49 protein-coding genes, 3 tRNA genes and 2 pseudogenes are annotated in these 50,853 nt (G+C 60.5%); 15 read left to right on the forward strand and 39 right to left on the reverse strand.

The window, feature by feature from the left end; genetic code table 11:
• Positions 1-31: 31 nt before the first annotated feature.
• The 5 genes from HMPREF2993_RS01750 to pflB form a co-directional block, all read right to left on the reverse strand.
• Positions 32-1,231, reverse strand: a complete 1,200-nt coding sequence (locus HMPREF2993_RS01750) for an SPFH domain-containing protein (RefSeq protein WP_070700711.1) — start codon at positions 1,229-1,231, stop codon at positions 32-34.
• A 104-nt stretch (positions 1,232-1,335) separates the two neighbouring features.
• Positions 1,336-2,586 carry an alpha/beta fold hydrolase gene (locus HMPREF2993_RS01755; protein WP_046647359.1) on the reverse strand — a complete coding sequence of 417 codons (1,251 nt, stop codon included), beginning with the start codon at positions 2,584-2,586 and terminating at the stop codon, positions 1,336-1,338.
• A gap of 4 nt (positions 2,587-2,590) precedes the next feature.
• Entirely contained in the window at positions 2,591-3,460 is an 870-nt protein-coding gene (pflA, locus tag HMPREF2993_RS01760) for a pyruvate formate-lyase-activating protein (RefSeq protein ID WP_070700714.1), read from the reverse strand.
• On the reverse strand, positions 3,461-3,712 hold the full coding sequence (gene grcA2 / locus HMPREF2993_RS01765) for an autonomous glycyl radical cofactor GrcA2 (RefSeq protein WP_070509749.1): 252 nt from the start codon (positions 3,710-3,712) through the stop codon (positions 3,461-3,463).
• A gap of 35 nt (positions 3,713-3,747) precedes the next feature.
• Positions 3,748-5,859, reverse strand: coding sequence for a formate C-acetyltransferase (gene pflB, locus HMPREF2993_RS01770; protein WP_083318677.1), 2,112 nt, complete (start codon positions 5,857-5,859; stop codon positions 3,748-3,750).
• A gap of 354 nt (positions 5,860-6,213) precedes the next feature.
• Here pflB and HMPREF2993_RS01775 point away from each other — a divergent pair, with 354 nt between their 5' ends.
• Positions 6,214-8,136, forward strand: a complete 1,923-nt coding sequence (locus tag HMPREF2993_RS01775; RefSeq protein ID WP_070700719.1) for a solute carrier family 23 protein — start codon at positions 6,214-6,216, stop codon at positions 8,134-8,136.
• Between the two features lie 79 nt (positions 8,137-8,215).
• On the opposite strand, the gene HMPREF2993_RS01780 is transcribed toward HMPREF2993_RS01775, so the two are convergent.
• Complete coding sequence (locus tag HMPREF2993_RS01780; protein WP_070700722.1) at positions 8,216-8,821, reverse strand: hypothetical protein; 606 nt, start codon at positions 8,819-8,821, stop codon at positions 8,216-8,218.
• A gap of 83 nt (positions 8,822-8,904) precedes the next feature.
• Positions 8,905-9,207 carry a hypothetical protein gene (locus tag HMPREF2993_RS01785; RefSeq protein ID WP_230308861.1) on the reverse strand — a complete coding sequence of 101 codons (303 nt, stop codon included), beginning with the start codon at positions 9,205-9,207 and terminating at the stop codon, positions 8,905-8,907.
• Positions 9,208-9,350: 143 nt separating this feature from the next.
• Between HMPREF2993_RS01785 and HMPREF2993_RS01790 the strand changes: the two genes are divergently transcribed.
• Entirely contained in the window at positions 9,351-10,121 is a 771-nt protein-coding gene (locus tag HMPREF2993_RS01790; protein WP_070700753.1) for a DeoR/GlpR family DNA-binding transcription regulator, read from the forward strand.
• Here the strand turns inward: HMPREF2993_RS01790 and HMPREF2993_RS01795 are convergent.
• Positions 10,118-10,474: a DUF3817 domain-containing protein gene (locus HMPREF2993_RS01795; protein WP_046647365.1), complete on the reverse strand. Its 357-nt coding sequence runs from the start codon at positions 10,472-10,474 to the stop codon at positions 10,118-10,120. The two genes, HMPREF2993_RS01790 and HMPREF2993_RS01795, sit on opposite strands and share 4 nt — an antisense overlap.
• A complete protein-coding gene (locus tag HMPREF2993_RS01800) occupies positions 10,471-10,869 on the reverse strand; it encodes an SURF1 family protein (protein ID WP_070700725.1) in 399 nt (132 codons plus the stop codon). Before HMPREF2993_RS01800 ends, HMPREF2993_RS01795 begins: the two co-directional genes overlap by 4 nt.
• A gap of 143 nt (positions 10,870-11,012) precedes the next feature.
• On the opposite strand from HMPREF2993_RS01800, the gene HMPREF2993_RS01805 reads away from it, so the two are divergent.
• Positions 11,013-11,094: transfer RNA gene (locus HMPREF2993_RS01805), tRNA-Leu, on the forward strand.
• A 365-nt stretch (positions 11,095-11,459) separates the two neighbouring features.
• Here HMPREF2993_RS01805 and rdgB read toward each other — a convergent pair.
• The 8 genes from rdgB to clpS all read right to left on the reverse strand — a co-directional run bounded on the left by rdgB (position 11,460) and on the right by clpS (position 17,004).
• Positions 11,460-12,071 (reverse strand): RdgB/HAM1 family non-canonical purine NTP pyrophosphatase, encoded by a 612-nt coding sequence (rdgB, locus tag HMPREF2993_RS01810; protein WP_070700728.1) that lies wholly within the window; start codon positions 12,069-12,071, stop codon positions 11,460-11,462.
• Complete coding sequence (gene rph, locus HMPREF2993_RS01815; protein ID WP_070516105.1) at positions 12,065-12,793, reverse strand: ribonuclease PH; 729 nt, start codon at positions 12,791-12,793, stop codon at positions 12,065-12,067. The genes rdgB and rph overlap by 7 nt, the downstream gene beginning before the upstream one ends.
• Before the next feature lie 21 nt (positions 12,794-12,814).
• A complete protein-coding gene (locus HMPREF2993_RS01820) occupies positions 12,815-13,582 on the reverse strand; it encodes an MBL fold metallo-hydrolase (RefSeq protein WP_070680956.1) in 768 nt (255 codons plus the stop codon).
• Between the two features lie 67 nt (positions 13,583-13,649).
• Positions 13,650-14,426: a glutamate racemase gene (murI, locus tag HMPREF2993_RS01825; RefSeq protein ID WP_046647371.1), complete on the reverse strand. Its 777-nt coding sequence runs from the start codon at positions 14,424-14,426 to the stop codon at positions 13,650-13,652.
• Entirely contained in the window at positions 14,426-15,148 is a 723-nt protein-coding gene (locus tag HMPREF2993_RS01830; protein WP_232751589.1) for a rhomboid family intramembrane serine protease, read from the reverse strand. Before HMPREF2993_RS01830 ends, murI begins: the two co-directional genes overlap by 1 nt.
• Before the next feature lie 13 nt (positions 15,149-15,161).
• Positions 15,162-16,106, reverse strand: coding sequence for a P1 family peptidase (locus HMPREF2993_RS01835; RefSeq protein ID WP_049155735.1), 945 nt, complete (start codon positions 16,104-16,106; stop codon positions 15,162-15,164).
• Positions 16,107-16,128: 22 nt separating this feature from the next.
• Positions 16,129-16,665 (reverse strand): DUF2017 domain-containing protein, encoded by a 537-nt coding sequence (locus tag HMPREF2993_RS01840; protein WP_046647374.1) that lies wholly within the window; start codon positions 16,663-16,665, stop codon positions 16,129-16,131.
• A 3-nt stretch (positions 16,666-16,668) separates the two neighbouring features.
• Positions 16,669-17,004, reverse strand: coding sequence for an ATP-dependent Clp protease adapter ClpS (clpS, locus tag HMPREF2993_RS01845; protein ID WP_049155733.1), 336 nt, complete (start codon positions 17,002-17,004; stop codon positions 16,669-16,671).
• An 88-nt stretch (positions 17,005-17,092) separates the two neighbouring features.
• On the opposite strand from clpS, the gene HMPREF2993_RS01850 reads away from it, so the two are divergent.
• From HMPREF2993_RS01850 to HMPREF2993_RS01860, 3 genes are read left to right on the forward strand one after another with little or no spacing between them, the layout of a single operon-like run.
• A complete protein-coding gene (locus HMPREF2993_RS01850) occupies positions 17,093-17,671 on the forward strand; it encodes a spore germination YkwD domain-containing protein (protein WP_049155731.1) in 579 nt (192 codons plus the stop codon).
• A 41-nt stretch (positions 17,672-17,712) separates the two neighbouring features.
• Complete coding sequence (locus HMPREF2993_RS01855) at positions 17,713-19,065, forward strand: nicotinate phosphoribosyltransferase (protein ID WP_080975094.1); 1,353 nt, start codon at positions 17,713-17,715, stop codon at positions 19,063-19,065.
• 36 nt (positions 19,066-19,101) lie between these two features.
• Complete coding sequence (locus HMPREF2993_RS01860; protein WP_070700730.1) at positions 19,102-21,063, forward strand: ATP-dependent DNA helicase; 1,962 nt, start codon at positions 19,102-19,104, stop codon at positions 21,061-21,063.
• On the opposite strand, the pseudogene HMPREF2993_RS01865 reads toward HMPREF2993_RS01860, so the two are convergent.
• The 4 genes and pseudogenes from HMPREF2993_RS01865 to nrdF all read right to left on the reverse strand — a co-directional run bounded on the left by HMPREF2993_RS01865 (position 21,060) and on the right by nrdF (position 26,106).
• Positions 21,060-21,784, reverse strand: a pseudogene (locus HMPREF2993_RS01865) (peptidyl-tRNA hydrolase). The gene HMPREF2993_RS01860 and the pseudogene HMPREF2993_RS01865 sit on opposite strands and share 4 nt — an antisense overlap.
• Positions 21,777-22,970, reverse strand: coding sequence for a phosphoserine phosphatase SerB (serB, locus tag HMPREF2993_RS01870; RefSeq protein ID WP_070700733.1), 1,194 nt, complete (start codon positions 22,968-22,970; stop codon positions 21,777-21,779). Before serB ends, HMPREF2993_RS01865 begins: the two are co-directional and overlap by 8 nt.
• 103 nt (positions 22,971-23,073) lie before the next feature.
• A complete protein-coding gene (ctaD, locus tag HMPREF2993_RS01875; protein WP_070509772.1) occupies positions 23,074-24,765 on the reverse strand; it encodes an aa3-type cytochrome oxidase subunit I in 1,692 nt (563 codons plus the stop codon).
• 351 nt (positions 24,766-25,116) lie between these two features.
• Positions 25,117-26,106, reverse strand: coding sequence for a class 1b ribonucleoside-diphosphate reductase subunit beta (gene nrdF, locus HMPREF2993_RS01880; protein WP_046647383.1), 990 nt, complete (start codon positions 26,104-26,106; stop codon positions 25,117-25,119).
• 123 nt (positions 26,107-26,229) lie between these two features.
• Here nrdF and HMPREF2993_RS01885 point away from each other — a divergent pair, with 123 nt between their 5' ends.
• The gene (locus HMPREF2993_RS01885) at positions 26,230-26,919 is read left to right on the forward strand and encodes a FadR/GntR family transcriptional regulator (RefSeq protein ID WP_070700736.1); all 690 of its coding nucleotides are present in this window, start codon (positions 26,230-26,232) and stop codon (positions 26,917-26,919) included.
• Here HMPREF2993_RS01885 and nrdE read toward each other — a convergent pair.
• The 4 genes from nrdE to ykgO all read right to left on the reverse strand — a co-directional run bounded on the left by nrdE (position 26,916) and on the right by ykgO (position 30,380).
• Positions 26,916-29,078 (reverse strand): class 1b ribonucleoside-diphosphate reductase subunit alpha, encoded by a 2,163-nt coding sequence (gene nrdE, locus HMPREF2993_RS01890; protein WP_049155858.1) that lies wholly within the window; start codon positions 29,076-29,078, stop codon positions 26,916-26,918. The two genes, HMPREF2993_RS01885 and nrdE, sit on opposite strands and share 4 nt — an antisense overlap.
• Positions 29,079-29,141: 63 nt before the next feature.
• Positions 29,142-29,567, reverse strand: coding sequence for a class Ib ribonucleoside-diphosphate reductase assembly flavoprotein NrdI (gene nrdI / locus HMPREF2993_RS01895; RefSeq protein ID WP_070680979.1), 426 nt, complete (start codon positions 29,565-29,567; stop codon positions 29,142-29,144).
• Between the two features lie 9 nt (positions 29,568-29,576).
• The gene (gene nrdH, locus HMPREF2993_RS01900; RefSeq protein WP_046647387.1) at positions 29,577-29,816 is read right to left on the reverse strand and encodes a glutaredoxin-like protein NrdH; all 240 of its coding nucleotides are present in this window, start codon (positions 29,814-29,816) and stop codon (positions 29,577-29,579) included.
• Between the two features lie 441 nt (positions 29,817-30,257).
• Positions 30,258-30,380, reverse strand: a complete 123-nt coding sequence (gene ykgO, locus HMPREF2993_RS01905) for a type B 50S ribosomal protein L36 (RefSeq protein ID WP_003847162.1) — start codon at positions 30,378-30,380, stop codon at positions 30,258-30,260.
• Between the two features lie 217 nt (positions 30,381-30,597).
• Between ykgO and nadE the strand changes: the two genes are divergently transcribed.
• On the forward strand, positions 30,598-31,413 hold the full coding sequence (nadE, locus tag HMPREF2993_RS01910) for an ammonia-dependent NAD(+) synthetase (RefSeq protein ID WP_369799707.1): 816 nt from the start codon (positions 30,598-30,600) through the stop codon (positions 31,411-31,413).
• A gap of 16 nt (positions 31,414-31,429) precedes the next feature.
• Here nadE and HMPREF2993_RS01915 read toward each other — a convergent pair whose 3' ends face one another.
• On the reverse strand, positions 31,430-32,155 hold the full coding sequence (locus tag HMPREF2993_RS01915) for a fructosamine kinase family protein (RefSeq protein ID WP_175973587.1): 726 nt from the start codon (positions 32,153-32,155) through the stop codon (positions 31,430-31,432).
• A gap of 732 nt (positions 32,156-32,887) precedes the next feature.
• Here HMPREF2993_RS01915 and HMPREF2993_RS14000 point away from each other — a divergent pair.
• Positions 32,888-33,262, forward strand: a complete 375-nt coding sequence (locus HMPREF2993_RS14000; protein ID WP_198525906.1) for an Lrp/AsnC ligand binding domain-containing protein — start codon at positions 32,888-32,890, stop codon at positions 33,260-33,262.
• Here HMPREF2993_RS14000 and HMPREF2993_RS01930 read toward each other — a convergent pair.
• Genes HMPREF2993_RS01930 through HMPREF2993_RS01945 form a run of 4 tightly spaced genes read right to left on the reverse strand, consistent with a single transcriptional unit; the run spans position 33,251 to position 37,157 of the window.
• Complete coding sequence (locus HMPREF2993_RS01930; protein ID WP_046647391.1) at positions 33,251-34,054, reverse strand: ABC transporter ATP-binding protein; 804 nt, start codon at positions 34,052-34,054, stop codon at positions 33,251-33,253. The two genes, HMPREF2993_RS14000 and HMPREF2993_RS01930, sit on opposite strands and share 12 nt — an antisense overlap.
• Positions 34,051-35,130 carry a FecCD family ABC transporter permease gene (locus HMPREF2993_RS01935; RefSeq protein WP_046647392.1) on the reverse strand — a complete coding sequence of 360 codons (1,080 nt, stop codon included), beginning with the start codon at positions 35,128-35,130 and terminating at the stop codon, positions 34,051-34,053. The genes HMPREF2993_RS01930 and HMPREF2993_RS01935 overlap by 4 nt, the downstream gene beginning before the upstream one ends.
• 5 nt (positions 35,131-35,135) lie before the next feature.
• Complete coding sequence (locus tag HMPREF2993_RS01940; protein WP_083306493.1) at positions 35,136-36,185, reverse strand: FecCD family ABC transporter permease; 1,050 nt, start codon at positions 36,183-36,185, stop codon at positions 35,136-35,138.
• Between the two features lie 6 nt (positions 36,186-36,191).
• Positions 36,192-37,157 (reverse strand): ABC transporter substrate-binding protein, encoded by a 966-nt coding sequence (locus HMPREF2993_RS01945; RefSeq protein WP_046647393.1) that lies wholly within the window; start codon positions 37,155-37,157, stop codon positions 36,192-36,194.
• A 211-nt stretch (positions 37,158-37,368) separates the two neighbouring features.
• Here HMPREF2993_RS01945 and HMPREF2993_RS01950 point away from each other — a divergent pair, with 211 nt between their 5' ends.
• A complete protein-coding gene (locus HMPREF2993_RS01950) occupies positions 37,369-37,653 on the forward strand; it encodes a cupin domain-containing protein (RefSeq protein ID WP_046647394.1) in 285 nt (94 codons plus the stop codon).
• Between the two features lie 82 nt (positions 37,654-37,735).
• Here HMPREF2993_RS01950 and HMPREF2993_RS01955 read toward each other — a convergent pair.
• The 7 genes and pseudogenes from HMPREF2993_RS01955 to pgm form a co-directional block, all read right to left on the reverse strand.
• Positions 37,736-38,531: pseudogene (locus HMPREF2993_RS01955) on the reverse strand (methyltransferase domain-containing protein).
• A 175-nt stretch (positions 38,532-38,706) separates the two neighbouring features.
• A tRNA-Ala gene (locus HMPREF2993_RS01960) sits at positions 38,707-38,779 on the reverse strand.
• A gap of 22 nt (positions 38,780-38,801) precedes the next feature.
• Positions 38,802-38,874 (reverse strand) — tRNA-Ala (locus HMPREF2993_RS01965).
• A gap of 100 nt (positions 38,875-38,974) precedes the next feature.
• On the reverse strand, positions 38,975-39,730 hold the full coding sequence (locus HMPREF2993_RS01970) for a DsbA family protein (protein ID WP_070700739.1): 756 nt from the start codon (positions 39,728-39,730) through the stop codon (positions 38,975-38,977).
• A gap of 57 nt (positions 39,731-39,787) precedes the next feature.
• Positions 39,788-40,255 carry a MauE/DoxX family redox-associated membrane protein gene (locus tag HMPREF2993_RS01975; protein WP_070516121.1) on the reverse strand — a complete coding sequence of 156 codons (468 nt, stop codon included), beginning with the start codon at positions 40,253-40,255 and terminating at the stop codon, positions 39,788-39,790.
• 17 nt (positions 40,256-40,272) lie between these two features.
• Positions 40,273-40,710, reverse strand: coding sequence for a MauE/DoxX family redox-associated membrane protein (locus HMPREF2993_RS01980; protein WP_141758242.1), 438 nt, complete (start codon positions 40,708-40,710; stop codon positions 40,273-40,275).
• 19 nt (positions 40,711-40,729) lie between these two features.
• Positions 40,730-42,352, reverse strand: a complete 1,623-nt coding sequence (pgm, locus tag HMPREF2993_RS01985; RefSeq protein WP_070700741.1) for a phosphoglucomutase (alpha-D-glucose-1,6-bisphosphate-dependent) — start codon at positions 42,350-42,352, stop codon at positions 40,730-40,732.
• Positions 42,353-42,435: 83 nt separating this feature from the next.
• Between pgm and HMPREF2993_RS01990 the strand changes: the two genes are divergently transcribed.
• Together HMPREF2993_RS01990 and HMPREF2993_RS01995 are read left to right on the forward strand one after the other, a co-directional pair.
• The gene (locus HMPREF2993_RS01990) at positions 42,436-42,753 is read left to right on the forward strand and encodes a fluoride efflux transporter family protein (protein WP_049157652.1); all 318 of its coding nucleotides are present in this window, start codon (positions 42,436-42,438) and stop codon (positions 42,751-42,753) included.
• The gene (locus HMPREF2993_RS01995) at positions 42,750-43,109 is read left to right on the forward strand and encodes a fluoride efflux transporter FluC (protein ID WP_049157650.1); all 360 of its coding nucleotides are present in this window, start codon (positions 42,750-42,752) and stop codon (positions 43,107-43,109) included. Before HMPREF2993_RS01990 ends, HMPREF2993_RS01995 begins: the two co-directional genes overlap by 4 nt.
• A 37-nt stretch (positions 43,110-43,146) precedes the next feature.
• On the opposite strand, the gene HMPREF2993_RS02000 is transcribed toward HMPREF2993_RS01995, so the two are convergent.
• Both HMPREF2993_RS02000 and HMPREF2993_RS02005 read right to left on the reverse strand, forming a co-directional pair.
• On the reverse strand, positions 43,147-45,693 hold the full coding sequence (locus HMPREF2993_RS02000; protein ID WP_070700743.1) for an ABC transporter permease: 2,547 nt from the start codon (positions 45,691-45,693) through the stop codon (positions 43,147-43,149).
• Positions 45,694-45,696: 3 nt separating this feature from the next.
• Positions 45,697-46,437, reverse strand: coding sequence for an ABC transporter ATP-binding protein (locus tag HMPREF2993_RS02005; protein WP_070700746.1), 741 nt, complete (start codon positions 46,435-46,437; stop codon positions 45,697-45,699).
• Between the two features lie 93 nt (positions 46,438-46,530).
• Here HMPREF2993_RS02005 and HMPREF2993_RS02010 point away from each other — a divergent pair, with 93 nt between their 5' ends.
• The 3 genes from HMPREF2993_RS02010 to mgtE all read left to right on the forward strand — a co-directional run bounded on the left by HMPREF2993_RS02010 (position 46,531) and on the right by mgtE (position 50,430).
• Positions 46,531-47,379, forward strand: coding sequence for a phytoene/squalene synthase family protein (locus HMPREF2993_RS02010; RefSeq protein ID WP_070700748.1), 849 nt, complete (start codon positions 46,531-46,533; stop codon positions 47,377-47,379).
• Positions 47,380-47,381: 2 nt separating this feature from the next.
• Complete coding sequence (gene crtI / locus HMPREF2993_RS02015; protein ID WP_070700750.1) at positions 47,382-48,896, forward strand: phytoene desaturase family protein; 1,515 nt, start codon at positions 47,382-47,384, stop codon at positions 48,894-48,896.
• A 169-nt stretch (positions 48,897-49,065) separates the two neighbouring features.
• A complete protein-coding gene (mgtE, locus tag HMPREF2993_RS02020; protein ID WP_070700751.1) occupies positions 49,066-50,430 on the forward strand; it encodes a magnesium transporter in 1,365 nt (454 codons plus the stop codon).
• The last annotated feature ends 423 nt before the right edge of the window (positions 50,431-50,853 follow it).

Genomic DNA, 50,853 nt, shown 5'->3' on the forward strand with positions numbered 1-50,853 from the left:
AAGGCCCTCCTTTGGTGCTGCGCTTAGTTAATTAGTTATTGCCCTTGTTGAGCTGGTTGCGCAACTGGTCAAAGTAATCGCGCGCGCTCTGCGGCTGGTTGTTGCCCTGGGGCGGGGCCGGGAAGCCCGAGAACTGACCAAAGCCCTGGCCCTGCTGTGCGTTCTGCACCTTTTCCTGAGCCTGTTGCTGTGCGCGCTGCGCCTGCTCCATCAGCTCAGCATCGCGGCGGGCACGCTCATCGCGCTCGCGGCGCTCCTGCTCCTCACGGCGGCGACGCTCAGCAGCGGCGTTCTCGCGGCTGTGCTTTGCTTCGCCGGCCGGCACCTTCGGCTTCGGAGCTTCGTTAATAGCGTTGGTGGACAGCAACGTATCGCGCATACCGCCGAAGAGATCCTGCATGCCGCCCGGGTTAGACGGCATGTACAGCACGTTGGTGTGGGCGCGGTCGGCCACATCCACCATGGCGTCGAGGTACTGGGAGACCAGCATGAGGGTCTCGGGGTTCTCCTGCACGCCGGCAGCACGCAGCAGCTCATACTGCTGGGCAATACCTTCGACGATCTCCTTACGTTGGTCAGCCACACCGCGACCCTGCAGCTTCTTAGCCTCGGCCGCACCCTCGGCTTCCTTGACCACGCGGATCTTCTCGGCCTCCGCCTGAGCCACGGCTGCCTCGCGCTCACGCTGCGCCGCGTTAATGGAGTTCATGGACTCACGCACGCGGGCATCCGGACGAATATCGGTGACCAGGGTATTAACGAAGTTCCAGCCGTAGGCGGCCATGTTATCGCGCAGGGACATCGCCACGTTGCGGGCAATAGTGTCCTTGGAAGAGAAAGAATCGTCCAGGTTCATGTTTGCCACGGAAGAACGGACGTTGTCCTGGACGTAGGCCACGATCTGCTGCTCGTGGTTGGACAGAGTGTAGAAAGCCTGACGCTCGCTGCCCTGGACTACTTCGTACTGCACGGCAACCGGGATCTGGACGAAGACGTTGTCCTTGGTCTTGGTTTCTACCATGACATCGAGCTGACGAATCTGCAGGCTGATCTTGGCGCGCACGCGGTCGACGTAGGGCAGCTTGAAGTGCAAGCCTGCGTGAGCCACGGTCACGAACTTACCCATGCGCTCAATGATGGCGGCTTCCTTCGTCCGGACGATGAAGAAACCGTCGAAGGCGGTGGCAATAATAAGTAGGAGAATCACGCCAATGACGATGAGACCGGCCATAGGCTTATCCTTTCTGCTCGATTTAAATTTTCCTAACCAGTGTGCCACACGGTGACCACCACCACATCCCGAAGGAGATCACTCCCCGAGCTCACTCGGAGCCTTTAATGCTCGTCAGCCGCTCGGAAGAGCTCACCCAAAATCCCCGCGCCGTCCTCACTAATCCCGTTGTGCTGGAAGCGGTTGGTCACCACTGGGCGCAGGTCGCGGTAGGTCTCCCCTGTAGCCAGGGAATCCTCGAAGGGCACGAAGATATCGTCGAGGTAGATGGCGGCGGAGGCGGTCACGGGGGCGTCGGCAAGCGCAGCGGCGTCATACGGAGAGCTTGCCCACTCGTGGGCGGCGAGCTCCTCGGCGGCCTGCTTGAAGGGGCGCAGCGCCGGATCCTCATCGAATTGCCAGGGGAAGATGTGCTCACCAGTGAGATAGGTACCGTCCTCGGCAAACTCGGGGAATTCCTCGCGCACGCGGTGAGCAGCCCAGCCGGTGACGGCCTGGCCGCCGACGCCGCCGTAGATAGATTCATGGATGGCCGCATACAGCGGGCCAGCCTGGAAGCTCACGCGCTGCCCCACGTCGTTGAGGAAGTCCGAACGCAAGCGCTTTTCGCCGTTCACCGTCCGGAAAGGCTCCTCCAGCAGGTAGCCCAAAGAATCGAAGCCAGTGCCGCGGCCCAGCTCAATTCCGATGGTGCGGAAGCGGCGCGACGACAGGCGCTCCCCTGTCGGCAGCAGCTCCTCCGAGTTGTCTAGGTGGTGGAGGATTTCCTCGATGCGCGCTTGTGCCCACGGGAACTGGGCATAGAAGCGTTCGTGGCGCACCTTGAGCTTGGCAAAAGTCGTACGGTAGAGATCATCAGCGCCCTTGGTCAGGGTGGGCAGTCCACCAGTGAGGAAGGCACGCCCAATGGAATCAGGGAACATCGAGACATAGGCGGTGATGATGAAGCCGCCGAAGGATTGGCCGAAGAGATCCCAGGATTCCTCGCCGAGGTGCTCGCGCAGGCGCTCGGCATCGCGCACGATATTTTCTTGCCGCAGCTGCGCCAGACGCGCAGCGCTGCGATCCTCAGCCGGGCTGAGCTCGTCAATGCGGTGGCTGCGCCCGGTGCCGCGCTGGTCCATGAGGATCCAGCGGTAGCGCTCCAAGCCCTTCCCGATGAGTCCGGAAGCACCCGTCGGCCGCGGCGCCGGGAAGCCCGGCCCGCCCTGGTTATAGAGCAGCGCCGGATAATTCTCACCGCCGGGCGGGATGATTTCCCGGGCGTAGAGCTCGAACTCCCCCGCGGCGGGATTGTCATAGTCCCAGGGGACGGTGATGGTGTGTTCCTTGATGGTGTGGCCGAAGCGTTTCATGCTTCTAGTAGACCACGAAACCTTCCTTGCGGAACACCTCGCGGATCTCCTCCACGTCTTCCGGCTTCGGCGGCTTTGTATCCTCCAGGGTGTACGGGTAGCCCAGCTCGTGCCACTTGTCCGCGCCCATGTTGTGGAAGGGCAGCACCTCGATGCGCTCGATATTGCTCTTCCAGCGGGAGACAATTTTGGCCACGTTGGCGACGTTCTCCGGGGCGTCGGTAAGCCCCGGCACCACCACGAAGCGAATCCAGACCGGCTTGCCGATGGCATTGAGGCGATCCCCAAAGTCAATCGTCGGCTGCAGCTCGCGGCGGGTGACCTTCTTATAGGTCTCCTCGTCACCGGACTTGACGTCCAAGAGCACCAAGTCGATATTGTCCAGGTCCTCATCGCGCAGGCGCGCGCCGAGGTAACCCGAGGTGTCGATCGTGGTGTGGATGCCTGCATCGTGAACTTCCTTGAGCAGGCGCCGCGCGAAGGCGATCTGGAAGAGCGGCTCACCACCCGAAATGGTCAGCCCACCACCGGAAGCCTTGAAGACGGGCTTATAGCGCTTGATGCGCTTGACCACATCCTCGATGCGCTCCAAGGTGCCGACCTTCATCTCCATGGTGTCGGGATTGTGGCAATACTGGCAGCGCAACGGGCAACCCGACATGAACATGGTCATGCGGGTTCCAGGCCCATCCACGGCCGTCACCAGCTCCCAGGAGTGCACGAGCGCGACATCACCAGAGCGGCGAGCCTGCATCAACTCTGGGCGGGTGTAACCGTCGAGGTCGTTGTCCGTTCCTAAACCGGCGGCGGCGCCGCGCACCTTCTCCCCTTCTTCTGGGGTAAGGCGCACGACGCCGGTAATGCCATCTGCCATTTAGGAGCCCTGGTGGAAGGTACGGGAGATGACGTCCAGCTGCTGCTCGCGGGTGAGCTTCACAAAGTTGACCGCGTAGCCGGAAACGCGGACCGTGAGGTTCGGGTACTTCTCCGGGTGCTCAACGGCGTCCTCCAGGGTGGACTTGTCCAGGACGTTGATGTTGGCGTGGTAGAGGCCCGAGTTCATGTTGTTGGCGGTGCGGTTGGCCTTCATGGAAGCGAGGCGCTCGTCGAAAGTTTTGGTTGCCATGATGTTTTCTCCTTGGGAAGTAGTGTGGAGGTGGTCTATTCGGAATCCATGATGAAGCCGGCGTCGAGGACGCCCACCAGGTTGGTGATGCGCTCCTCCTGGGTGCGGCCCAATCCGGACGGGGTGATGGTGTTGGTCAGCGAGATGCCGTCGAGTGCATCCTTGTAGTCCAGCTTGCCTACCGACAGCATGGAGGCAACCATGCCGTGGCTATCCGCGCCGTTCTCCGGGTTTGCGCCCGGCGCGAACGGGGTGCCCGCCTCGTGGCCGGATGGGAAGGAACCGGTGGCCTTGCCGTAGACAACGTTGGAGGTAATGGTCAGCACCGACTGGGTCGGGATAGCGTTGCGGTACATCGGGATGGCCTTAATCTTCTCCATCACGGTGTGAACGATGGTGGCGGCGATGTCATCGGCGCGGTCGTCATCGTTGCCGTAGAAGGGGAAGTCACCTTCCGTCTTGTAGTCCACGATAAGACCGGTCTCATCGCGCACCGGGTAGACCTTGGCGTACTTGATGGCGGACAGCGAGTCAGCCACGATGGACAGACCGGCGATACCGCAGCCCATGGAGCGCACGATATCGGAATCGTGCAGCGCCATCTCGATCGACTCGTAGGCGTACTTGTCGTGGCAGTAGTGGATGATGTTGAGGGCCTCAACGTAGGTGCCCACAACCCAATCCAGCATCTCCTCGTACTTCTGCCAGACCTCATCGAAGTCGAGCGGTCCATCGCCCTTGATGGGCTCGTAACCGTCAACCACCTGCTTGCCGCTGACCTCGTCGCGGCCGCCGTTGATGGCATAGAGCAGGGCCTTCGCAGCGTTGACGCGGGCACCGAAGAACTGCATTTGCTTGCCGACGGCCATCGGGGACACGCAGCACGCAATTGCGGCGTCGTCGCCCCACTGCTCACGAATCTGCTTATCGGACTCGTACTGGATCGAGGAGGTCTCAATCGAGATGTGGGCGCAGAATTCCTTGTAGCCCGCCGGCAGCTGCGGATCCCAGAAGATGGTGATGTTTGGCTCCGGGGACGGGCCCAGGTTGATCAGTGTCTGCAGCAGACGGAAGGAAGTCTTGGTCACCATGTGGCGGCCATCGTCGCCAAAGCCGGCATCGGACCAGGTTGCCCAGTACGGGTCACCGGAGAAGATCTGGTCATAGTCCTCGGTGCGCAGGAAACGGACGATGCGCAGCTTGAGCACCAGCTGGTCGATGATTTCTTGGGCGTCTTCCTCGGTGATGATGCCCGCGTTCAGGTCGCGCTCGAAGTAGCAGTCGAAGAATGCGGAGAGGCGGCCGATGGACATGGCGGCGCCGTCCTGGGACTTAATGGAGGCCAGGTAGCCAAAGTAGGTCCACTGCACTGCCTCGTGGGCGGTCTTCGCGGGCTTCGAGATATCGAAGCCATAGGACTCAGCCATGACCTTGAGCTTCTTCAGAGCCTTGATCTGCTCGGCGTGCTCCTCGCGGTAGCGTGCCCAGTGCTCGGAGAAGCCGAGGTCCCCCACCGCATGCTTGGATGCTTCCTTCTCAGCAATGAGGAAGTCCACGCCATAGAGAGCCACGCGGCGGTAGTCACCGATGATGCGGCCGCGGCCATAAGCATCCGGCAGGCCGGTGATGATGTGAGAGGAACGCGCTGCGCGGATGCGCGGGGTGTAGATATCGAAGACTGCATCGTTGTGGGTCTTGCGGTAGCGCGTGAAGATCTTCTCGATCTCCGGATCGGTTTCCTTACCGGCTTCCTTAATGGCCTGCTTGACCATGCGCCAGCCACCGTTGGGCATCATGGCGCGCTTCAGCGGAGAATCCGTCTGCAGACCCACGATGACGTTGTCATCCTCACAGATGTAGCCGGCCGGGAAAGCATCGATATCGCTCGGGGTGTGGGTGTCCACGTCGAAGATGCGCTTCTGGCGCTCGACGGACAGGTAATTCTTCTCCAAATGATCCCACACGCGCTGCGTCTTCTCGGTGGGCCCAGCGAGGAAGGAGGAGTCCCCGTCATAAGGGGTGTAGTTGCGCTGGATAAAATCACGAACGTCAATGTTTTCAGTCCACGGGCCGGGCTCAAAGCCCTTCCATGCCTCGAACTGCACAGACTGTTCCGTTGCGGTGGTCACTATTTTGACTCCCTTCATAGTTCGCACGACGCGTAACACTTAGTCGCAGAAGGGCTGTGGGTGACTTCGGCTCACGGGCCATTCGGTCAACACGTATCGTCACCGAACCCCTCTCTGTAGCCCATAGTAGGGGTACAACCGCATAACCTCACATCGGCAAATGCGGGCCCCATGCCACCGAACGGGCTGGTTTTAGCACCACACTGGTCAGCTCTCTCATAGGTAACGACCGTACGGTTGGATGCGGGGGTAAATCACCCCCTGACGTGGCCTTTCCCACACCTTCCAGGCGAGTTCTTGGTGCCTGTCCGCGCCGCGCTCTATTGTTATGCGCAGTATCCTCGTCTCGCCCTTCAGCAAGGAGCTCTTTGCGTGTCTGACACCGCCGCTACCGCTAGCCCTGCCACCACCCCAACCCATCCCGTTGATGTTGTCCCGCCAGCGCCCAAGCTGGCAGCGCTCGGACTTCAGCACGTTCTCGCTTTCTACGCGGGCGCGGTCATCGTCCCGCTGCTTATCGCGGGTTCGCTCGGGCTGGATGAGGCCACCACGATCCACCTCATCAACGCTGACCTGTTGACCTGTGGTCTGGCCACGTTGATCCAGGCGGTGGGCGTCGGCAAGCACATTGGCGTCCGTCTGCCCATCATCCAGGGCGTAACCACCACGGCGGTGAGCCCCATCATTGCCATCGGCATGAGCGCTGGTGACCAGCCGCTGCCCACGATTTATGGCGCAATTATTGCTGCCGGTATCTTTACCTTTTTCGCTGCGCCGGTCTTTGGACGCGTGCTCAAATACTTCCCGCCGATTGTCACCGGCACCGTACTTCTGGTCATGGGTACGTCGCTGCTGGCGGTTTCTGCCAATGACTTCGTTAATTACGCTGACGGGGTCCCGGCCGCACGCGATCTGCTCTATGGCTTCGGCACGCTCACCATCATTATCATCGTGCAGCGTTTCTTCCGCGGCTTCCTGGGTACTCTGTCTGTGCTGCTTGGTTTGGTCATCGGTACTTCCGTGGCCTTCGCACTGGGCGATACGTCCTTTGACGGCGTGCGTGAAGCCGATGCCATCGGTATGACAACACCTTTCTACTTCGGTATGCCGAAGTTCGACATCATGGCGATTCTTTCCCTCATCATCGTCATGATCATCACCATGGTGGAAACCACCGGCGATGTCTTCGCTACCGGTGAGATTGTGAAGAAGCGCATCAAGCGCGATGACGTAGTGCGCGCCATTCGCGCCGATGGTCTCTCCACCACCCTTGGTGGCGTGATGAACTCCTTCCCCTACACCTGCTTCGCGCAGAACGTCGGCCTGGTTCGCCTGACTGGTGTGAAATCCCGCTGGGTAGCCGTGTCCGCAGCGGGCTTCATGATCATTCTGGGCCTGCTACCTAAGGCCGCAGCTGTTGTGGCGGCTATCCCCTCCCCGGTGCTCGGCGGCGCCTCCCTCGCTCTGTTCGCCAACGTTGCCTGGGCCGGCCTGCAGACCATTGCGAAGGAAGACATCGCCGACGGACGCAACGCCGCCATCGTTACCACCGCGCTGGGGCTGGCCATGCTCGTCACCTTCAAGCCGGACGTGGCCACCGCGTTCCCGGAGTGGGCGCAGATCTTCGTCTCCTCCGGAATGTCCATCGGCGCTATCACCGCGATTCTGCTCAACTTGCTCTTCTTCCACGTCGGCTCGCAGTCCGGCGATGATGTCAGCCGCCTCGACGGCGCCGGCGTCTCGCTCAAGGAGCTCAACGAGATGGACCGCGAGAGCTTCGTCAGCGCTCTGCGCCCGCTCTTCAACAACGAAACCTGGCCGCTCGAAGCCGCCTGGGAACTGCGCCCCTTCCAGGACGTCAGCCAGCTGCGTGAGGCAATCCAGGTCACGGTACTCACCGCTCCGAGCGACCAGCGCCGTGCACTGATCCACGACTACCCGGCGATGGATGAGCTGCTGCTTGCCGACGCCTCCACGGCCGCCACCATCTCCGCCGACCGCGGTTCCCTGGCCCTGGATGACCTCGACGATGTTCAAACGCAGCAGCTTATCGACGTCTCACAGGCCTATCGCGAGCGCTTCGACATGCCGTTCGTGGCATACCTGGACACCAATGACTCGGCCGATCGCGTGATCGATGCGGGCGTGCGCCGCTTGTCCAACTCGGATGAGCTGGAGCAGCGCGTGGTCTTGAGCGAAATCATCGAGATTGCCAATGACCGCTTCGATATCCTCCTTGCGGACGCTAACCCGGTGCGAGCTTACTGGGACCGCAAGTTCACGGAGGTGGAATGAACATAGTTCATTCCACGTACGGGGGACACTCGACGTAGAAAAAGGATCATTCCACGCAAAAGGTCACTCGACGTGAGGACTAGCTGAACTCCATGGTGACCTGGGCCTCGGGGTCAACGCCACGGATGATGCCCTCATAGAAATTGCGAGCTTGGTCCTGCAGGAGCTCGCGGTTGTCGTCGATGTCCTTGCGCTTCTTATCGGCGCTGAGGACATCCGACACTGTAGATGCGGCGTCGATCGGCTGGGTGGTCCAGCTGAGTACGCCGTTGTTTTCCACGGCAGTCTTGAACTCCTCATCGGAATGCCCAATGAAGATGAAGTCCGGGATATGGACCGTGTAGGCATGCTCTCCGGTCTCAGTGACGCGAACGTCCTTGCCTTCGATACCAAGCTTGGCTTTATAGGAATACTGCACAAATTGTGTTCGGCTAGTCCACGGAACCTTCACGCCTAAGACCTGACCCACGGAAGATTTCTCCGCCAGCCCCTGGATACCCAGGCTGAGCAAGACCACCTGCTCTTCGCGCTGGACAGCCTTAACGACCTGCGTGTTGGTTGACTGCACCGGCGCGGTATAAACCTCGTGCGGCTGGCGCACGGCGTAGACACCAAGCGCAGCGCAGGCCAGCGACAACAGCACCACGAGGGCGATGAGGGTGGTGCTTAGTTTGCGAGGAGACATAAAGCCCGTCCTTTGTGTGATTCAGAAAAAGATGCCTTCTAGACTAGCCCTTCGATCTGAACCCAGCCCCACACACAATGCTTTTACCTTGCTCTGATGAGGGCCTGCTGATCCACGAAGGCGCCAAAGGCCATCAACAAGGTGTCAAGCTCCGTGCGCAAGTGGCGGTGCATAACCACCGCCCCAGAACGCCGAAGCCGTTCTTCGGCAACCCCGTTGACGTCGCCTAGCACCAGCACCACGTGGCCGGGGAGGACGCCATCGAATTCTGTGGCGTCGAGAACCACACCATCGCACGCGCGTGCTTCCTCTTCCGTACTGATCCACCGAACACGCACTCCGTGTGGTGCGTAGCGTGCCACATCCGCAGCCAAACGCTCGCTCATTAAAAGCCCGAGAGTTACTGTCATACGCATTTCAATCACCTGTCCTGAAGCCTTGTGACAAGGGCTTTTACCTTGCCTAGCCACAGAATAAAGATTGAAACGTTCACTGTATATGGTCGTTTCAGTTCTATATGATCAGGGCCATGGACAAGGAAGAACGCCAGCGCAGAATCATCTGGGCGGTTGACTCGGGGAGCAAAACGGTCAGCCAATTACAAGAACTCACTGGGGCCTCCGCGATTACCATCCGCCGAGATCTCACTGAGCTGGAAGAAGCTGGGGCCCTCACGCGCTTTCATGGCGGCGCTCGCCCCGCTGTGCGACGGGGTGCCCGCTATCCCCTAGAGGTTCGCCGGAAAGAAGATCCCGCCGGCAAACGTGCGATCGCTGTGGAGGCTGCCCGTCTTGTTGAACCAGGCTCCTGCGTGCTCATTGACTCAGGGACCACGCCGACAGCCGTTGCCCGCAACCTCGCCGGCATGGACATCACAGCACTAGCAATGTCTCTGTACGCGGGCGCAGCATTAGCCAAGACGCCGGGCAGCGACGTCCTAATTCCAGGCGGAACCGTCAATAGCGACGATCTTGCGGTGTACGGGGCAGAAGCGGTTGACACAGTCATGTCCATGCGCTTCGACTTAGCAATCGTGGGTGTCTGCGCGTGCACTCCGTCGGTGGGCCTTATGTCCCCGAACCTTACCGAGGCCACCATCAAACGGGCCTACTTTAAAGCGGCCCGACGTGTCATCGTTGTCACCACACCAGAGAAGTTCACCCGCATGTCGGCCCACCGAGTGGCCACCTTTGACCAGGTCGACACGGTCATCACAACAACTGACCTATCCCCGGACATAGCCCAGGACGTGGTCGATTTTGGCGCCAACCTCACGATGGTGCCGGTAGAAGACTCTTAAAGCTGGAACTGCTCAACAACTTCAGTGCGGCGCTTGTGCTCCATCCAGAAGGAAAGGAACGGAACAACACCGGCGAGCGCCGTGGTAAAGAGCTTGCCTACCGGCCACATTGCACGCGGACCGAGGACCAGGATGGATACGAGGTAGACCATGTAGGCCACGCCGTGCGCTTGGGCGATGAGCGTAGCCCACGATGGCATCTCCATCCCCACGCCGTATTGCAGGATCATGCGTGCGACAAGAATGAGAAGGAAAATACCGGTAATCGTGGCGGCAATGGAAAAGAACTTCAGCGGGCCACGGATACGCGCCTGACGGTCAGGATGGACAGCGTTGTTCACTGGGTTGCTCATAAATTCTCCTCTTCGGTGCCGCGACGGCGGCGCTGCTTGTTCATAGCGTTGAAGGTTTCCACATCAATCTGCGGACGGGGCGGTAGGAAATCTTCGTCGATTTTAGTCTCGGTGTGCTCCTTGGCCGCGCGCACGTCCTCTGCCTCATATTGGGCTGGCTCTTCTCCCCGCTCGAGAGCTTCGTTCTCGGCATCGATTCGCTCATTCTCGTAGCGCATGGCGGTGCGGTAAGCGTAAACAACAAATATCGCGAACAGCGGCCATTGGAAGGCGTATCCCAAGTTCTGGAAGGTTCCCGAACCGGAGCGGAACCGCGTCCATTGCCAGTAAGCAAGGAACAAAAAGAGCACGACGAAGAGCACGATGAGGACGATGTGCCACCATCGAACCTTCATCCGCTTTTTCGGTGCTGGGTTGGTGCTCACTCTGAACAGCCTACCCACCACGCCCAGAAAAGTGGATTTCCGTCTATGGCCTGCCGCCCTGTAGGCTAGTGACCGTTGCGCAGAGCAAAGAGTGCTCCGCAGCAACGAAACCAGCGCCCGTGGCGGAATTGGCAGACGCGCTAGATTTAGGTTCTAGTGTCTTATGACGTGTGAGTTCAAGTCTCACCGGGCGCACATAGTCTGACCCCGCACGGTTTCCGTGTGGGGTCTTGTCGCCACAGCGCTCGGCGAGCCCACATGGTTCTCTTCAGGCGGTTCCCCTCATCGGGTTCTTTTGGGGGGCAAAGAAGCCACCTAAAGCACTACAGAAGGTTCGTTTGGGGGCAGGCGAACCATATGAGTAGAACCATGTGCGGAGAGACCAAAGCCACAGGACCATCTGCGAGGTAGCTTCTGCATTTCCCCAGGTGGTCTTCGCAGAATGTGCGCAGGCGGTCCTTTTAGTTTGGTCCCCCATCAACCTGCCAAGCTAGCGGACGCCGAGGCTTGCGGATATTGCTCGGCGGATGCTGGGACTCGTGGTGATGGCGGGCGGAGGCTTAGGCTTGGCCGGCAAGCGCCGCTAAGGGTTCGCGCAACTGCGCCAGCGCGCGGCCACGGTGCGAAACCGCGTTCTTCTCCTCCGGGGACATCTCCGCAGCAGAGCGGGATTCACCTTCGGGCTGGAAGAGCGGATCGTAGCCAAAGCCATTCTCGCCCTGTGGGGAGGTGAGCAAGGAGCCTGGCCAGCGGCCCTCCACCACGTGTTCCTGCCCATCCGGGGTCACCAGCGCGCAGACCGACACGAAGGCAGCCGCGCGGCGCTCGGCGGGCACGTGGGACATCTGCCCCAGCAGCAGCCGGTTATTGGCTTCATCGTCTCCGTGGCCGCCCGACCACCGAGCAGAGAGCACACCTGGCATGCCGTTGAGTTCTTCCACCGCGAGGCCGGAATCATCCGCGATCGTCGCCAAACCGGTGTGCTCCACCCCGGCGCGCGCCTTGATCAGTGCGTTATCAGCAAACGTGCGGCCATCCTCCATCGGCTCCGGATAGGCCTCCACAGCGGACAGCGGGAGCAGCTCGATGCCTGCGATGCCGGCATCAGCGAGAATCTTCTCCAGCTCCTTGAGCTTCTTGGCATTATTCGAAGCGACGAGGAGCTTTACCATCCGAGGGCCGCCTTTTGAGCGTCGATAAGCTGGGTGCAGCCGGCTTGGGCCACGTCCAACATGTCGTTGAGCTCCGCGCGGCCGAACAGGCCGTGCTCACCGGTACCCTGAATCTCGACGAAGTCTCCGCCCTCCTGCATCACCACGTTGAGATCAACCTCCGCGCGAGAGTCCTCCTCATAGGGCAGGTCGAGGCACACGTGACCATCGATGATGCCAACGGAGACAGCAGCGATCGGATCCAGCAGCGGCTCGCCCGGGACGACACCCTCCTCCTTGAGGTAAGCAATCGCATCAGCCAGCGCCACATACGCGCCGGTAATCGACGCCGTGCGGGTACCGCCATCTGCCTGCAGCACATCGCAATCCAGCTGGATGGTGTTCTCCCCCAGCTCGGACAGGTCCACGGCGGCGCGCAGGCTGCGGCCCACCAGGCGGGAAATCTCGTGGGTACGGCCCTTGACCTTGCCCTTCATCGACTCGCGCGGCATGCGGTCGTGGGTGGCCGCAGGCAACATCGCGTACTCAGCAGTCAGCCAGCCTTCGCCGGAGTCCTTCTTAAAGCGCGGCACCCCGAATTCCACGGAAGCCGTACACATGACACGGGTGTTGCCGAACTCCACCAGCACCGACCCGGCCGGGTTGGTGGTGAAGTTGCGGGTAATACGAACGCTACGGAGTTGGTCGAGCGCGCGACCATCGGCACGAGTGAAATCAGTCATGCCCCTACCCTACCGCGCGTGCTAAAAGTCGAGCTCCATCCCAGCAGCACCGACGACAATCTCACCGTCGAACTCGCGGGCAGCGGCGGCATATGTTGCGGCGACATCGCCCCACGGCTGTAGGTGAATGAGCACCAGCTTCTTTACCCCTGCTTCGCGCGCCAGACGCCCGGCTTCTGCCCCCGACATGTGCATGTCCGGGGCCTTGTCCTCCGAGGTCTCGCCCCATGCGGCCTCACAGAGGAAAACATCCACGCCCTGGGCAGCTTCAACGAGTGCGGGCGTATAGGCCGAATCCGCGGAATAGCACAGGGTGGCGCTGGTCTTGGTGTGCTCCACCCGCAAGGCATATGTCTCTACTGGGTGAACTGTGCGGAAGGGGGTGATATAGACATCGTCGACAAGCTGGCGTTCCCGATCCACCCACGGGCTGAACGCAAACGTATCGCTCATATCATCCACCCCGTCCGGAGTATCCGAGGACAGCCGGCCCAGGTGGGTCTCAGTCGTCGACGGCCCGAGGCAGAAATTGCGGGAGGCTGCGGGTTCTGTGGGGTGGAAGCGGCGCCACACCATCAAAGACGGAAAGTCCAGGCAGTGATCGGCATGGAGATGAGTTAACGCCACGTGTGCATCGCACGGATCCTGGAGTTCCTGCAGGCGTGCAAGCGTACCCGGGCCCAAATCCATGATGATGGACGGAGCAGAGGGGAAAGACAAGAGATAGCCAGAGGCCGGATTACCCACAGTGGGCACCGAGCCGGAACAGCCTAGGATGGTCAGCTTCATGCGTTCAATAGTTCCACGAAACAATGGGGGATGCGGGATTTGGGTCGATTGTACATCCTCACCCGCTCTAAATCTTGGGCCCCAGGAAGCGCGCGGCAAAACGCTCGAAGGCGGCGTGGTCGCCAGTGCACTCGAAACTACGTGTGGGTGCCTGCCCCGCCGGGGCCAGCATGTCCGTGTTGGTGAGGATGCGCAACACATCCTTCGCAGTCTCCTCCGCCGAGGACACCAAGGTGACGTTATCCCCGATAGCGAGCTGGATGACGCCCGTCAGCAGCGGGTAGTGCGTGCAGCCAAGAACGAGCGTGTCGACGCCCGCCGACTGCAGCGGCGCGAGGTAGCCCTCGGCCACACCCAGGATCTGGCGCCCAGCGGTAATGCCGCGCTCGACAAAGTTCACGAAGTCCGGGCAGGCCACGGCCGTGCACTCAACATTCGGGTTGACGGCGAACAAATCCTGGTAGGCCCCGGAATTAATGGTTCCCTCCGTACCAATCACGCCAATCTTGCCGTTGCGGGTGGTGGCGATGGCGCGGCGCACGGCCGGGCGGATAACCTCCACGACCGGAATGGCATAGCGCTCGCGGGCATCGTGCAGGAAGGCGGCCGTGGCGGTGTTGCAGGCGATCACCAGCATCTTGCAGCCGCGCTCCACCAACTCGTCGGCGATGGCGGTGGAGAGCTCCCTCACCTCGGCGATGGGCCGCGGGCCGTAGGGGGTATGGGCGGTATCGCCGATGTAGATGATGGATTCGTCGGGAAGCTGCTCGATGATCGTGCGAGCGACGGTCAGGCCGCCCACGCCCGAATCAAAAATCCCGATCGGAGAGGTCGCGTCAGGCATTAACGCATCGCTCCCCGAGGCGCGGGCTTGACCTTCTTAATCGGGTCATCGGAGGTGATCACCATGCCCGCGACGATGCCACCGATGGCGCCGAAGAGGTGGCCCTGCCAGCTGACTCCCTCGTAGATCGGCAGCACGCCCCAAATGAGGCCGGAGTAGGCGAACCCTAGACCAACACCAATCAGGAACTGCCCCAGCGAGCGGTTAAAGATGCCGCGCACGATGAGATAGGCCAGCCAGCCATAGACCATGCCCGAAGCACCGATATGCGAGGTCCCCGGCCCGCCCAGCAGCCACGTGCCCACGCCGGCGATGAGCACCACGATGATGGTGACCTCCCACCATGCCTTGCGGCCCGACAAGCCGATCAGGAAACAAAAGATCGCACCAGGCAACGAGTTTCCGATGAGGTGCTCGAAGTTCGCGTGGAGCAGCGGCGCGGTGAAAATCCCCCAGATGCCGTTGAAGTCCAGCGGATGAATGCCGTACTGCCCCAGCTCGCTTCCAAAGAACAGGAAGTTAATGATGTGGATGATCCACTCGACGGCGAGGAATCCCACCGTGAGAGACGCGGCTGTTTTGAGGCGGCCGGCCCGCGTGTAGTTCTTCGAATCGCCTGTATTAAGGAGGGGCTGCTGTCCCTGTCCCGCGGCAGCGGGGCGGGGTTGGAAGGGGTTAGGCTCATGCGAATGCTGCTGGCCAAAGGGTCCACTCGTCGTCATAATGCCTCCAACTCTAGCAAGCCCGCAGCGAGGAATACGCCTCCAAACCCAGCCCTGGGCTTGCACTCACCACGGCGTCAACGATGGCTGCCTCCACGGCATCGGCAGCAGCTGCGCTTAACGACGCCAACTCCGCCGGGCCGATGCCCCGCTCCGCTGAGCGGACTCCCGAGGAGGCAGCAAACAGCGTATCCCCATCCAGCGGGGAATGCGCTGGGCGCACAGCGCGAGCGATGCCATCGTGGCCCGCGAGAGCAAGGCGCTTGGTCTGGGCCTTGCTTAAAGGCGCATCGGTCAACACCGCACCAATGGTGGTATTAAGCCGCGAGGATTCCGCGAATGACTCGGCCAGGCTGCGGGCTGCGGCAAACCGCTCAATGTCGACGGCTGGTACACCCGGCGCGCCAAACAAGCGCCCAGTCTCAGCATCAATCACCTGCCCCACCGGGTTCGCCACGACGACGGCGGCGACGGAGAACGAGGAGACGTCGACAAGCGCGGTGCCCACCCCGCCCCGCACCTTGCCGGCACAGGCCCCAGTGCCCGCACCCACGCTGCCACTCGTGGCGTCGTGTCCTGCCAACGCGGCGCGTAGAGCCGCCTCGCCATCTGCTGCCGAGGGACGCTGCGGCCCGGCGAGCAGGTCGAAGATGACCGCGCCCGGCACGATAGGAACGCGCGGGCCGGGGATCTCCTCCCCAAAGACGGGGAACCCAATCCCTGCTTCCTCCAGCCCCCGCATGACACCATCCGCAGCGGCCAGCCCAAAGGCCGAGCCGCCTGCCAGAAGAAACGCATGAACGCGCTCGACCGTGTTGTGTGGCTCTAAAAGATCCGTCTCGCGCGTGCCTGGGCCGCCGCCCCGCACGTCGACGCCGGCCACGGCCCCCTGCTCGCCGCAGTAAATGACGGTGACGCCGGTATCCTCACGTGTGACGTGGCCGACGGAAAAGCCCATGTCGGGAAGTGTGCGCACGGTGCTAGTCCATGAGAACGTCGAGCAGCGAATCCTGGCAGAATGCCAGCCATTCCACGAGCGTATCGCGGTCCGCCCCAGGGGTATCCTCCGGCACGTCCCCGGCGGCGATATAGAGGCGCAGATCGTTAAGCCCCGCGAGGAAAGCATGCGCCTCTTCCTCACTAATAGCTACCTCTACCCCGCCAGTCGGCCCCAGCGCGGTGTTAATGACCTGTAGGTTCTCCAGCTTGGCGCGCGCAATGTCGTTCTCATGGAGCGAGCGCATGAGGGAATTGTCTCCATCGAATTCCTCATCCCCCGGCTTCTTGAAGTCCGGAAAGAGGCGGGCCAGCGACGGGTCTTCGGGGGCTTCGGTGTGGCCGGTGGGCATGTCGAGCATGTCCGCCAGCTCATCCTTCGGCGCCGACTGCGCGCGAGCGATGATGGCCTCAGACACCGTCGCGGTGAGGTCACCCAAGACTTCGCGCTCCATCGGCTCGAAAACAGCCGTGTACTTGGCGCCGCGCATGAAGGACTTTTTCTTCTTCCAAGCCTGCATAACCTACCCTGCCTGCTGCATTGTGGCCCAGAGGCCCGCGACCTGCAGCTTCTTCACGTCGGCTTCGACTTTGTCGCGTTCACCCGAGGACACGGCTGCCTTACCTTCGGTATGGACCTGCATCATCAGCTCGTTGGCTCGCTTCTTGTCATAACCTAAAACGGTCTGGAACACGTAGGAGACGTAGCTCATCAGGTTGACTGGATCATCCCAGACAATGCACATCCACGGCAGGTTTTCGCTCGTGGCGACGTCGACGTCAATCGCCTCATCCAGCTCCGGGGTGGCCATGGGTGAACTCATCACCACGCCCGCGGACGTTTCGTTGTGCGCTTTCATGCCCTCTACACTAGCTAAAATTCTCCGCGTCGCGAGCAGTTATACTGTCAGCGACCCTTAACCTGATTATCGTTTCCAGGTGGCATCAATGAATTCTTTCTCCCTTCCCCCAGCCGTTGTTGACATTCTCACGGGACGCCAACCGGCGAAGGAGGATGTCGTCCTCCTCCTGCAACGAGTGCTGACCGTGCTCGTTCTCGGCGGCACGCTCGTGGCTGCCGTATTGAGCCTGACCAACCCGTCGAACGACGGCAGCTCGACGGATGCGGAACCCCCAATGTCGGAGGCGTGCGACTACGAGCTTCCCGACGTTTCCGTCCAACGTCAGCTCAACACCATCCAAGAGGAGCTGATAGGTGCGCTCAACACCTGGCGTAAGGAAGACGGCCAAGCCCCACTGGTGCCCTGGATCGACCGCCAAACCGCAGCCCGCGAAAAGGCAGAGTGCAACGCGGTGACCAAGACGCAGGAGCCATCGGAAGAAAATGTGCAGATGGTTCAGCACCACCTGCCCGTGGACAAGGCCAGCGCATATGAATTCGTCGAGGCCTTCCGGGCCTCCCCCGACCACGTGGCCGCCCTGCGGGATCGCCGGATGACCACCGCGGCCGTTGGCGTGGCTTATAACGACGGCGAGGTGTACGTCGTCATTCAGCTTGAGGAATAGAACAGCTGATTTTTTAGGACGCCCTGAGTAGCATCTTCGATGTGACTACTACCTCAGATAACGTCCGGGATGCCGGAAACGACCCTGCAGATCGTTCCACGGCCCTTCTTACCGATAAGTACGAGCTGACCATGCTGCAAGCGGCGCTGCGCGATGGCTCTGCGCACCGCCAGGTAGCCTGCGAAGTTTTTGCCCGCCGCCTTCCCAACGAACGGCGCTACGGCGTTGTTGCCGGCACCGAGCGCGTTCTCCGCGCTGTCCGGGACTTCCGTTTCACCGCCCAGCAACTGGCGGAGATGGACTTCCTGGATGCTCCAACACAGGAGTACCTGGCCAATTACCGTTTCTCCGGGCAGATCGATGGCTACCGGGAAGGCGAGCTGTACTTCCCCAACTCGCCACTGCTGACCGTGCGCGGCACCTTCGGTGAGTGTCTCATCCTGGAAACCGTGATCCTCTCCATCATGAATTCCGATTCCGCAGTGGCCTCCGCGGCCTCCCGTATGGTGGTTGCCGCGGACGGCCGTCCCATCATTGAGATGGGCTCGCGCCGCACGCACGAATACGCTGCGGTGACTGCTGCCCGCGCCGCCTATCTGGCAGGCTTCCAGGCCACCTCCAACTTGGAGGCCGGCTACCGCTATGACATTCCGGTCTCCGGCACCGCGGCGCACGCGTGGACGCTGGCACACGTCAACGAGGACGGCACCCCGAACGAGGAGGCCGCCTTCCGCGGGCAGATCGAAACTCTCGGCGTGGATACAACCCTGTTGGTGGATACCTATGACATCACCAAGGGCGTGGAAACCGCCGTCAAGGTGGCCGGACCCGAGCTGGGCGGCGTGCGGATCGATTCCGGCGATTTGGCCGCGGTCACCCGCCGTGTGCGCAAGCAGCTCGATGATTTGGGCAACCACAACACCAAGATCGTGGTCTCCTCCGACCTGGATGAGTTCGCCATCGCCGGTCTGCGCGGCGATCCCGTCGACGTCTATGGCGTGGGCACCTCGGTGGTCACCGGCTCGGGTGCCCCGACTGCTGGCATGGTCTACAAGGTCGTCGAGGTCGATGGCCATCCAGTGGCCAAGCGTTCCTCCTCGAAGAAGTCGCAGGGCGGGTCAAAGCGCGCCCTGCGCACCTACCGCTCCTCCGGGGTGGCCGTCGAGGAGCTCGTGCTCCCCTTCTCCTCCGAGAACCCAGAGACCGGGACGCTGCGCACCCGCGAGATGACGGTGCCGCTGATGCGCGACGGCGAGATCCTCGACAATCTGCCTACCCTCGAGGAATCCCGCGAGTACCTGGCCCAGGCCATCACCACCCTGCCGTGGGAGGGCCTCGCACTCACCCGCGATGAACCCGCGGTTCCCACGCGCTTTATCGGCTTCGACGCTTAGGAAGTACGCGGGAGAAGACCGACTACACTGGCACCAATGCAGGACACAACGGTTGACCTCCTTGACGCCGCAGTCTCCGCCCTCGGCGGCTCGCGGCGCCCCGGCCAGGTGCGCATGGCGACGGCCGTGACCACTGCGTTGGAGAAAGAGCGCCACCTCGCCGTGCAGGCAGGAACAGGCACAGGTAAGTCCTTGGCCTACCTTGTGCCTGCCTTCCGCCACGCACAGGAAACCGGTCACACCGTCATCGTCTCCACCGCCACGCTGGCGCTCCAACGCCAACTGGTGGAGCGGGACCTTCCACGTCTGGCCGAGGCCCTCGAGCCGCACCTAGAAAAGAAGCCGACCTTCGCCATCATGAAGGGCCGCTCCAACTACGTCTGCCTCAACAAAGTCTCCCGCGCCGCTGAGCTTGAGGACGAGGACGCCTTGCTCGACGAAGACGCTGTTTCCCACCTCGGCCGCCACGTCCAGCGCGTCTACGAGTGGGCGGACGACACCGAGACTGGTGACCGCGAGGACTTGGAACCGGGCGTGCCAGACTTAGCGTGGCGGCAGGTATCCGTCACCTCGAACGAGTGCCTCGGTGCCACGCGCTGCCCGCACGGCGAAGACTGCTTCGCGGAGCTAGCACGACGCCGCGCGGCCGACGTCGATATCGTCGTCACCAACCACGCCCTGCTCGCCATCGACGCGGTGGCGGATATCAATATCCTGCCCGAACACGACGTCGTTATCATCGACGAGGCCCACGAGCTGGACGGCCGCATCACCTCGGTTTCTACCGCCGAGATCACCGGGCGCGCGCTCAAGATGGCGGCCAGCCGCGCCAAGTCCCTCGGCGCCAACGGTAAAGACCAGCGGCTGAGCGAGCAAGCCAACGAACTGAGCCAACTGCTCGCAGGGTTCGCACCGGGCCGCTGGACCGACCTTCCAGAGGAGGCCAAGCAGCAACTCATGGGCCTAGCGGATACCCTGGCCGATTGCCGCGAGACCATTGCCCGCACCCCCGAGGGCGAACAGGCCCAAGACCCGGAAAAGTTCGCCGAGCGCCAGAACCTGGCCAACCACCTCGCCAGCCTCGTCGAGGCCATCGCCCGCATCCTCGATGTCTTCGCCACCGGTGACCCCGCAGCACACGCCGACGTGGTGTGGCTGGAGCGCGATGAGCGCACGCTGAACGACACCCTGGCCGTCGCCCCGCTCTCTATCGCCGGCATGCTGCACGAAAAGCTTTTCGGCGAGCAGACCGTCGTGCTGACCTCCGCCACTCTGGCCCTAGGCGGGCGCTTCGACGCCATGGCCGCGCAGTGGGGCCTGCCGAAAGGCACGTGGGACAGCCTCGACGTGGGCTATCCCTTTGACCCCGCGCGCAGCGGCATCCTCTACACCGCAGCACACCTGCCGCAGCCGGGCCGCGATGGGCTGAGCCCCCAAACCCTCCAAGAGATCCGCGAGCTCATCATGGCCGCGGGCGGGCGCACGCTCGGGCTCTTCTCCTCACGGCGGGCCGCGCAGCAGGCAGCCGAAGAACTCAAGCCCACTATCCCCTTCGACATCTACCTCCAGGGCGAAGATTCCATCGGTGCGCTCGTGGACAAGTTCACGAAGAACGAAAACTCCTGCCTCTTCGGCACGCTCACGCTCTGGCAGGGCGTCGATGTGCCCGGCCCCTCCTGTTCCCTGGTCCTCATCGATCGCATCCCCTTCCCCCGCCCGGATAACCCACTCATGCAAGCCCGAACCGAGGCTGCAAAGGCGGCAGGGCGCAATGGATTCATGGAGGTTTCCGCGACACACGCGGCGCTGCTCATGGCCCAAGGCGCGGGCCGCCTGCTGCGCTCCACTGCGGACCGCGGAGTCGTCGCCGTGCTCGATAACCGTCTAGAGACCAAGCGTTACGGCTCCTACCTGCGAGCCTCCATGCCGCAGATGTGGCCGACGAGCGACCCAGAGGTCGTGCGCGGGGCACTCAAGCGCCTAGTCGAAGCCCGCTAGGGGCGAGGCAGCGCGCAGACCGTGGCTGAGTCCGGGGCGACCTCGGTGAAACCTGCGTCATGCACCACCACCGCATCGGGGCGCGTGCACGCCTCGGCAAAATCAGCTGGGGCAATCTCGCGCACGGACAGCGCGAAATCCTGCGCCGCCCAGGTTTCCACTTGCTCAACGCTCATCGCCGCGGCCAGCAGCATCGAGCCGTGCCCCACCTGCGCGGCGGCCTTTCCGGCACTCATAGTGAGGGAGGCGTCGATATAGATCACGGGGGCATCGGCACGCGCGGGCCCGGGTCATCCTGCGGGAGATCAGTATGGCCGATCTGCAGCTTGGCGACGAGCGGGTGCACATCCTGTACCGCCGAAGGAACGAACACCCGCGCGCGGTCCTCCACGGTGACGCCCGGGAGGGCCTGGACATCGCGCCACGCCTTGTTGCGCGCGCGGCGGGCCACCTTGCGGATGCGGTGGCCGTACCACTGCCCCAAGGCCTCGGCGAAGGCCCCATCCTGGCCGGCCCGATCGTCGAGGCAGAGCTTAACCACACCCCGCGCCGCTGCCTCCAGCACCTCCGTGCGCGTGGGCGGGTCTTGCTTGGGCAGGTTGAGCGCTATCTGCATCGCCTGGATGGTCTCGGGCTTGTCGGGATCCTCGGAATCATCGCGCCAGTTGCGCTCACTGCACGCATCCACGAGGCGCCGATGGGCCTCGCGGAGGTTATTCACTGGCGACTTCCTCCATGGGGATGCCGAGAATCTGCAGGATTTCGTCCATGTAGGGGTGGTTAACAGAGGTATCTGCCACCTCGCGCAGGGCGGGCTTGGCGTTGAAGGCAATGCCCAGGCCTGCAGCGGAAATCATGTCGATATCGTTGGCACCATCGCCCACGGCAACGGTCTGCCGCATGCTCAGGCCCGAATCCGCAGCGAACTCTCGCAGGAACATCTCCTTGGCCTTGCGGTCCACCACGTCCCCGATGACCCGGCCGGTGAGCTTGCCGTCCTCGATTTCCAGGGTGTTGGCGCGCACGTAGTCAAGGTCGAGCTCCTTAGCTAGATCCTCGAGGACCTGGATGAATCCTCCCGACACCACCGCAACCCGGTAGCCCATGCGCTTGAGCGTGCGGATGGTGGTGCGCACGCCGGGCGTGAGGCGGATATCGGCGGCGGTTTCCTTGATGACGGACTCGGGCAGACCTGCCAAGGTGGCGACGCGCTCGCGAAGAGACTCTTCGAAGTCCAGCTCACCGCGCATTGCGCGCTCCGTGACGGCGGCAACCTCTGCCTCCTTGCCAGCGTGAGCGGCCAGCATCTCGATGACCTCGCCGGTAATGAGAGTGGAGTCGCAGTCAAAGCAAATGAGGCGCTTCGAGCGGCGTTGCAGGCCGGAGCGCTCGATGGCGATGTCCACGCCCTGCTCCGTGGCCAAGCGGGCCAACATGGCGCGAACAGGGTCAGAGGAGCCATCGATCGTGATGTAGAGCTCCAGGCCGTTGAGCGGGTACGTGGACAGGCCGCGGATGCGGTCGATGTTGACATCGAGGTTGGCCAACTCTTTGGCAATCGCCGACATGTGGCTTGCGTTGACTTGACGGCCCAGCACCACGACGACGTGTGTCGAGCGCGGGCGGGAGGTGGCTTCCTCCTCCCGGGGCTCCACGGTGATGGACTGCGCATAGATGCTCAACGTGTTGCGCAGCCCCTGCTCCATGGCCTCCAGACGCGAGGCGCTGACACGGATGTACGCGGAGAGGGAGATGCGGCCGGAGAAGATGGCCTGTTCGGCGTCGACAAGCTCGACGTTATGGGAGCTAAGAACGCGGAAGAAGGCGGCAGACACGCCTGGTTTGTCGGGACCTGAGGCGGTGACAACGGCGAAAACTTGTTCACTTTGATTATCCACGGGCCTCATTATCGCACACCGCGATCCTGGAATCTCCACCAACGGCAAACGCCGCCACCCCATCGCTGTGATGGGGTGGCGGCGTTTTCAGGAGTACTCAGCTAGTGAGTGCTTAGTGCCCGACGTGTGCTTCCTCGCGCATGCGCTTAACCATGTGCGGGTAGTGCAGCTCGAAGGCCGGGCGCTCAGAACGGATGCGCGGCAGGGACACGAAGTTGTGGCGCGGCGGCGGGCAGGAGGTAGCCCACTCGAGGGAGTTGCCGTAGCCCCACGGATCGTCCACAGTGACGATCTCGCCGTAGCGCCAGGACTTGAAGACGTTCCATACCAGCGGAATAACCGAGGCGCCGAGAACGAAGGAGAAGATGGTGGAAATCTGGTTGAAGACCGTGAAGCCATCAGACTCCAGGTAGTCGGCGTAACGACGCGGCATACCCATGTTGCCCACCCAGTGCTGAACCAGGAAGGTGCCGTGGAAGCCGATGAAGGTCAGCCAGAAGTGGATCTTGCCCAGACGCTCATCCAACATGCGGCCGGTCATCTTCGGGAACCAGAAGTACAGACCACCGAAGGCGGAGAAGACCACGGTACCGAACAGGGTGTAGTGGAAGTGAGCGATAAGGAAGTAGGACTCTGCGAGGTGGAAGTCCAGCGCCGGGGAGGCCAGCATAATACCGGTCATACCACCGAAGAGGAAGGTGGTCAGGAAGCCCATGGCGAAGATCATCGGGGTATCCCAGGTGATGTGACCCTTCCACATGGTGCCGACCCAGTTGAAGAACTTCACGCCGGTCGGAACCGCAATCAGGAAGGTCATAAAGGAGAAGAACGGCAGCAGGATGGCGCCAGTCACGAACATGTGGTGTGCCCACACAGCCATGGACAGCGCACCAATGGCCAGCAGAGCGAAGACGAGGCCGATGTAGCCGAAGACTGGCTTACGGGAGAAGACCGGGACAATCTCAGAGATAATGCCGAAGAACGGCAGTGCGAGGACGTAGACCTCCGGGTGGCCGAAGAACCAGAAGAGGTGCTGCCACAGGATGGCGCCGCCGTTGGCAGAGTCATAGATGTGGCCGCCCAGCTTGCGGTCATACAGAACACCCAGAGCCGCAGCAGTCAGCAGCGGGAAGATCATCAGCACGATGATGGAAGCGGTAAAGATAGCCCAGGTGAAAACCGGCAGACGGAACATGGTCATGCCCGGCGCACGCAGGGTGAGAATCGTGGTGATCATGTTGATGGCGGAAGCAATGGTACCGACACCGGTAGCGCCCACACCAACGATCCACATGTCCGCGCCGATGCCCGGGGTGTGGACGGAATCAGCCAGCGGCATGTACATGGTCCAGCCGAAGTCAGCAGCGCCGCCCGGGGTCAAGAAGCCCGCGAGCATAACAATGCCGCCGGTCAGGGTAATCCAGAAGCCGAAGGCGTTCAGACGCGGGAAGGCCACGTCCGGTGCGCCAATCTGCAGGGGCATAACGTAGTTACCGAATGCCCACACCACTGGTGTAGCAAACAGCAGCAGCATGACAGTGCCGTGCATGGTGAACAGCTGGTTGAACTGCTCGTTGGACAGGAACTGCAGTCCTGGGGTGAAAAGCTCAGCGCGAAGCAGCAGAGCCATGAATCCACCGAGGAAGAAGAAGCTGAAGGACATGATCATGTACATGATGCCCAGCTGCTTGTGGTCGGTGGTGGTTAGCATCATCCAAGCCTTGGAACCGGTCTTTGCGTTACCAGTCGGCTCTGGACGTGTAGGCGCGACGTAATCGTCGAGCCGTGGCGCCACAGCGGTCATAAAATCCTCCTGAAGAACAAGTGCTTAACCACATCGGCATCACGCGTTTTCTCGCGCCACACGCTCAGTGGTCAAACACCTAGGTTTACTCGCATTATATTAGGCCACCTCAGGGCCGAATTTCCAGCGCTCTGTTATTTTCCGCCAACCTTGCTAACCCCGTTTGGAGCAGATAACGCCATGTACGTGGCCAACTGCCCACACTACGCCCTAGCATACGGTGATCTAGAACACAGCAACGCGGGGGTGTCGTCCCCCAAAACCCGAAAACGCACCCCCTGAAAGAATCAACCTTTCGGATGATCCCTGCCAGAAGGTGCGGTACGGCGACAGGTAAATGCGAGGAACTAGCTAGAAGTCCCAGTCATCATCGGTCGTTTCCTCCGCCTTACCAATGACATAGGAGGAGCCGGAGCCGGAGAAGAAGTCGTGGTTCTCGTCCGCGTTCGGGGACAGCGAGGACAGGATGGCCGGAGACACGCGGGTCTCATCAGCCGGGAACAGCCCCTCGAAGCCGAGGTTATTCAGTGCCTTGTTGGCGTTGTAGCGCAGGAAGCGCTTCACATCCTCGGTCCAGCCCAGCTCGTCATACAGATCCTCTGTGTAGTCGATCTCGTTCTCATAGAGGTCGTAGAGCAGGTCGAAGGCGTAGCCCTTCATCTCTTCCTGCTCCGGCCCCGACAGCTTCTTGTACCCCTGCTGGAACTTGTAGCCGATGTAATAGCCGTGGACGGCCTCATCACGGATGATCAGGCGAATGATATCAGCGGTGTTCGTCAGCTTCGCGCGCGAAGAGAAGTGCATTGGCAGGAAGAAACCAGAGTAGAAGAGGAAGGACTCCAACAGCGTGGAAGCGACCTTCTTCTTCAGCGGATTGTCACCCTGGTAGTAGGACATAACAATCTTGGCCTTGCGCTGCAGGTTCTCATTTTCCTCAGACCAGCGGAAAGCATCGTTGATCATCGGGGTCGACGCCAGTGTCATGAAGATATTGGAGTAGGACTTCGCGTGCACCGACTCCATGAAGGCGATGTTGGTGTAGACGGCCTCTTCGTGGGGCGTGACGGCGTCGGGAAGCAGCGATACCGCACCCACGGTGCCCTGGATAGTGTCAAGCAACGTCAGGCCAGCGAAGACGCGCATGGTGGTCTCCTGCTCCTTCTCCGTGAGCGTCTTCCAGCTCTGGATGTCGTTGGACACCGGGACCTTCTCTGGGAGCCAGAAGTTGCCGGTTAGACGATCCCACACCTCAAGATCCTTCTCATCTGGAATGGTGTTCCAGTTGATTGCCTTCACCGGAGCCTCGTGGCTGGCGATGTAATCGTCGTACTCGTGAGACACGCGCGTCACCTCGTCTTACTAGTTTTTATAAGTCTGGTGCCATCGTACCCGGTAAAACTAGGGGCCAAAATTCCTGCATGTTTTATACTTAAGCCATACTCCCACGACCCCGATTTCGATGGAATGACTGAACCCTCCGCTCCCCTACTCAGCACTGTTTTGGACGCGCTGGGCACTGACATCGTCAGTGGCGCCCTCCCCGCCGGTGAACGTTTTACGCTCAACGACCTCTGCGAGCGCTTCGGTATTTCCCGAACCGTGGCGCGCGAAGCCATGCGCGCACTGGAGCAACTAGGAATGGTCTCTTCCTCGCGCCGCGTCGGCATTACAGTGCTCCCCATCAGCGAATGGGCGGTCTACGATCCCGCTATCATTTCGTGGCGCCTGGGCTCAGAGAAAGCGCGCGATAGCCAGCGCACCTCCCTTAATGATCTGCGCCTCGCCATCGAGCCTGTCGCCGCGGGCTTAGCCGCACAGCATGCCTCCCCTGAAGATAAGGAAGAGATTCTGGAGTTGGCCCAGCGTCTCCAGGTCACACCCACGCGGCGCGTCGGCGAGCACCTCGCCACAGATCTACGATTCCACGCCATGGTCCTCCACGCCTCAGGCAATGAGATGTTCTCAGCGCTGAGCCCCTATCTGCTGTCCATGGTGCGCGGGCGTTCACTCTATGGTTCCCGCAAGCGAAACCCGACGGCCGGTACCGCCCAGCTCCACCTCGATTTGGCGGAAGCCATCGTCCGAGGCGACTCACCTGGGGCAGAAAAAATCGCACGCGCCATCTTGCTTGAGGCGCGTGCGAATAAGGATTAGAGCATGCAGGAAACGCAGCCCTCAACCTCGGTTCCCTCCAGAGCCATCTGGCGCAGGCGGATGTAGTAGAGGGTCTTAATACCCTTGCGCCACGCGTAAATCTGGGCGCGGTTGATATCGCGGGTAGTGGCGGTGTCCTTGAAGAACAGCGTCAGCGACAGACCTTGATCAACGTACTTCGTAGCCTCGGCGTAGGTGTCGATGATCTTCTCGTAGCCGATCTCGTAGGAGTCCTTGAAGTACTCCAGGTTGTCGTTGTCCATGTGCGGCGCCGGATAGTAGACGCGGCCGATCTTGCCTTCCTTACGAATCTCGATCTTGGACGCGATCGGGTGGATCGAGGAGGTCGAGTTATTGATATAGGAAATCGAGCCCGTCGGCGGCACCGCCTGCAGGTTGCGGTTGTAAATGCCATGCTTGGCGACGTCCGCCTTCAGCTCCGCCCACTCCTCTACCGACGGGGTGTGGATGGACGACTTAGCGAAGAGTTCCTTGACCTTCTCCGTGCGGGGAGCAAAGTCGGCCGGATCGTAGCGGTCGAAGAATTCGCCGCTCGCGTATTCAGATTCCGGGAACTCCGTGAAGTACTCGCCGCGTTCACGCGCCAGCTTGTTAGATGCGCGCAGCGCGGCATACATGATGGCCGCAAAGTAGGCGTTGGTGAAATCGAGGCCTTCCTCCGAGCCGTACTCGATGTGCTCGCGACCGAGATAGCCGTGCAGGTTCATCTGCCCCAGGCCAATGGCGTGGGAATCATCGTTGCCCTTGCGCACGGAAGGCACGGAGTTGATGGAGGTCTTGTCGGCCACGGCGGTCAAACCGCGGATGGCCGTTTCCACCGTGAGGGCGAAATCCGGGGAATCCATGGTCGCGGCGATGTTGAGGGATCCAAGGTTGCAGGAAATGTCGCTGCCCAAGGTCTTGTAGGTGAGGTCCTCGTTGAGCTCCGACGGGGAGTTCACCTGCAGAATCTCCGAGCAGAGGTTCGACATGTTGATGCGCCCAGTCTTGACCGGGTTGGCACGGTTCACGGTGTCCTCGAACATGATGTACGGGTATCCGGACTCGAACTGTAGCTCCGCGACGGTCTGGAAGAAGTGGCGAGCGTTGATCTTCTTCTTGCGAATACGCGGATCCTCGACCATCTCTTCGTAGTGCTCAGTGACGGAAATATCGCCGAAGGCCTTACCGTAGACGCGCTCAACATCGTACGGGCTGAACAGGTACATGTCGTCGTTGTTCTTTGCCAACTCGAATGTAATATCCGGGATCACGATGCCGAGCGAGAGAGTCTTGATACGGATCTTCTCATCCGCGTTCTCACGCTTGGTGTCGAGGAAGTTCATGATGTCTGGGTGATGCGCGTTGAGGTAGACCGCACCAGCTCCCTGGCGAGCGCCCAGCTGGTTGGCGTAGGAAAAGGAATCCTCGAGCAGCTTCATTACGGGGATGACGCCGGAAGACTGGTTCTCGATGTGCTTGATGGGTGCACCAGACTCGCGGATATTGGACAGCAGCAGAGCGACGCCGCCACCGCGCTTGGACAACTGCAGAGCAGAGTTAATGGAGCGGCCGATCGACTCCATATTGTCCTCGATGCGCAACAGGAAACAAGACACTAGCTCGCCGCGCTGTGCCTTGCCGGCGTTGAGGAACGTCGGGGTGGCCGGCTGGAAGCGGCCGGTCATGATCTCATCGACGAGGCGCTCTGCCAGCTTCGTGTCTCCGTCAGCCAGGAACAAGGCAGTCATAGATACACGGTCCTCGAAGCGCTCGAGGTAGCGGCGACCGTCGAAGGTCTTCAACGTGTAGGAGGTGTAGTACTTGTAGGCACCCAGGAAGGTCTTAAAGCGGAACTTAAAGGCGTAGGCGCGCTTAAACAGGGACTTGATGAACTCAAAGTCATACTGCTCGATCAGTCCCGGCTCGTAGTACTTGTTTTCTACCAGGTAGCGCATCTTTTCTTCCAAGTCATGGAAGTAGACTGTGTTCTGGTTGACGTGCTGGAGGAAGAACTGGTTCGCGGCCTCGCGGTCCTTGTCGAACTGAATCTTGCCATTCTCGTCATACAGGTTCAGCAGGGCGTTGAGCGCATGGTAGTCCAGCTGCTCTTCCGGCTTCACAGGTTCAGCGACGGTCTTACCCAGTTGCGTGGTCACGACGTTCACGGGCCTTTCTTTGCTATGGCGAAATGGAGAGATGGGTTGGTAGGAATTAAAGCCTTAGGCGGCTAAACCTAAAGCGGCCGCGTTGGCCAAGAGGCCTTCACGGCAAATTGTGACATCTTCCTCGGTTCCGAGAAGTTCGAAGCGGTACACATAAGGAACCTTACACTTGGCTGCGATGACCTCGCCGGCCTTGCCAAAGTCACTGCCGAAGTTGCTGTTACCTCCAGCGACGACAGCACGAATGAAACCGCGGTTGTGTTCGTCATTCAGGAAACGAATAACTTGCTTGGGGACAGGCCGCGTGTTCCGCCCACTCATCGATGCCCCTCCCCCATACGTCGGACAAATCAAGACGTAGGGTTCATTCACAGTGATGGGCTCATCGCTGAGACGCAGCGGGATGCGGACGCTGGGAAGGCCGAGCTTCTCGACGAAGCGGTGGGTGTTTTCCGTAGCGGAAGAGAAATACACGACCAACATGGTTTTGTCCTAGGCGCTCGCCGCCATCGCAGAGAGTGCCTTGATGCGGTCAGGACGGAAGCCGGACCAGTGCTCACCGTGCGCCTCAACGACCGGCGCTTGGACGTACCCCAGAGCCATCACGTAGTCGCGGGCATCATCATCAAGGGAGATATCCACCGTCTCGTATTTGAGGCCAGCACGGTCGAGGGCCTTCTTGGTGGCGTTGCACTGGACACAAGCTGGCTTGGTGTAGAGGGTGATGCTCATGTGACGTTCCTTTAGCTTCCTTCGGCACTACACGCGGAGTGACTGTTGAATTCGATACGAGCAGAGCGTTTAGCGGCTCTGCATGCGAGCTCTGAGCGGTGATGTAGGGCCGCCGCCCGAGCAACATCAACGACACTATACTTTGTGCCCACAACCCGCAACCAACACAATATGTAGTAGTTACATGGCTGGTATTCCCAGGATGTAACTCGGCCCGACCCCACATGTTGACACCCCGCCACAACCCCCACCGCCACGGCGGTAACTACACGGGTGATATTCCCTGCACGTTTACCAAACGTTCACTCAGTTTGTGACAAAGTCCACAAATGGGAGCAGGCCACCCCGCGACGCCTCCCCCGATCCCAGCCGGCGAAGGGAGGCATAAAAAAATCCGCCGCCCCCACAACGCGGGGACGGCGGACCAAGGACACTTGTTTCTTAGCCCTGGCGAGCCTTGAAGCGCGGATCCTTCTTGTTGATCACGAAGACCTTACCGTGGCGGCGAATAACCTGGGCGCCCGGCTTCTTCTTCAGCGACCGAAGCGACTTGCGAACCTTCATCGGGCGCTCCTTTCGTTATGCGCAATCTTGATGCGATTGATTAGTTCAAAGCACAGCTGGGCAAACACCCAGCAATGACACGAGGAAAAATATTACCCCACGAGCGCCTCATTACCAAAACACTCACGTCATCGAGAAGTAGCCACGCCAACTTTTCCTCGAACCAACCTCGCAGACCCTCGGACCACCGCCGCGCGTGATGGCTACCATGGTCGCTATGACACAAGCATCCAGGGAGCTTCAGGAAGAGATCATCGCTGCGCTAGGGGCGAAACCCTCCATTGATCCGGCAGAGGAGGTTGAACGCCGCGTCGACTTCCTCGCCACGTATCTACGCAACACCGGCGCTCAGGGCTTTGTCCTCGGCATTTCCGGTGGTCAGGATTCTACCCTTGCCGGTCGCTTGGCCCAGCTGGCCGTCGAGCGTGTCGATGGCGCTCACTTTTGGGCCGTACGTCTTCCCCATGGCACGCAAGCGGACGAGGACGATGCGCAAGTAGCGCTCGATTTCATCCAGCCCGATTACCGGCTCACCATCAACATCGCGGACGCCACAGCGGCTCTCGACGGCGCCGTTGCGTCCGCACTCAACACGGAGCATTTGGACGATTTCAACCGTGGAAATCTCAAGGCACGCCTGCGCATGTCCGCCCAATATGCGGTGGCTGGTGAGGTCGGCGCACTCGTTATCGGAAGCGACCATGCCGCCGAAAACGTCACGGCTTTCTTTACCAAGTGGGGCGACGGCGCCGCTGACGTCATCCCGCTCGCCGGACTCAACAAGCGTCAGGGCGCTCAACTTCTCGAGCACCTCGGGGCACCCGAGTCCACGTGGAAGAAGGTTCCTACCGCCGACTTGGAGGATGACCGCCCACAGCTATCTGATGAGGAAGCACTCGGCGTGACCTATGCCCATATCGACGACTACCTCGAGGGCAAGGCCGTGCCTGACGACGCCCGCGAGCGCATCGAAAGCCTCTGGCGCCGCGGCGCCCATAAGCGCGCCATGCCGCCAGGACCCACTAGTGCCTAACGCCTCACAAGGAAGACTATCCGCCCAACGCTTCGAGCGTGGCACGTGCGGCCCGCTCGAGCGGTACATAATACGCGGGACCATGCGTCATCGAATGAACCGCCAGCGGGTGTAGTTGATGCACCGGCACCCACTGGTGATACTCCTCCCCCACCCCATAACCACGCAGTATCTCGCCATAGTACGGCGTGCCAAATAGCTCCAGCATGGCCAAATCCGTCCACGGGTGTCCGCCGTGTGCGGCTGGGTCGATCATCACGGCCGACGAGGCAGTAAACAATACGTTTCCTGCCCACAGGTCGCCATGAATTCGCGCCGGTTTCACGTCCCACTCAACGGCTTTTATAGCCTCGCATGCTTGTCGAACTATCCCCTGTAGCTCTTGAGGCAGTCCTCCTATAAAAGGCGACACCCGCTGCTCGGCGTAGAACTCGCCCCAGGATTCGCATGGTTCGCAGCGTTGTTCCACGCGTCCAATGAAATTCGCGCCCTCCCAGCCCGCCGGCGGCGCGCCGAAAGCGGGCGCTCCTGCTTCATGGACCGTACGGAGCGCAGCACCAAAAGCGCGGGCAGCGAGGGCACTCGGTCGCGACTGCTCAACCCGCCGAGTGCTAATAGATGTGGGGGTGACTTCGGCGACGTCCACGACGACGTCGCCATGCGCCTGCGCCAGCCATCTCAACCCAGCAGCCTCGGCACCAGCTTGATCAGGACGGGACACGGTCTTGGTGAAAACATCCATGTTCCCAGCATAGGAAAAGGCCGGCTCCATAACAGAGACGGCCACTGGTGGAGCTAACGGGATTCCATCGGTTTCTAAATATTACCCCTTGCCTAGCTGGCATTATGCCTATTTAACCTGCATTTATTTTAGGTAATTTCTAACATCATTATATGACACAAAACGGCGCTAGAGTTCCCCGAAGGTTCCCCAATATGCAGAACGAAAACGAAAAGAAAAAGGCCCGAAGTATAAGCCCCATCGTTCGTGGGGGCGAATTGAGCAACGCGGAAAAAATAGGTGGCGTGCCAGTTTCAAACACCAAGGCATTTTGCACAGAGCACCGATCACCTTTAAAGAAAAGAAGGACGCCGAAAGTTGGTTGAACCGCAATAAGGCAGACATCGATAAGGCAGAGGCATCGGGGATTAAATGGATCTCCCCCGCTGAAAAAGAGAAGCTAGAGCTGACAAACAGCACAACCGTGGAACAGCTAATAGACCTTTGGCTAAACGAGAGCGACAGCATTACAAAAGAGAGCACTAGGCAATTCCATCGCCGCCGGATGACAGCCTTCTCCTTGAACTCAACGGAATACCTTCTAGGCATAGTTCAATCCTTCCTTAGCTGAGGAACTAAACCCAGGACGCTTCACACACTCGATTAAGCTGCCCTTGATCAAATAGGCGTTTCACCAGGTCTTCAAGCGTGGACTTCCGCTTGGATTGAATCGTCAATGAACTCGCGGATGCCGTGCACCTGTCCCCTTCCACTTGTATCCGACGAGTCCATGCACTGGAGAACGCTGGAATTATTCGGGGTTACGTTGCCCTGTTTGTTCCCACAAAGGTCGGCAAAGGATTTACCGCCTATGCCAGAGTTTGGCTCACCAGCCAGGACCTTGAGACTGTTGAGCGATTCATTCAAGAGAGTCAGCCACTTCCAGAAGCCGTGGAATGCCACCTCATGGCTGGTGAATGCGATGTCATGCTGCGAATAGTGGCGGCCGATCTCACCGCTTATCGTCAATTTCAGATCGACCATCTCACCCGCATCGATTGCGTCCACAACGCGAAAACTGAGGTGCACATGGAACAGGTAAAATTAACGTCAGAATTATCTGTTTGAATTTGATACTTGGTGGCTCCACGTTGGGATCATCAACGGTGCTCCAGACTCTGGGTCAGCGATGATCTTAGAATCCACACCAAATACGGTGCGCACGAGCTCTTCAGTAATAACGGTTGCAGGATCGCCGGTGGCTACAACTTCGCCGTCTTTCATGGCGATGATGTGATCGGCGTAGCGCGCTGCCTGGTTCAAGTCATGCAATACGGCGACCAGTGTGTAGTCCCGTTTCCGGTTGAGCATGCGGCAAAGTTCCAGCAACTCAATCTGGTAGCTGACGTCTAAGAATGTGGTAGGTTCATCGAGAAGCAAGATTGGCGTCTGCTGCGCCAACGCCACCGCCATCCAGACGCGTTGGCGTTGACCGCCCGAGAGTTCATCGACAAGCCTGCCTGAAAGCTCCCTAATTCCGGTTGCCTCCATGGCCTCTTTCACCGCCTGCTCATCCTCGGGCGACCAAGGCTTGAACAAACTCTGGTGCGGGTAGCGTCCTCGTGAGACCAGATCGATGACGCGAATGCCGTCCGGGGCAACCGGGCCTTGCGGCAGAAGACCCACTTCACGCGCTACTTCTTTGGTGGGCTTTTTGTGCAAAGACTGCCCGTCTAAAAGAATCTTCCCCTCTTGCGGCGCAATCAAACGGGTCAAGCTCTTGAGCAAAGTGGACTTGCCGCAGGCATTGGGGCCAACGATGACCGTGAACTGGCCATCTGGAATCTGAAGATCCACGCCTGGGCAGATAACTTTGTCGCCGTATCCAAGCTGGGCGTTTTCTACTAGAAGTCGTGTCATTTGCGTCGGCCTTCTCTCATGAGCAACCACAGGAAGTACACGCCACCGATGGATACGGTGACAATACCTACTGGGAGCGGGGATTCAGGGTCAATTCTTTGGGCAACCGTATCGGCGAGTATTAACAGGAAAGACCCCACGGCTGCGGTGGGGGCCAGCGCCAGGCCATCAACGTGTACCAGGCGACGGGCAATCTGGGGCGAGGCCAGCGCGATGAAGGAAATCGGCCCGGCGGTGGCAGTTGCCAGCGCCGTTAATCCGATGCCGGCAACAACTGCCAATAGTTGCACCCTGCGGACGTTTTGCCCCAGCGCAACCGCGAAAGGAATACCAATCTGCATCAAACGCATCGGGCGCGCCAGCAGTGCTGCCATCAGGATGAACACGGCAGAACCACAAAATGCCAGCAGCAGCGAATTCCAGGAGGTGCCGGAGAGATTTCCCGCGCCCCACAAACTCGCCATGATGGCATCTTCCACCGTGGCAGTGAGCAAAATCCACACGTTGACCGAGGCCAGCATGGCGCTGACAGCAATGCCAACGATGATAAGACGCACGCCACCAGCGAATCCGCGCTTGGAGGCAAGGAAGAACACCACCATCGCGGTAGCGATACCTCCAGTGAGAGCCCCCAACAACGTAGCGGTGGTGCCACCGCCGAGAATCAACATGACGATGAGCGCGCCAGTGTAGGAACCGGTCTGAAAACCAATCACATCCGGTGAGCCCAATGGATTCGCGGTGAGGTTTTGAAAGATAGCTCCACTCATGGCCAGTGTTGCGCCCAGCAGGATTGCCAGAAGCGTGCGCGGTGCGCGCCATTCCACCACAATCATGTTGGTGTAGGAATCACCGTTGCCGGTCAACGCCTGGAACGCTTCACCAACGGTGATGGATGCAGAACCATCAACCAAGGAGTACACCGCAATCAGCGCAGTCGCCAATAAGAGTCCACCTGTGACGACAGCTGTGCGCACCCCGATAAGCATCACCGGGCGTTCTTTGGGACCGATGCGGAAAATCTTTCGCCCGAATTCAAGCTCTTGCTTCGTATCCGGATTCGTTGTGTGAACCATCGCGCTTAAACCTCCGGAATGCGGTACTTACGCACCATGTAAATCAACAGCGGTGCGCCAACGAATGCAGTTACTACTCCCACGGGCACTTCCCCAGCAGTAATCACGCGACCTATAACATCACTCACGCCCAAAACCGCTGGGGCCAAGACGATTGAATAGGCCATAATCCACCCTTGATGTGGGCCCACGATCATGCGGGATAGATGTGGTGCCAACAGCCCAATAAATCCGATGGGCCCCGCCGCCGCAGTAGCGCCACCGGCTAGCAGTGCAATTGCTACCAATACCACCAGCCTGGTTCTTTGCGGGTGCGCGCCCATAGCAACCGATGCCGCTTCACCCAGTGAAAGCACATCCAATGCGCGAGTGCTGGCCAGCGCAATAAGCAAGCCTACCAAGATAAATGGGGTGATGGACAAGGTGGCATCGAGAGGCTGCGATGCTGTGGTGCCCGCTGACCAGCCACGCATGCGTTCCAAAACTTCTGAATTGGTCAGCAACACCGCGGATGCAAAACCGCCCAGCACCGCCCCCAATGCCACACCGGACAAGGTCATGCGCACCGGACTGCCACGCAATGGACCACTGTTGCCAATGGCGAAGACCACCGCCGAGGTCACAATCGCACCAGCAAAAGACCACCACATGTACTGGGAGATATCTGTAACCCCAAAAAATGCCAGGCCAACAACCACCATGAGAGAAGCACCCGCATTAACGCCCAAAATCCCCGGGTCCGTCATTGGGTTTCTGGTCACAGCCTGCATCAAACCACCCGCGACCCCCAACGCACTACCGGCAACCAACACCAGGAAAGTACGTGGAACGCGAGACTGCCAGACCACCTGCGATACCGGATCCGCCGGATCCGGGTTAATCAGATAATGAAAAACATCCGACGGTGGAATGCTGCGTGAGCCCACCATCATGCTCAACACCAGCGCACCGGCACATAAGACCGCAATGATAATGAAACCAATGAGCCGGTTGGCCGGAGCAACTGGCCTTTCCACAGCCTTCGGGGCTGTGGAGGTGGTGGAACTTGCTGGCATAAAAGACTAGCTCACCTTGTCGTAGGTCTCTACCTTGTCTGCAAGATCCTGCAGCCAATCGGCATAGTTACGGCTGGTCAACGCACCCTTGGAAGACCACGTGGATACCTGGTCTGCCTGGACAGCTGGAAGGTTGTCCCACAGCTCCGCAGTAAATGGCGCCTCTGGGTCATAGTTTTCTACCAAGATGACATCAGCAGGGTAGGTCGAAGCATCTTCCCACGCCACTCGACCCCACGGGTTTCCTTCCGCTGGTGTGTCTGGGCCTGCGATGTTTGCGCCAAGTTCTTCCAGCATGTCCGCCTGCGGGAAGCCCACGCCGGTATAGAGCATTTCCTTGGTTGGGCTGGTCAGCAGGAAGTTGTAATCCTTGCCGTCTACTGCTGCGGTGAACGCTTCCTTGGCCGCTGCGAAGTCTCCATCTGCCGCCACGATGTTGTCAGCTTCTACGTCTGCGCCGAAGAACTCTGCAATCTCGCGGGTATCCGCAATCCTTTGATCAATAGAGCCTTCCGATGGCAGCGGCACGAAAGGCGCAACGCGCTGCAACTGAGCGTTGACGTCTTCATCGAACCAAGACCAACCCTTCGCGTTACCGTTGCCGATGATGGCATCCGGGCGCAGTTCAGCCAGCTTTTCCAGATCGATCTCAGCATCTTGGCCGATGGTCTCAATACCTTCGATGTCAGCATCACCCATCAACGCTGGGTTGTCACACTCAAAACCAAACAACGCATCCGGCTCAATGCCGTACTCGTGCAGAGAGCTATAGGCGTAGCAGTCCATAACGATGGTTTCTGGCTGGTTTTCGAAGTCGATGTTTAGCCCCTCAATACTGGGGTGGGACAGAGTCAGCTGCTCACCGTCGCCAGTCGCTGCATCTTCCCCCGAGGCTTCTTCCCCCGAGGTGGAGCACGCCGCAAGAACGAGGGCTGCAGCAGCACTTAAAGCCATCAATGCCGTCTTTTTCACTTGTTATTTCCTTTGCTGGGAACAGGGATCAATTAACCATGGCAAATATACACCACTTGAGTAGGGTTGCCTAACTTTCAATAGGTAGGACTATTCATTGTAAGGATTGATATACCAAAGATATAGACTCGACACTAGACGGTCAACCATTTACACCTGGCATCGCTTAGCGCAGTTCAATCCCCTTTAACATTTGGAAGAGATTTCGAAAATGGCTGAGACACCAAGCGTCAGCGTTAATCTAAAAGCGCTGGCTGAAGAACTGCTAAATAAGGCGGCTGGGACAGAAAGCGGGCGTGCAACCCACGTGTTCCGCGCAGTGCCTGGTGGTTCCCTTTTACAGGTCTTGCTTGTCCTGAAAGACGGCAAGGAATTGTCTAAGCACGAGAACCCTGGCGAGGCACTCTTGCACGTATTGAGCGGAAAAGTTCGGCTTACCGCAGACGACGATTCACTAGAGTTGAGCGCCGATGAGCATGCTGTGGTGCCTCAGTAGCGTCATGGACTGCTCTCCTTGGAAGACTCAGCAATCCTGCCGACCGTAGTGCGCAATCGCGCCTAGATAGCGTTCCAGCTTCCTAACGCTCTGGCTTCGTTGCCACGATTGCCACGGCGTTGAGGTGCTCGCTGTGCGTGTTGAAGGTTTTTCGCATCTGCAGCACCCGCTTGCGGGCATCGGAGTTATTCCGAAGGTTCTTCACAAAGCACAGCGTGCCTAAGAATCCTTCATCGGAAAGAATTCGACGCGGCTGCAGCAAAGCCATCGGCGCGGTCTCAACCTTGGCGGCTTTAAAAAGCCATTAGCCTCAAACACTGCCGTCCATTCGCCCAAGGTCAGCGGACACGCGTTCACCCTAATTGCGCGCGCAAGGCTTTGACGGATTTCATCCTTCACCCCATCTGCTAGTTCTTCAGGAACTAGCCCCAGTTCGTGAATGGCGTACCGCCCACCCGGACGTAGGATGCGCGCAGCCTCTGCAACGATTGCATTCTTAGCCTTCTCACCCTGCATGGTGAGCATCGCTTCCCAATCACAAGGTCAGCCGACTCATCGGCCAGTCCAGTTTCAGCGGCGTCGGCCTCAATTAGCTTTGCACGCAGGCCAAAGACGCGGCGCACTGCAGCCACAGCATCCGGATCACTATCCGCACCTGTATAACTCGAAGGCGTGAGCTCAAGAATCCTACCCGGCGTGCGCCCAAGACTAGGCGCTGGTTCAACTACATCAACGTTCGGAATTCCGGATAGTTCGAGCAATTCATCTGTTAGTCTGCGCCCACCGAGGCAAAGGACTCACTTTCCCAATTTGGCCAAAAGCCAGTGGCCTTGCATGGATTCATCCGCACGTGATGTGCCGATCATTTGTTCACTCATGAGGACCTGATTGCCCTCCCCAATGAATCAGTCCGGTTTTACCAGTTCGTCGACCACGTCCCCGGCACTCAACCTTGGATTTCACCTGGCTTTAAACACAGTCATAACTAGACGTCAACAAAGAATTCCCCAGACAAAAATAAAACCTTCTGACCAGTGGAAAGAGGGTATAAAGTGGAGCTAACGGGATTCGAACCCGTGACCCCCACACTGCCAGTGTGGTGCGCTACCAACTGCGCCATAGCCCCAAAGCTGTATTGAATTATGAAGTGGAGCTAACGGGATTCGAACCCGTGACCCCCACACTGCCAGTGTGGTGCGCTACCAACTGCGCCATAGCCCCTCATACGAGGTACAACCTTCACGATTGCAACTCGTATCAATATATCCGCTCCCCATTCACTCACCAAATCGCGAGTTGGGGCGCGTTATTTTCTCAATGGCTACTTGTCTAGGACGAGGCCAACCCACTCCATGATGGACGTGTTCTCGTCTTCTGGAATGTCCTTGCCGTCCTTGATGATGCGCGGCGAGGACACGCTTCCGGTTTCGCTCTCCAGCTTTTCGTAGTTCGAGGTCACCAGTGGGTTTCCTTCACCAACCGGGGCTTCTTCAATGGCCTTTACCGTGGCATCATCTGCGCCCAGTTCCTTCGCGGCAGCAGCGAAGTCTTCCATCTCCCACTTGTTGTACACCTTGGACTGATTCTCCATGAGGTACTTACGCAGGTTCCAGTAGAGCTTGGCATCACCGGTCTTTGCTACCTGCTCCATCGCAGCTGCCGCCTTGGAGGAGTGGCCCGTGTTGGACTTGATGCTCTCCAAGCCGTTCGGGCTGCCGTCAAGGAAGTTGAGGGTGCGCACGTGCACGACGAGCTCGCCCGCATCAATCGCATCCTTCATCTGCTCGTCGGTTTCCTTCGCCAGGTCACCACAGTGCGGGCAGGAGTAGTCCTCGTACAGGTCTACTTCGGTTGCGTCCTTTGCTGCATCCGCGGACTTGAGGGTTACCGCATTGTCCGCGTAGGAAATCTCCATGGAGACGCCCTCGGCGGCGTAGTCCCCCAGCGCATCGGTCTGTGCACCTCGCCCTTGGTAGACGATGTATCCGATGACCACGGCAATAATAACCAGCAGAACAGCGAGGCCCCAGACGAATCCACTATTGCCTTTGGAGTTGGGGTCTTTGACTGTACTCATTAAACAACCTTGCCTTTATGACTTAAGTTCGAACAGATGAAAGCCTACACACCACTGTTAAGGGTGCAATGCAAACTTGGTGAAAGGACGCTTGATCGTCCACACCATTAAGACAGAATAGAAGACATCTCGCAGAAGTGTCATCATGTAATTCATCACTTGCGCGTCTTCATCAGGGCTCACGGAGAAGCAACCGCAATCAATTCCGAGTCCCCGCGCCCACGCCTGCGCGATGCCGATCATGAACAGCACCAGAACTATCTGCCCAACCCACGCCGATGGTCGCAAAAACAGCCCCAGCAAAAGCAGCAGGCCGCCACAGATCTCCAGCGGGCCAATCAGGTAGGACAAGTAGTGCGACCACTCAGGGGTAAAGATTTCATATGCCTTGATGCTTTGCGACACCGCGAGCTGATCCGTCAGCTTCGACGCCCCCGCCTTGATCCACACATAGGCCATATAGAATCGCGCGAATGCACTAATGATGTCGAGCACGAGTGGTGCGCTGATTTTGGTTTTGGTCACGGAGTTAGCCTAACAATCTACGGGTGAAGGGCATAGCGGCGGTAGGGGCGCCGGATGGTCCAGACAGTGAGGGCGAGGAAGAAAGCGTCGCGAAGCAGCGTCAGTGCGTAGTTCATGCCCTGACTTACGTCGGCAGGGTCGTAGCCAAAACACCCGCAATCAATGACGAGCCCCCGCGCCCACGCCTGCGCGATGCCCACCATGAACAGCACCACAACCATCGCAGCGACTGCCGACGCCTCCCGCAAGAACAGCCCCAACAACAGCAGCACCCCACCCATGAGTTCTAGGGGCCCGATGAGGTAGGCCAAGTATCCGGACCACTCCGGGGTAAAGATGCCATAGGCCTCGATGGCCTGGGTCATCTCCATCCGGGCATCCAGTTTCTGTATGCCGGCGATAATCCACACGGCAGCCATTCCATAGCGTGCAAGCGCGCTGATGAGGTCAGGCACCGATATGGATCGTAAACCATTAGCCTAGACCTCCGAGAACCTGTGACACCAGCGCCTGCGCTTCTTCCTGCACCTGCCTGAGGTGTTCTTCGCCACGGAAGCTCTCAGCATAAATCTTGTACTTATCCTCCGTGCCGGACGGGCGCGCGGCAAACCACGCGTTCTCCGTCGTCACCTTGAGGCCCCCGATCGCCGCGCCGTTGCCCGGTGCCTCGGTGAGCTTGGCGACGATCTCCTCGCCCGCCAGCTCCGTAGCCGTCACCTGCTCCGGGGAGAGCTTCTTCAGGATGGCCTTCTGCTCGCGGGTAGCCGGGGCGTCGGTGCGCGCATAGGCCGGCGCACCATATTCCTCCGCCAGCTCCGCGTAGCGCTGCGACGGGGTCTTGCCCGTCACCGCCAGGATCTCCGCGGCCAGCAAGTCCAAGATGATGCCGTCCTTGTCGGTGGACCACACCGTACCGTCGAAGCGCAGGAAGGAAGCACCGGCGGATTCTTCGCCGCCGAAGCCGAGGGAGCCGTCGACAAGCCCCGGCACAAACCACTTGAAGCCCACCGGCACCTCCACGAGCTCCCGGCCCAGGCTGGCCACGACGCGGTCGATCATGGAAGAGGACACCAAGGTCTTACCCACGCCCGCATTTCCCCACTGGGGGCGGTGGCTAAACAGGTACTCGATGGCCACAGCCAGGTAGTGGTTCGGGTTCATCAGCCCAGCGTCCGGCGTAACAATGCCGTGGCGGTCCGCGTCGGCGTCGTTGCCCGTGGCCAGGTCGTACTTGGAACGGTTATCCACCAACGAAGCCATGGCGTCCGGGGAGGAGCAGTCCATGCGGATCTTGCCGTCGGTATCCAGCGTCATGAAGCGGAAGGTGCCGTCGACGTCGGGGTTCACCACGGTCATGTTCAGCTCGTAGTGCTCAGCGATGGCCGCCCAGTAGTCCACCGAGGCGCCGCCCATCGGGTCCGCGCCGATGCGCACGCCGGCGTCCTTGATAGCCGCCATGTCCACGACGTTGGCCAAATCGGACACATAAGAGTCGAGGTAATTGTGCTTGACGCAGCGCGCATCGAGCACGCCGTCAACCGGTACGCGCTTCACCCCGTCGAGCCCGGCGCGCAGGTAGTCGTTGGCTTTTGCTGCAATCCAGTCGGTGGCATCGGTATCCGCCGGACCGCCCGTTGGCGGGTTGTACTTGAATCCACCATCGCGCGGCGGGTTGTGGGAGGGGGTAATCACGATGCCGTCGGTGCCCGGGTTGGTCAGGATGGCATGCGAAACAGCTGGCGTTGGGGTGTAGCGCCCGCGGTCATCCACCCGAACCTCCAGTTCATTGGCTAGGAGGACCTCGAGGGCGGAGACCATGGCGGGTTCGGACAGGGCGTGGGTATCACGACCGATGAAGATGGCGCCCGTGGTGCCCTGCTCGGCGCGGTAGTCCACGATGGCCTGGGTGATGGCCAGGATGTGGGCCTCATTGAAGGCGGTGTCCAAGGCGGAGCCGCGGTGCCCAGAGGTGCCGAAGGAAACCTGCTGGTCAGGGTTATCGGCGTCGGGGGTGCGGGTGTAGTACGCGGTGACCAACTCCGCGATATCGATGAGATCCGAAGGCTGGGCTAGTTGGCCGGCGCGCTCGTGTGCCATGGTGGTTTCCTCCTTGGAGACGTGGATACACCTTAAGCTTGCCTGCTTCACGACGTTTTCGCATCCCAACTAGGATGGTGCCTATGCCACAGATCCTTCTTGTGGGCTGCGGGACCGCGCTCGGGGCGCTGGCCCGCTTTGGCCTTTCTTCGCTTCTCGGGGGCGGCGCGCTGCCGCTGTTGCTCATCAACGTTGTTGGCAGCGCTGTGATGGGCTATGCCAAGCCGCCCGCGTTCTGGGGCACGGGTTTCTTGGGTGGGTTCACCAGCTTTGCCGCGTTTGCGTATCTCACTTCAGGTTTCGGGCCGGCGCAGGCGGGGGCCTACGTGCTGGCGACGGTCGTCGGCTGCACCGGGGCCTACCTCATAGGTGACCGCCTGCAGGATCGGAGGCATGCATGATCCTCTCCATCCTGGCCGTACTCGCCGGCGGTTTTGTGGGCGGTTGCGGGCGCTACCTGTTAACCCGCATCCTGCCCTCCCCCACGTGTACCTTCGCCGCCAACCTCATCGGCTCCGCGGTGGCCGGCGTGGCCTATGGCTACGCCACGCACGCGCACACCCCCGAGTTCTTCCTCCCCTTGCTCGCGGCCGGCGTGGCGGGCGGGCTATCGACATGGTCCACGTTGGCCAAAGAGCTCGGTGACATGATTAAGGCCAAGCGCTGGTGGCGCTTGGCGCGGTATCTCTTCTGGACGGTGGGCCTGGGCATCGTCCTGGCGTGGCGCGGGGCGTGGGTCGGCTCGCTTTTGGCCTAGCCTTCTCACCGCACTCCGCGCCCAAGCGCGCGGAGTGTTAGTCAGCGATGGCGTCCAACGGCGGAGTCTTCGCCGCGCGGTGGGCCGGCCACAGGGCGGCTAGCACACCGACGATGCCGGAGCCGACGAGCATGACGACGAGCATCATCCACGGCACCGTCGTGGAGTCGAGGCCTTCGTCCGCAAGCACGGAGATGAAGGACCACCCCATCCCCAGCCCCATGAGGATGCCCATGAGAGCGCCGAAGAGCGCAATCTGTACCGACTCCACGGTGATCATCGTGCGAATCTGGCGGCGCTGGGTGCCCACCGCGCGCAGCATACCAATCTCCTGGCGTCGTTCAATCACGCCCAAGGTGAGGGTATTGACAATGCCCAGGATCGCGATGACCACAGCCAACGCCAGCAGCGCGTAGAGGATTGTGAGCATCTGGTCAATCATGCCGGCGGCCTCGCCTGCGAATTCCTCGCCGGTGCGCACCTGCACCACGACGAGGTCCTTGACGGACTCCTCCAGGTTGGCGCGCAGCTTTTCCTTGTCATAGCCTTCCTCCGCGTTCACGTAGACCAACATGACGTTGAGGCTAGCCGGGTCGACGACCTCTGTTGCCGCGGAGGCGGAGACAGCTAAGCGCGGGAGCATCTGGAAGGGCTCATACGTGCCGAGGAGCTTCACCTGCGTGGTACGAGACAGATCCGGGCCCGCCAGCTCATAACTCTGGCCGACCTCCCAGCCCTGCTCTGCAGCCAGGTCGGCTTCGGCGATGAAGCCCGGCTCCTCGCCCGTCTTCAACGATCCTTCCACCAGGGTGAAGTTAAGGACGTCATCGGCGTTGCCATCGATGACCTGGCTGACCTTCATCTCCGGGCCATAGTTCATCGAAGCCTGACCATCCACCTGCAGGGGTGCTGTGCTCATCGACACGACCTGTCCGACGCCCTCAGTATCGCTGGCGCGCTGCACGGTCTCGTTCGGGGTCGGAAAGTTTCCAGACGTCGGGCCGGACAGCAAGAAGTCCGCGCGGGCGTCCTGCTCGACGGTGTCGGCCACCGAGGCCTTCATCGTCGCACCCAACATGCCGATCGAGGTCACCAGCGCCACGCCCAGCATGAGAGCGAATGCGGTCGCCGCGGTACGGCGCGGGTTGCGCGCCGAGTTCGTCGAGGCTAGCTTGCCCACCGCACCAAAGGGCGCACCAATCACGCGGCCAATCGCCGGAACGATGGGCAGGGAGATGGCCGGTCCAGCCAGGAAGAAGCCAAGGATCAGGTTGAGCGCGCCAAGACCCACGAGGGAGGCACGGATGCCCGTGGAGGCGTCGATAAGCACGCCGAGGACCGCGAAGATAATGCCCGCGACGAGCAACAGTCCACCCAGCACGCTGCGCACGAGGAGCGAAGAACCAGCTGCAGACTCGGTTGTGCGCATGGCTTCCACCGGCTTTACCGCACCCGCGCGGCGCGCCGGCGCCCACGCGGACACGATGGTGACCACCGCGCCCAAGAGCAGCGGCACGACTACTGCGCTGACGCTCAGGCCCAGACCGCCGCCCATGGGCATGTCCTTAGCTTCAAAGACTGCCTTGATGAGTGCGACTAAGCCCATACCTGCCACCACGCCGACGGCTGAGCCGACGAGCCCCACGATGAAGGCCTCCGTCACCACCGAACGCGTGATCTGGCTGCGGGAAGCACCGAGCGCACGCAGGAGCGCGAACTCCTTGGTGCGCTGGGCCACGATCATGGAGAAGGTATTCGCGATAATGAACGTGCCCACCAGCAGCGCGATGAGGCCAAAGGCGATGAGGAAGTAGTTGACGAATTTCAGGGCAGAGGAAATCTGATCCGACAGCTCATCGGCCAGCTTCTGGCCGGATTCCGCCTCGACCTCGAAGGTGTTGTTGAGGTGCTCCACGAGCGCATCGGCATCGACGCCGTCGGCCGCAGCGACCTTCAGCTGGGAAGAGTCTCCATAGCGCTCAACGAAGGCCTCGTGTTCCATGAGCAACGTCAGACTGGGGCCCTGGTCCACCACAGGCTTGACGACGCCCACGACCTTCACCTCATCGCGCTGGTCCGGGTGCACGACGAGGAGGGTGTCGCCGACGTGGATGCCGAACTTCTCGGCGGCGGAGTCGTTGATGAGGACTTCGCCGGTCCCGTGGGGCTCGGAGCCGTCGACAAGCGTGGCAGGCTCACCTACGGATTGCTCTCCCGGGTAGAAGGGCTGCACACTGGACGTGCCCCCGCCGGTCTGGAACGCCTCGGCGTCTTCGTTGGCCACCACGACCGTCTGGCTGCTTTGCATGTTCACCGCACGCACGTCGGGGTCGGCGGCGATGTCATCGCGCATCTTCTGATCCAGCTTCGGGCCGTTTTCCTTCTGGCTCACGGCCGCATCCACGCCGGTAAATGCTGTCGAGACAGCGGAGTCGAACGTATTCGACAGCGAGTTGGTGAACATGAAGGAGCCCGAGATGAACGCGGTACCCAGCACCACCGCCAGCAGGGTCAGGGCAAGGCGCAGCTTATGCGCGAGAATATTGCGCACGGAGACCGTGCGCATCGTGTTCTTTGTGGCCATGCTCTAGCCCTCGATTTCTGCCATCACGGCGTGGATGGACTCCATGGTCGGATTCATGAGCTCATTAACCAGGCGGCCATCGGCGAGGAAGACCACGCGGTCAGCGTACGAAGCGGCCTTGGCGTCGTGCGTAACGATAACCACGGTCTGCCCATCCTTGTCCACGGCGGTACGCAAAATGTCGAGCACCTCGGCGGAGGAGTTCGAATCCAGGTTGCCGGTGGGCTCATCACCGAAGATGATCTCCGGACGGGAAACCAGGGCGCGCGCACACGCCACGCGCTGCTGCTGGCCGCCGGAGAGCTCGGCTGGGCGGTGGTTCAGGCGGTGGGACAGGCCAAGGCGCGTGGTGACCTCATCAAACCACGCCTTATCGACCTTGTTGCCAGCGATATCGGTAGGCAGCGTGATGTTCTCTGCCGCAGTCAACGTGGGCACCAGGTTAAAGGACTGAAAGATGAAACCCAGGCGGTCGCGGCGCAGGGCCGTAATATCCTTGTCGCTGAGCTGCGACATATCGGTATCACCGATGAAGGCCGAACCGGACGTCGCCGAATCGAGCCCCGCCATGGTGTGCATGAGCGTGGACTTGCCGGAGCCCGAGGGGCCCATGATGGCGGTAAAAGTGTTGCGCGCGAACTCAACGTCGACGTGGTCCAACGCGGTGACTGCGGTATCTCCCTGACCGTATTGTTTGAACAGGTCAACGGCGCGGGCCGCAGCAGTCATCGTTGGGGTGGTCATGGACGTGTTCTCCTTATAGATAGGGAAAGTAACGTCACTACCCTATCTTGCCCTGGGTAAGTTATGTGACGCGTGTGGTCTAAAATATGCTCCATGCGCGCATCCCTTTCCGCTCTAGAGCATTACGACCGTTGTGCCGAAGCAGCCGCGGCTCAGGTCATGCGCCACTACTCCACCAGTTTTTCCCTGGCCACGCGGCTTCTCTCACCAAGAGTGCGCGTGGATATCCGTAACTTATACGCCATGGTGCGCACGGCCGATGAGATCGTCGATGCGGGGCTTGCTCCCCAGGACGCCGCCGTGCTTCTCGACGCCTACGAGGCCACCGTCCGCGCCGCCCCGTCCCAGCGTTTTCACGCTGATCCGATCGTGCATGCCTTTGCGCTTTCCGCGCGGCGTTGCGGGTTCAGCGATGAGCACGTTGCACAGTTCTTTTCCTCCATGCGTTGCGATCTGACGCACCACACGCACACCCACGACTCCTTCGAGGATTACGTCTGCGGCTCCGCGGAGGTCATCGGGCTCTTGTGCCTGGACGCCTTCTACGCCGGTCAGGCGCGACCGGCCGGCATCGAGGAAGGCGCGCGGCGCTTGGGCGCGGCGTTTCAGAAGATCAACTTCTTGCGCGATCTGCGCGAGGACTCCGCAGACCTCGGCCGCTCATATTTTCCAGCGCTGCCCGATCCCACTGGCTTGGACGAGGAGAGGAAGGCTGCCATCATCGCTGATATTCGCGAGGACCTGTCTGTAGCGCAGGGTGCCATCGAGTTGCTGCCGCGCGGCTCCCGCATGGGCGTGGCGGCGGCTACCGCCCTCTTTACTGAGCTCACCGACCAGCTCGAGGCAACCCCCGCCGCCGAGATCCTCACGACAAGGGTGTCGGTGTCACCAGCGCGTAAGGCCTTCCTCGTGAGCCGGGCAGCTGCATCGGCGGTGAAATAAACATGGGCAAGCGGGTTGTCGTCATCGGCGCTGGCATCGCGGGGCTTGCCACCGCGGCGTTGATGCTGCGGGAGGGCTGGGACGTGGTCGTCGTCGAGAAGCAGCGTAGCGTCGGCGGGCGGGCGGGAGTCCTAGAAGTCGACGGCTTCCGTTTCGATACGGGGCCTTCGTGGTATCTCATGCCGGAGGCTTTTGATGAATTTTTCCGGGCCTGTGGGACGAGCACCGAGCGTGAGCTGGACCTCGTCCCCCTCTCGCCTGCGTATCGCGTGTACAACGAGGACGGCGCGTTCCTAGATGTGGAGAGCGGCGTGGAGGAGGTCGCGCACCTATTCGAGTCTATTGAGCCGGGCGCGGGTGAGCGCGTACGGGCGTATTTGGCGCGCTCCTCCGACGTCTACGCGGTGGCGCTGAGCAGCTTTTTGTACACCACGTTTTCGCGCCCTACTGAGCTGCTGACACGGGAGGTGCTCACGCGGCTGGGCACGCTCGCGATGCTGCTGACGCGTTCGCTGGACAGGCTGGTAGCGGCGCAGTTTCAGGACTATCGCCTGCGTCAGGTCCTGACCTATCCGGCGGTGTTTTTGTCGACCGAGCCTCAGGCCGCGCCGGCCCTGTATTCCTTGATGAGCCACACCGACCTGGTCGAAGGTGTGCGCTACCCGCAGGGGGGCTTCGCCGCGGTGGTCGCGGCGATTGCGCGCCAAGCGGAGGGTGCAACCTTCCTCATGGGTACCGCGGTGACGGCAATTGAGTGCACGGACGGGCGCACAACTGGCGTGCGGCTGGATGACGGCCGCTTCATTTCTGCAGAGGCCGTGGTGTCGGCGGCGGACCTGCGCCACACCGAAACCGCGTTACTGCCAGAGGCAGCGCGGACCTACCCGGAAAGCTACTTCGCACGGCGCGATCCGGGTTTGGGTACGGTTCTGGTGTTCCTCGGCGTCCGCGGCGAGCTGCCGCAGCTTGAGCACCACACTCTGTTGTTTAGCAAGGACTGGGAGCCCGATTTCCGCGCCGTCTACCACGGCCCGGAGGCCTCGCGTCCGCTCGGTGCTTCGGAGTCTATCTACGTATCCAAGACATCCGCGACGGATCCTGACGTGGCGCCGGAGGGCTGCGAGAACCTCTTTGTGCTCGTCCCTGTGCCGGCGGAAGATACTTTTGGCTCAGGCGATGCCTATGGTGAGGAAGAATCGCCGCGCGTCGCCGCGATTGCTGACGCCGCTATCCACCAGATAGGCACATGGCTTGGCATTCCGGACTTTGCCGAGCGCATCGTCGTGCGCCGAACGGTGGGGCCCTCTGATTTTGTGCAGCGCTATAACGCGTGGGCAGGTGGAGCGGTGGGGCCTGCACATACGCTGCAGCAATCCGCGTTCTTCCGTGGGCGCAACGTCTCGCGAAAACTGAAGAACCTGTTCTACGCGGGCGGAACGACCGTGCCGGGCGTGGGAGTGCCAATGTGCCTTATTTCTGCGCACAACGTCCTCACGCGGATGCGTGAACAGCGCTAAACGTTGGGCCCGAGTGCACTCTCAATTCGCGCTGAATTCCCCCAGTGCTGACCCCCGTGACAGAACTTGGTTCTCAGTCCCCACTCCACGGCATGGAATTCACGAAAAGGCCGTGCAGCGCTGCATAGCGTAGTCTGAGGAGGTTGACGTCGAGTGGAAAGGCGAAGCGATGGCAGAAACTACTGAGCAGGCCAGCGAGACCGTAGAGTCATGGCTGAAGCAAGAAGACGCTATCGATCCTAAAAAGGCCCCTCGTCTCCAGGAGCTCTTAGCCCGCGTTCCCCGTCAAGACCTCATCGCGATTGTGGAGCGGCAAAATGCTCTCCGCGCTGCGCTAGCCCTCCGCCTGCTGCCGCGGGAAAAGTCCATCGCAGTCTTCGACGCACTCGATGCAAAGCACCAAGCGGACATCATTGATGAGCTGGGCAACGCCGATGTCTACGAGTTTTTCGACGAGTTGGACCCCGAAGACCGAGTGGCGCTCTTGGATGAGCTGCCCGCGGAGATTGCGGATCGCCTCCTCCGTTCACTGACCCAGACTCAACGCGACGTGACCGGAGTGATCCTTGGATACACGAAGGGCTCCGTCGGGCGTCGTATGTCGCCAGAGGTGCCCGACATTCACCCGGAAATGAGCATGGAAGATGCCCTGTACACGCTCCGGGATACGGCCGATGAACTGGAGACCATCTATACCGTTCCGGTGACGCGCAAGGACCGGCGTCTGGTCGGCGTCGTCAGCCTGCGCGAACTCTTCACGGCTGAGCGCGGTGTACTCATTGAGGACATCATGAAGGAACCGGTTTATGCGCGTGCGACTGCCGACGCCGAGGAGACCGTGCGGTGGTTCTTGCCCCTCGATATGCTAGCTCTGCCAATTGTGGATGATTCACACCGCCTCGTCGGTCTTCTTACGTGGGACGATGCCACGGACATCATGGAAGAAGCGGACAGCGAGGACTCTGCTCGTTCCGGTGGTACGGAAGCGCTCCAGCAGCCTTACTTGTCGACGCCGTTGCTCAAGCTCGTTCGCTCCCGCATTCTCTGGCTGCTCGTGCTCGCTGTGTCAGCTCTGCTGACCGTGCGGGTTCTCGATTCCTTCGAGGACACCTTAGCCAAGGCGGTTGTACTGTCGCTGTTCATCCCTCTGCTCACCGGCACGGGCGGCAATACAGGAAACCAGGCGGCTACTACAGTGACCCGTGCGCTCGCGCTTGGCGACGTCCGAACGCGCGACCTCCTTTCCGTAATGTGGCGCGAGCTGCGCGTCGGAATGCTGCTCGGCGCCGTACTGGGACTGGCTGGTCTCGTCTTGGCGACGGTGGTCTACGGCGTCGATATCGGTATCGTGATCGGTTCCACCCTGTTTCTTATCTGCTCGATGTCAGCGACGGTAGGTGGGCTCATGCCAATTGTGGCTAAGACGGTGGGCGCGGATCCCGCTGTGTTTTCTAACCCGTTTATTTCCACGTTCTGTGACGCGACGGGCTTGATTATCTACTTCTTCATCGCAAAGTCGGTGTTGGGCATCTAGTCCGATAGAAACTGCCGCGCTGCATCGCACGGCCTGCCGACCTTCCTGCGGCCGTACTAGAGCCGCATCGTCCTCTTGGAAACAAGTCCTTAGCACCCTAGAGCAGCTGGGCTTCCACATGCATGACACTAGAGCCGCTTGCTATGCGGTTACCCCCTCTCCTCTACCGGGCTGAACACCATCGATTTCTGCGTCCAACTGTCCACCACAAAGAGTGTGGCTGCAACCACTCCTGCCGCTTTCACGGACAGCCTAGAACCGTGGCAGTACAAGGTGCGCCTTGCCTTCTGCAAGCGTCCTGAAGTCATTCGCGAAGCAGTTGCCCGCCTGACGTACGAAGAAAATGCCTGCGGCACGCGGCTTTGTGCTCAGTGTCAACAAATAGTCGCCCGGACCTGACCCCCGTTAGGTAGACACCTGATA

It is taken from the genome of Corynebacterium sp. HMSC068G04 (genome assembly GCF_001814885.1).
Classification (GTDB): Bacteria; Actinomycetota; Actinomycetes; order Mycobacteriales; family Mycobacteriaceae; genus Corynebacterium; species Corynebacterium hiratae.

Bases quoted from the DNA above. Each gene is read 5' to 3' on its own strand.
- HMPREF2993_RS01750 (WP_070700711.1), bottom strand. From the start codon at position 1,231: ATGGCCGGTCTCATCGTCATTGGCGTGATTCTCCTACTTATTATTGCC.
- HMPREF2993_RS01755 (WP_046647359.1), bottom strand. From the start codon at position 2,586: ATGAAACGCTTCGGCCACACCATCAAGGAACACACCATCACCGTCCCC.
- pflA (WP_070700714.1), bottom strand. From the start codon at position 3,460: ATGGCAGATGGCATTACCGGCGTCGTGCGCCTTACCCCAGAAGAAGGG.
- grcA2 (WP_070509749.1), bottom strand. From the start codon at position 3,712: ATGGCAACCAAAACTTTCGACGAGCGCCTCGCTTCCATGAAGGCCAAC.
- pflB (WP_083318677.1), bottom strand. From the start codon at position 5,859: ATGAAGGGAGTCAAAATAGTGACCACCGCAACGGAACAGTCTGTGCAG.
- HMPREF2993_RS01780 (WP_070700722.1), bottom strand. From the start codon at position 8,821: ATGTCTCCTCGCAAACTAAGCACCACCCTCATCGCCCTCGTGGTGCTG.
- HMPREF2993_RS01785 (WP_230308861.1), bottom strand. From the start codon at position 9,207: ATGAGCGAGCGTTTGGCTGCGGATGTGGCACGCTACGCACCACACGGA.
- HMPREF2993_RS01790 (WP_070700753.1), top strand. From the start codon at position 9,351: ATGGACAAGGAAGAACGCCAGCGCAGAATCATCTGGGCGGTTGACTCG.
- HMPREF2993_RS01795 (WP_046647365.1), bottom strand. From the start codon at position 10,474: ATGAGCAACCCAGTGAACAACGCTGTCCATCCTGACCGTCAGGCGCGT.
- HMPREF2993_RS01800 (WP_070700725.1), bottom strand. From the start codon at position 10,869: ATGAAGGTTCGATGGTGGCACATCGTCCTCATCGTGCTCTTCGTCGTG.
- rdgB (WP_070700728.1), bottom strand. From the start codon at position 12,071: ATGGTAAAGCTCCTCGTCGCTTCGAATAATGCCAAGAAGCTCAAGGAG.
- rph (WP_070516105.1), bottom strand. From the start codon at position 12,793: ATGACTGATTTCACTCGTGCCGATGGTCGCGCGCTCGACCAACTCCGT.
- HMPREF2993_RS01820 (WP_070680956.1), bottom strand. From the start codon at position 13,582: ATGAAGCTGACCATCCTAGGCTGTTCCGGCTCGGTGCCCACTGTGGGT.
- murI (WP_046647371.1), bottom strand. From the start codon at position 14,426: ATGCCTGACGCGACCTCTCCGATCGGGATTTTTGATTCGGGCGTGGGC.
- HMPREF2993_RS01830 (WP_232751589.1), bottom strand. From the start codon at position 15,148: ATGACGACGAGTGGACCCTTTGGCCAGCAGCATTCGCATGAGCCTAAC.
- HMPREF2993_RS01835 (WP_049155735.1), bottom strand. From the start codon at position 16,106: ATGGGCTTTTCCGTCGGCCACGTCACACGTGAGGATACCGGCGTCACC.
- HMPREF2993_RS01840 (WP_046647374.1), bottom strand. From the start codon at position 16,665: ATGCAGGCTTGGAAGAAGAAAAAGTCCTTCATGCGCGGCGCCAAGTAC.
- clpS (WP_049155733.1), bottom strand. From the start codon at position 17,004: ATGAAAGCGCACAACGAAACGTCCGCGGGCGTGGTGATGAGTTCACCC.
- HMPREF2993_RS01850 (WP_049155731.1), top strand. From the start codon at position 17,093: ATGAATTCTTTCTCCCTTCCCCCAGCCGTTGTTGACATTCTCACGGGA.
- HMPREF2993_RS01860 (WP_070700730.1), top strand. From the start codon at position 19,102: ATGCAGGACACAACGGTTGACCTCCTTGACGCCGCAGTCTCCGCCCTC.
- serB (WP_070700733.1), bottom strand. From the start codon at position 22,970: ATGAGGCCCGTGGATAATCAAAGTGAACAAGTTTTCGCCGTTGTCACC.
- ctaD (WP_070509772.1), bottom strand. From the start codon at position 24,765: ATGACCGCTGTGGCGCCACGGCTCGACGATTACGTCGCGCCTACACGT.
- HMPREF2993_RS01885 (WP_070700736.1), top strand. From the start codon at position 26,230: ATGACTGAACCCTCCGCTCCCCTACTCAGCACTGTTTTGGACGCGCTG.
- nrdI (WP_070680979.1), bottom strand. From the start codon at position 29,567: ATGTTGGTCGTGTATTTCTCTTCCGCTACGGAAAACACCCACCGCTTC.
- nrdH (WP_046647387.1), bottom strand. From the start codon at position 29,816: ATGAGCATCACCCTCTACACCAAGCCAGCTTGTGTCCAGTGCAACGCC.
- ykgO (WP_003847162.1), bottom strand. From the start codon at position 30,380: ATGAAGGTTCGCAAGTCGCTTCGGTCGCTGAAGAAGAAGCCGGGCGCC.
- nadE (WP_369799707.1), top strand. From the start codon at position 30,598: ATGACACAAGCATCCAGGGAGCTTCAGGAAGAGATCATCGCTGCGCTA.
- HMPREF2993_RS01915 (WP_175973587.1), bottom strand. From the start codon at position 32,155: ATGGATGTTTTCACCAAGACCGTGTCCCGTCCTGATCAAGCTGGTGCC.
- HMPREF2993_RS01930 (WP_046647391.1), bottom strand. From the start codon at position 34,054: ATGACACGACTTCTAGTAGAAAACGCCCAGCTTGGATACGGCGACAAA.
- HMPREF2993_RS01935 (WP_046647392.1), bottom strand. From the start codon at position 35,130: ATGGTTCACACAACGAATCCGGATACGAAGCAAGAGCTTGAATTCGGG.
- HMPREF2993_RS01940 (WP_083306493.1), bottom strand. From the start codon at position 36,185: ATGCCAGCAAGTTCCACCACCTCCACAGCCCCGAAGGCTGTGGAAAGG.
- HMPREF2993_RS01950 (WP_046647394.1), top strand. From the start codon at position 37,369: ATGGCTGAGACACCAAGCGTCAGCGTTAATCTAAAAGCGCTGGCTGAA.
- HMPREF2993_RS01970 (WP_070700739.1), bottom strand. From the start codon at position 39,730: ATGAGTACAGTCAAAGACCCCAACTCCAAAGGCAATAGTGGATTCGTC.
- pgm (WP_070700741.1), bottom strand. From the start codon at position 42,352: ATGGCACACGAGCGCGCCGGCCAACTAGCCCAGCCTTCGGATCTCATC.
- HMPREF2993_RS01990 (WP_049157652.1), top strand. From the start codon at position 42,436: ATGCCACAGATCCTTCTTGTGGGCTGCGGGACCGCGCTCGGGGCGCTG.
- HMPREF2993_RS01995 (WP_049157650.1), top strand. From the start codon at position 42,750: ATGATCCTCTCCATCCTGGCCGTACTCGCCGGCGGTTTTGTGGGCGGT.
- HMPREF2993_RS02000 (WP_070700743.1), bottom strand. From the start codon at position 45,693: ATGGCCACAAAGAACACGATGCGCACGGTCTCCGTGCGCAATATTCTC.
- HMPREF2993_RS02005 (WP_070700746.1), bottom strand. From the start codon at position 46,437: ATGACCACCCCAACGATGACTGCTGCGGCCCGCGCCGTTGACCTGTTC.
- HMPREF2993_RS02010 (WP_070700748.1), top strand. From the start codon at position 46,531: ATGCGCGCATCCCTTTCCGCTCTAGAGCATTACGACCGTTGTGCCGAA.
- crtI (WP_070700750.1), top strand. From the start codon at position 47,382: ATGGGCAAGCGGGTTGTCGTCATCGGCGCTGGCATCGCGGGGCTTGCC.
- mgtE (WP_070700751.1), top strand. From the start codon at position 49,066: ATGGCAGAAACTACTGAGCAGGCCAGCGAGACCGTAGAGTCATGGCTG.